Origin of the sequence: Halochromatium salexigens (assembly GCF_016653295.1) — a bacterium.
Lineage (GTDB): Bacteria > Pseudomonadota > Gammaproteobacteria > Chromatiales > Chromatiaceae > Lamprobacter > Lamprobacter salexigens.
This window is the reverse complement of sequence record NZ_NHSF01000012.1, coordinates 1-48,649: the sequence shown is the minus strand read 5'-3', so window position 1 is coordinate 48,649 and position 48,649 is coordinate 1. Positions and strand designations below refer to the sequence as shown.

Annotated in this window: 50 protein-coding genes and 1 tRNA gene; 20 read left to right on the top strand and 31 right to left on the bottom strand. The window is 65.0% G+C overall.

What is annotated here, in order from left to right:
- Positions 1-121: 121 nt before the first annotated feature.
- From CCR82_RS01950 to CCR82_RS01910, 9 genes are all read right to left on the bottom strand, one after another.
- Positions 122-409: a hypothetical protein gene (locus CCR82_RS01950; protein ID WP_201243679.1), complete on the bottom strand. Its 288-nt coding sequence runs from the start codon at positions 407-409 to the stop codon at positions 122-124.
- A 128-nt stretch (positions 410-537) separates the two neighbouring features.
- Complete coding sequence (locus tag CCR82_RS01945; RefSeq protein WP_242513175.1) at positions 538-1,296, bottom strand: ATP-binding protein; 759 nt, start codon at positions 1,294-1,296, stop codon at positions 538-540.
- Positions 1,297-1,460: 164 nt separating this feature from the next.
- Positions 1,461-1,727: a hypothetical protein gene (locus tag CCR82_RS01940; RefSeq protein ID WP_201243678.1), complete on the bottom strand. Its 267-nt coding sequence runs from the start codon at positions 1,725-1,727 to the stop codon at positions 1,461-1,463.
- A 981-nt stretch (positions 1,728-2,708) separates the two neighbouring features.
- A complete protein-coding gene (locus CCR82_RS01935) occupies positions 2,709-3,320 on the bottom strand; it encodes a hypothetical protein (RefSeq protein WP_201243677.1) in 612 nt (203 codons plus the stop codon).
- Positions 3,321-4,117: 797 nt separating this feature from the next.
- Positions 4,118-4,813: an ATP-binding protein gene (locus tag CCR82_RS01930; RefSeq protein ID WP_201243676.1), complete on the bottom strand. Its 696-nt coding sequence runs from the start codon at positions 4,811-4,813 to the stop codon at positions 4,118-4,120.
- Positions 4,803-5,717, bottom strand: coding sequence for a DnaT-like ssDNA-binding domain-containing protein (locus tag CCR82_RS01925; protein ID WP_201243675.1), 915 nt, complete (start codon positions 5,715-5,717; stop codon positions 4,803-4,805). Before CCR82_RS01925 ends, CCR82_RS01930 begins: the two co-directional genes overlap by 11 nt.
- Complete coding sequence (gene relB, locus CCR82_RS01920) at positions 5,695-5,904, bottom strand: type II toxin-antitoxin system RelB family anti-toxin (RefSeq protein WP_201243674.1); 210 nt, start codon at positions 5,902-5,904, stop codon at positions 5,695-5,697. The genes CCR82_RS01925 and relB overlap by 23 nt, the downstream gene beginning before the upstream one ends.
- Positions 5,905-6,340: 436 nt before the next feature.
- The gene (locus CCR82_RS01915; protein ID WP_200247400.1) at positions 6,341-6,787 is read right to left on the bottom strand and encodes a hypothetical protein; all 447 of its coding nucleotides are present in this window, start codon (positions 6,785-6,787) and stop codon (positions 6,341-6,343) included.
- Between the two features lie 226 nt (positions 6,788-7,013).
- Positions 7,014-7,565: a helix-turn-helix domain-containing protein gene (locus tag CCR82_RS01910; protein WP_242513174.1), complete on the bottom strand. Its 552-nt coding sequence runs from the start codon at positions 7,563-7,565 to the stop codon at positions 7,014-7,016.
- A gap of 36 nt (positions 7,566-7,601) precedes the next feature.
- Between CCR82_RS01910 and CCR82_RS01905 the strand changes: the two genes are divergently transcribed.
- The 4 genes from CCR82_RS01905 to CCR82_RS01890 all read left to right on the top strand — a co-directional run bounded on the left by CCR82_RS01905 (position 7,602) and on the right by CCR82_RS01890 (position 10,745).
- On the top strand, positions 7,602-7,925 hold the full coding sequence (locus CCR82_RS01905) for a flagellar transcriptional regulator FlhD (RefSeq protein WP_201243672.1): 324 nt from the start codon (positions 7,602-7,604) through the stop codon (positions 7,923-7,925).
- A complete protein-coding gene (locus CCR82_RS01900) occupies positions 7,922-8,497 on the top strand; it encodes a FlhC family transcriptional regulator (RefSeq protein ID WP_201243670.1) in 576 nt (191 codons plus the stop codon). Before CCR82_RS01905 ends, CCR82_RS01900 begins: the two co-directional genes overlap by 4 nt.
- Before the next feature lie 240 nt (positions 8,498-8,737).
- On the top strand, positions 8,738-9,082 hold the full coding sequence (locus tag CCR82_RS01895) for a hypothetical protein (RefSeq protein WP_201243668.1): 345 nt from the start codon (positions 8,738-8,740) through the stop codon (positions 9,080-9,082).
- Between the two features lie 511 nt (positions 9,083-9,593).
- A complete protein-coding gene (locus CCR82_RS01890; RefSeq protein WP_201243666.1) occupies positions 9,594-10,745 on the top strand; it encodes a tyrosine-type recombinase/integrase in 1,152 nt (383 codons plus the stop codon).
- A 21-nt stretch (positions 10,746-10,766) separates the two neighbouring features.
- Here the strand turns inward: CCR82_RS01890 and CCR82_RS01885 are convergent.
- Positions 10,767-10,842, bottom strand: a tRNA-Gly gene (locus CCR82_RS01885).
- 178 nt (positions 10,843-11,020) lie between these two features.
- Here CCR82_RS01885 and CCR82_RS01880 point away from each other — a divergent pair.
- Complete coding sequence (locus CCR82_RS01880) at positions 11,021-11,620, top strand: hypothetical protein (protein WP_201243664.1); 600 nt, start codon at positions 11,021-11,023, stop codon at positions 11,618-11,620.
- Between the two features lie 66 nt (positions 11,621-11,686).
- Here the strand turns inward: CCR82_RS01880 and CCR82_RS01875 are convergent, their stop codons facing one another.
- From CCR82_RS01875 to mtnA, 6 genes are all read right to left on the bottom strand, one after another.
- Positions 11,687-12,985 (bottom strand): nucleotide sugar dehydrogenase, encoded by a 1,299-nt coding sequence (locus CCR82_RS01875; RefSeq protein WP_338073076.1) that lies wholly within the window; start codon positions 12,983-12,985, stop codon positions 11,687-11,689.
- Between the two features lie 152 nt (positions 12,986-13,137).
- Entirely contained in the window at positions 13,138-13,356 is a 219-nt protein-coding gene (locus CCR82_RS01870) for a DUF6447 family protein (RefSeq protein ID WP_201243662.1), read from the bottom strand.
- A 126-nt stretch (positions 13,357-13,482) separates the two neighbouring features.
- Positions 13,483-15,204 (bottom strand): aminotransferase class I/II-fold pyridoxal phosphate-dependent enzyme, encoded by a 1,722-nt coding sequence (locus CCR82_RS01865; protein ID WP_276570516.1) that lies wholly within the window; start codon positions 15,202-15,204, stop codon positions 13,483-13,485.
- Positions 15,201-15,461: a hypothetical protein gene (locus CCR82_RS01860; RefSeq protein WP_201243660.1), complete on the bottom strand. Its 261-nt coding sequence runs from the start codon at positions 15,459-15,461 to the stop codon at positions 15,201-15,203. Before CCR82_RS01860 ends, CCR82_RS01865 begins: the two co-directional genes overlap by 4 nt.
- A 15-nt stretch (positions 15,462-15,476) precedes the next feature.
- The gene (pgsA, locus tag CCR82_RS01855; RefSeq protein WP_201243658.1) at positions 15,477-16,034 is read right to left on the bottom strand and encodes a CDP-diacylglycerol--glycerol-3-phosphate 3-phosphatidyltransferase; all 558 of its coding nucleotides are present in this window, start codon (positions 16,032-16,034) and stop codon (positions 15,477-15,479) included.
- A gap of 9 nt (positions 16,035-16,043) precedes the next feature.
- Positions 16,044-17,114: an S-methyl-5-thioribose-1-phosphate isomerase gene (gene mtnA / locus CCR82_RS01850; RefSeq protein WP_201243656.1), complete on the bottom strand. Its 1,071-nt coding sequence runs from the start codon at positions 17,112-17,114 to the stop codon at positions 16,044-16,046.
- A gap of 87 nt (positions 17,115-17,201) precedes the next feature.
- Here mtnA and CCR82_RS01845 point away from each other — a divergent pair, with 87 nt between their 5' ends.
- Genes CCR82_RS01845 through CCR82_RS01835 form a run of 3 tightly spaced genes read left to right on the top strand, consistent with a single transcriptional unit; the run spans position 17,202 to position 20,495 of the window.
- The gene (locus CCR82_RS01845) at positions 17,202-18,542 is read left to right on the top strand and encodes a TRZ/ATZ family hydrolase (RefSeq protein WP_201243654.1); all 1,341 of its coding nucleotides are present in this window, start codon (positions 17,202-17,204) and stop codon (positions 18,540-18,542) included.
- 9 nt (positions 18,543-18,551) lie between these two features.
- Positions 18,552-19,460, top strand: coding sequence for a flagellar motor protein MotA (locus tag CCR82_RS01840; RefSeq protein WP_242513172.1), 909 nt, complete (start codon positions 18,552-18,554; stop codon positions 19,458-19,460).
- A gap of 6 nt (positions 19,461-19,466) precedes the next feature.
- Positions 19,467-20,495, top strand: coding sequence for a peptidoglycan -binding protein (locus CCR82_RS01835; protein WP_201243651.1), 1,029 nt, complete (start codon positions 19,467-19,469; stop codon positions 20,493-20,495).
- A gap of 45 nt (positions 20,496-20,540) precedes the next feature.
- On the opposite strand, the gene CCR82_RS01830 is transcribed toward CCR82_RS01835, so the two are convergent.
- Both CCR82_RS01830 and CCR82_RS01825 read right to left on the bottom strand, forming a co-directional pair.
- On the bottom strand, positions 20,541-21,329 hold the full coding sequence (locus CCR82_RS01830) for a J domain-containing protein (RefSeq protein WP_201243649.1): 789 nt from the start codon (positions 21,327-21,329) through the stop codon (positions 20,541-20,543).
- 24 nt (positions 21,330-21,353) lie between these two features.
- Positions 21,354-22,067: a vWA domain-containing protein gene (locus tag CCR82_RS01825; RefSeq protein ID WP_201243647.1), complete on the bottom strand. Its 714-nt coding sequence runs from the start codon at positions 22,065-22,067 to the stop codon at positions 21,354-21,356.
- A 93-nt stretch (positions 22,068-22,160) separates the two neighbouring features.
- Here CCR82_RS01825 and CCR82_RS01820 point away from each other — a divergent pair, with 93 nt between their 5' ends.
- On the top strand, positions 22,161-23,408 hold the full coding sequence (locus CCR82_RS01820) for a bifunctional alpha/beta hydrolase/OsmC family protein (RefSeq protein WP_201243645.1): 1,248 nt from the start codon (positions 22,161-22,163) through the stop codon (positions 23,406-23,408).
- 115 nt (positions 23,409-23,523) lie between these two features.
- Here the strand turns inward: CCR82_RS01820 and CCR82_RS01815 are convergent, their stop codons facing one another.
- Genes CCR82_RS01815 through CCR82_RS01805 form a run of 3 tightly spaced genes read right to left on the bottom strand, consistent with a single transcriptional unit; the run spans position 23,524 to position 26,085 of the window.
- Positions 23,524-24,222, bottom strand: a complete 699-nt coding sequence (locus CCR82_RS01815; RefSeq protein WP_201243643.1) for a gamma-glutamyl-gamma-aminobutyrate hydrolase family protein — start codon at positions 24,220-24,222, stop codon at positions 23,524-23,526.
- Complete coding sequence (locus tag CCR82_RS01810; protein WP_201243641.1) at positions 24,195-25,211, bottom strand: amidoligase family protein; 1,017 nt, start codon at positions 25,209-25,211, stop codon at positions 24,195-24,197. The genes CCR82_RS01815 and CCR82_RS01810 overlap by 28 nt, the downstream gene beginning before the upstream one ends.
- A 55-nt stretch (positions 25,212-25,266) precedes the next feature.
- Positions 25,267-26,085, bottom strand: coding sequence for a 4'-phosphopantetheinyl transferase family protein (locus tag CCR82_RS01805; RefSeq protein WP_201243639.1), 819 nt, complete (start codon positions 26,083-26,085; stop codon positions 25,267-25,269).
- A gap of 26 nt (positions 26,086-26,111) precedes the next feature.
- Between CCR82_RS01805 and CCR82_RS01800 the strand changes: the two genes are divergently transcribed.
- Entirely contained in the window at positions 26,112-26,549 is a 438-nt protein-coding gene (locus CCR82_RS01800) for a YqaA family protein (protein WP_201243637.1), read from the top strand.
- On the opposite strand, the gene rfaE1 is transcribed toward CCR82_RS01800, so the two are convergent.
- From rfaE1 to argH, 5 genes are all read right to left on the bottom strand, one after another.
- Positions 26,546-28,024, bottom strand: a complete 1,479-nt coding sequence (gene rfaE1 / locus CCR82_RS01795; protein WP_338073075.1) for a D-glycero-beta-D-manno-heptose-7-phosphate kinase — start codon at positions 28,022-28,024, stop codon at positions 26,546-26,548. The two genes, CCR82_RS01800 and rfaE1, sit on opposite strands and share 4 nt — an antisense overlap.
- A gap of 30 nt (positions 28,025-28,054) precedes the next feature.
- Entirely contained in the window at positions 28,055-28,645 is a 591-nt protein-coding gene (locus CCR82_RS01790; protein WP_242513171.1) for a D-sedoheptulose-7-phosphate isomerase, read from the bottom strand.
- Entirely contained in the window at positions 28,642-30,114 is a 1,473-nt protein-coding gene (locus tag CCR82_RS01785) for a glycogen synthase (RefSeq protein WP_201243633.1), read from the bottom strand. The genes CCR82_RS01790 and CCR82_RS01785 overlap by 4 nt, the downstream gene beginning before the upstream one ends.
- Before the next feature lie 55 nt (positions 30,115-30,169).
- On the bottom strand, positions 30,170-31,240 hold the full coding sequence (locus CCR82_RS01780) for a hypothetical protein (RefSeq protein ID WP_201243631.1): 1,071 nt from the start codon (positions 31,238-31,240) through the stop codon (positions 30,170-30,172).
- Positions 31,241-31,314: 74 nt separating this feature from the next.
- Positions 31,315-32,712 (bottom strand): argininosuccinate lyase, encoded by a 1,398-nt coding sequence (argH, locus tag CCR82_RS01775; protein ID WP_201243629.1) that lies wholly within the window; start codon positions 32,710-32,712, stop codon positions 31,315-31,317.
- A gap of 253 nt (positions 32,713-32,965) precedes the next feature.
- Between argH and hemC the strand changes: the two genes are divergently transcribed.
- Together hemC and CCR82_RS01765 are read left to right on the top strand one after the other, a co-directional pair.
- The gene (gene hemC / locus CCR82_RS01770) at positions 32,966-33,964 is read left to right on the top strand and encodes a hydroxymethylbilane synthase (protein ID WP_201243627.1); all 999 of its coding nucleotides are present in this window, start codon (positions 32,966-32,968) and stop codon (positions 33,962-33,964) included.
- Positions 33,961-34,785, top strand: a complete 825-nt coding sequence (locus tag CCR82_RS01765) for a uroporphyrinogen-III synthase (protein ID WP_201243625.1) — start codon at positions 33,961-33,963, stop codon at positions 34,783-34,785. Before hemC ends, CCR82_RS01765 begins: the two co-directional genes overlap by 4 nt.
- Before the next feature lie 27 nt (positions 34,786-34,812).
- Here the strand turns inward: CCR82_RS01765 and CCR82_RS01760 are convergent, their stop codons facing one another.
- Complete coding sequence (locus CCR82_RS01760; RefSeq protein WP_201243623.1) at positions 34,813-35,844, bottom strand: CDP-6-deoxy-delta-3,4-glucoseen reductase; 1,032 nt, start codon at positions 35,842-35,844, stop codon at positions 34,813-34,815.
- Between the two features lie 88 nt (positions 35,845-35,932).
- On the opposite strand from CCR82_RS01760, the gene CCR82_RS01755 reads away from it, so the two are divergent.
- Complete coding sequence (locus CCR82_RS01755) at positions 35,933-36,250, top strand: hypothetical protein (protein ID WP_201243621.1); 318 nt, start codon at positions 35,933-35,935, stop codon at positions 36,248-36,250.
- An 81-nt stretch (positions 36,251-36,331) separates the two neighbouring features.
- Here the strand turns inward: CCR82_RS01755 and CCR82_RS01750 are convergent, their stop codons facing one another.
- Complete coding sequence (locus tag CCR82_RS01750) at positions 36,332-36,892, bottom strand: Uma2 family endonuclease (protein WP_201243619.1); 561 nt, start codon at positions 36,890-36,892, stop codon at positions 36,332-36,334.
- A 283-nt stretch (positions 36,893-37,175) separates the two neighbouring features.
- On the opposite strand from CCR82_RS01750, the gene CCR82_RS01745 reads away from it, so the two are divergent.
- From CCR82_RS01745 to rbp, 3 genes are all read left to right on the top strand, one after another.
- Positions 37,176-38,030 carry an SDR family oxidoreductase gene (locus tag CCR82_RS01745; protein WP_201243617.1) on the top strand — a complete coding sequence of 285 codons (855 nt, stop codon included), beginning with the start codon at positions 37,176-37,178 and terminating at the stop codon, positions 38,028-38,030.
- A 37-nt stretch (positions 38,031-38,067) separates the two neighbouring features.
- Positions 38,068-39,372, top strand: a complete 1,305-nt coding sequence (locus CCR82_RS01740; RefSeq protein WP_207190892.1) for an SO_0444 family Cu/Zn efflux transporter — start codon at positions 38,068-38,070, stop codon at positions 39,370-39,372.
- 223 nt (positions 39,373-39,595) lie between these two features.
- Positions 39,596-39,862: an RNA-binding regulator gene (gene rbp, locus CCR82_RS01735; RefSeq protein WP_201243615.1), complete on the top strand. Its 267-nt coding sequence runs from the start codon at positions 39,596-39,598 to the stop codon at positions 39,860-39,862.
- A 104-nt stretch (positions 39,863-39,966) separates the two neighbouring features.
- On the opposite strand, the gene ubiD is transcribed toward rbp, so the two are convergent.
- Genes ubiD through egtB form a run of 3 tightly spaced genes read right to left on the bottom strand, consistent with a single transcriptional unit; the run spans position 39,967 to position 43,733 of the window.
- Positions 39,967-41,433: a 4-hydroxy-3-polyprenylbenzoate decarboxylase gene (ubiD, locus tag CCR82_RS01730; RefSeq protein WP_201243612.1), complete on the bottom strand. Its 1,467-nt coding sequence runs from the start codon at positions 41,431-41,433 to the stop codon at positions 39,967-39,969.
- A gap of 3 nt (positions 41,434-41,436) precedes the next feature.
- Positions 41,437-42,432 carry an L-histidine N(alpha)-methyltransferase gene (gene egtD, locus CCR82_RS01725; RefSeq protein WP_201243610.1) on the bottom strand — a complete coding sequence of 332 codons (996 nt, stop codon included), beginning with the start codon at positions 42,430-42,432 and terminating at the stop codon, positions 41,437-41,439.
- Complete coding sequence (gene egtB, locus CCR82_RS01720; RefSeq protein ID WP_201243608.1) at positions 42,429-43,733, bottom strand: ergothioneine biosynthesis protein EgtB; 1,305 nt, start codon at positions 43,731-43,733, stop codon at positions 42,429-42,431. The genes egtD and egtB overlap by 4 nt, the downstream gene beginning before the upstream one ends.
- A 221-nt stretch (positions 43,734-43,954) precedes the next feature.
- On the opposite strand from egtB, the gene CCR82_RS01715 reads away from it, so the two are divergent.
- The 4 genes from CCR82_RS01715 (at position 43,955) to CCR82_RS01700 (ending at position 48,475) form a co-directional block, all read left to right on the top strand.
- Positions 43,955-44,911, top strand: coding sequence for an MDR/zinc-dependent alcohol dehydrogenase-like family protein (locus tag CCR82_RS01715; RefSeq protein ID WP_242513170.1), 957 nt, complete (start codon positions 43,955-43,957; stop codon positions 44,909-44,911).
- Between the two features lie 98 nt (positions 44,912-45,009).
- Complete coding sequence (locus tag CCR82_RS01710) at positions 45,010-46,308, top strand: cation:proton antiporter (protein WP_201243604.1); 1,299 nt, start codon at positions 45,010-45,012, stop codon at positions 46,306-46,308.
- Complete coding sequence (gene srkA / locus CCR82_RS01705; RefSeq protein ID WP_207190891.1) at positions 46,305-47,315, top strand: SrkA family protein kinase; 1,011 nt, start codon at positions 46,305-46,307, stop codon at positions 47,313-47,315. The genes CCR82_RS01710 and srkA overlap by 4 nt, the downstream gene beginning before the upstream one ends.
- Positions 47,312-48,475 (top strand): alpha/beta fold hydrolase, encoded by a 1,164-nt coding sequence (locus CCR82_RS01700; protein ID WP_242513169.1) that lies wholly within the window; start codon positions 47,312-47,314, stop codon positions 48,473-48,475. The genes srkA and CCR82_RS01700 overlap by 4 nt, the downstream gene beginning before the upstream one ends.
- The last annotated feature ends 174 nt before the right edge of the window (positions 48,476-48,649 follow it).

Genomic DNA, 48,649 nt, shown 5'->3' with positions numbered 1-48,649 from the left:
GGCGTCAAACTCACCAAGAAGGCCATGCGAGAGGTCGAAGCGCGGCTACTGCGCAACCCCGATCTGCCGAAGTGGGATATCTTGATCAAGCCTGCCTGCTCGGTATAACTGTTTCTGGAAATCACCTGAGTGCCGAGAGGGGTCGGCTCAGGGCGCGCAGTTGCTGCGGCGAGCGGATGTTGCGGCCATCGCGATCGAACAGCACGACCCCGCCAAGGCGATGCACCCGGAGATCGCGCACGATGGGATCGTCAGCACGGAGGTCGGCACCGCGAAACCCGACCATGAGCCGTTGCGCCAGGCGCTGCTCGAGCGGCCAGTGCCAGCAGGGCAGGTCTTGCGCCTGTAGGGATCGCCAGGGGGCGGCGAGTCCAAACGCGGCTTGGAGGAATCGTCGACGGGAGTGCATGCTGGAAGCATGATACAGAATGCCTATCCAGACCTGGGCTGTTGATCATCCATCGCGAAATGTCGCATGCTGGTCCGGTGCGCGTGGCTGGGATCGCATCCAGGCTCGGATGCTCGTCGAGCTTGACCCTAGCCTGCGCGGCGGCGGTGGCTGGGCCAGTTAAAGGACACCTGGCGTGTTCCCGCCTCGTGGAGCCGCTCGATGATCCGTGGGCCGAGCGTCTGTTCCAGCCGCGACGCCGGCAGATCGCCGATCAGGATGGTCGCGCGTTGCTGCGCGTAGCGGGCATCGAGCACCTCGAACAGCAGTCCAGAGCGCGTCTCGTCCTGAGCATCGATCACATCATCGAGCACCAGCAGGTCTGGCGCGCTGAGCTGCGCAAAGGCCTCGGTCTCGGAGCCCTGGGATCGCGATGAGCGGGCGTCGCGCAGACTGCGCAGTGCGCTGGGCAGCGAGACATACCAGCCGCGCTGGCCGGCCCGCACCAGGGTCGCGAGGATGGCGCAGGCCAGATGGGTCTTGCCGGTGCCTGAGCCGCCGAGGAGCAGCAGGGTTTCGCCGGGTCGTTGGCCAGCACTGAGGGCGCAGGCAAAGTCCTGGCAGATCGATCGCGCCAGCACCTGCTCGGCGCTGTCGGCCTGATAGTCGGCGAAGCCTTTGCCACGAAAGCGCTCAGGGATGCCGCTCGCGGCCTGGTGTCGCTGCCATTGGCGCTCGAGGGCCTGGCGCCGCGTGGCCAGCAGGCTGCGCACTTCCTGCCGACCCCGCTCGGCGAGGTCTTCGGCGGACAGCAGGGGGAGCCCCAGGCGTGATCCGGGCCGCAAACCCACAGGCCGAACGCCATTCGGCTGCGCTGAATGGCGCGAGATCGGAAGGTGTTTGTCCATGGGCTGACCTCTGCGGCTGGGCGTGGGCAATGGCGGTCACGGGCTGACGATCCGTGCTCGGCGCGAGATCCTCATTCCATTCGCGCGGCAGGGTTGAGCCCATTCATTACGCCGGACTCATCGACCGTCAGCCATTCACGACAGCGAGCACTATAACCGGCTTTTCATCGGTTGCCTAGTCGATGAATGGCAAAGGTCATCGCAACGCGAATGGCGATGCAACCGATGCATCGACGGCCACCGAGCGAATCGATCAGGCCATGCTCGTCGCGCGCGAATCCCATCAACGTCAACAACAACAGAAACGAAGAAAGATAAAGACGTTGTTGTTGTAGATGTTGTAGAAGCACGCGACGCTGAATCCACCTCACCGGCCTCAAGCGGCCTGTTTGCGTCTCGCATTGAGCGGTCAAGCCGAAGCGCATGATCAAGGCGATTTCACATTTTCGGTCAATCACTTAGATGAAAACATCGCCATGACCAATAGGAATAATGAGCGTGAATCAGACTTGTCAATACAGGATTTCACTTAGGAACTCAGTTCCCTAGTTCAGCCCAATCTAGGGAACTCAGTTCCCTACTCCAGCCGCCATCTAGGGAACTCAGTTCCCTAGTGCAACGCTGCCAAAGATTCGATACCACCCGAAAGTACCCAAGCTCCAATATCGACAATGTTGTGAGTGGTCAGCATGTATCGGGACTTCAGCAGCGTTGCACTAGTTCAGCCCAATCTAGGGAACTCAGTTCCCTACTTCAGCTGCCATCTAGGGAACTCAGTTCCCTACTTCAGCTGCCATCTAGGGAACTCAGTTCCCTACTTCAGCCGTCATCTAGGGAACTCAGTTCCCTACTCAGCACCATTCATCAGCCGTTCTTGATGACAAGATTCGACCTGGGACAAGTGAGGCGTTGCCGGTCACCAGCGCGTTTCAGCGCGGTGCTCGTCTGCCCGAGAGGCGCGGCTTCATCTCAACCGTGATCGCCTGCGCAGACGCTGATCCGATCTCCAAGGATCGGTCAGTCAGCGGGCTGTTCCGGGTGTTGAGTGCGATCGTCCGCGCCGTTCAAGCGCCGGCTCGCGTGTCCGACCAGACCCAAAGCCGCCTTGCTCTTAAGCAGTCAAACGACGGGCGCCAGGGTGCTCGGGCCAGCAGCGATAAGAACAGCGCGTTGTCTCACCTGATCGAGCGTCTCTCAGCCGATGCTCAGTGGGGTAACCAACAGGTTCAGGTCGATCTGAGATCGCACGCCTGCGACGGCTGGCGTCCTCGTGATCCCCTTTCGAGCGCACGAGTTCGGTCTCCAAGTGCGACGGCACCCTCTGGTTTCGTGCGCTGCGCTCGGTATGGCAGCGAGGAACGGCATCGGACGGAACCTGTAAACCGGCGGGTTGAGACGCCTGTCGGCGCGCCTCAGTCGCCCGTCACAGGCCGATAAGGTTCCTCGCGTGGCAAGTGACTGACTAGCAGCTTGAGGTAGAACACCGGCAAGAACCAGTCGAGGCCCGGCGGTGTAGGAAGCAGCCATAGGCCAACCACCAAACCGCCAAGGTAGAGGATCAAGGCCGTAGGGCGTTGCAGATAAACGGGCACCATCAGGATCAGGTCTGCGGCGGCGAGCAGATAACCGCCTGCGATCGCAGCCCAGGTCCAGTCGTTGTCCAGGTAGAGCCAGGCCACGAGGAGCAGATGCAACAGGTGCGCGGCCGTGAAGCCGACGTGCTGAGCAAACCCCTGACCGTTGCGGTGGTACCAGCGCTTTGCACTCGAGGTCGCATTGGTGACCACGCCGCCGACCAGATCGAAGGCCAGCACCATGCAGAGCAGGTATTGCACCCAGGACCAGCTTTGACCCATCGTCGCAGCATAGAGCGGGGCCGCTATGGCCGCGACCGACGGGACCAGGATCTGAAGCAGGCGTTCAGCGCGGGTCGCCCCGGGGCCGATGAGCTTGTCAAGCACGCCCGCGAGCCCAGCGCGCGGCTGCGGATAGGTCCAGTCGATGGGAGGATGATCTTGGGACACGGCGAACTCTCTCTTCGAGTCTGACTTGAGCTGAGCAATCGCGACGCCGGGCAGGATGCAGGGACGGAATCCGAGTGCCGCTGCGCGTCCAGCGGGGTCTATCTTGAGCATCACAGGGCTATCGAGGATCGGTCAAGGAACCCTGGAAGGATTGTTGTGTTGACGCCCGTGCGAAGAGGATTCGCATCGGAGAGCTCCGGGCGCAAGCACTGTCGATAGGACAGAAGCCCGGCCCGCATGGAAAATCGTTGTCTCCCGGCGGCCCCGCCCAGGGACATCACCGTCGATCTAAGCCCTTTAACAGAGGAGCGATGCCATGAGTAATGAGAACAGCAGCCATGAGAACAGCGAGCGACGCCCTTGGACGCGTCTCGATCCGGAGGAACAGACGGACCTTCGTGTGGCCTTTGGCCACTATCTTGACACCCTCCCGCCGACCTGTTCCCTGGAGAGAAAGGTCGAGCGTTTCCGAAGCTGGCTTCAACATCACGGAGTGGATTACGAAGACGCACCCTGACACACGCCTACTTCGCGCTGCTCAGCGGGGGCCAGCGTTTGAAGGTCCACTTTGGCTCGCCCTGTGAACCTGATGCCTCATCGGAGTCGAAAACCGACAGTCAGGAGACCTGCGTTCGGTGGCCACTCTCGGTTCACTGCAAGGCTTGCGAACACCCTCTTGGTGGTGCCGGAGGGCGTCACCGACGACCTTCAGTAAACGAAGCCTGCCCAGAGCATTGAGACAACCATGAGTGATTCGCTCCAGCAGGCGCGGTTAGACAAGCCCTTGGCACCCGGACTCAAACGCTCTTCAGCACCGTCGAGCCCGATGAGCGGGGTCGTTGCCGATCACTGTCCCAGGCCAAGGCGATCAACACCGAGCCGCCTTCGCAGAGGCGATCCATGAGTCGCTCGCCGAGGTAGTCGGTGAGTTCATCGCGACTCAGGTTGCTGACCAGCACGGTCGGGCGCAGGTCGCTGTAGCGGGCATCGAGCACATCGAACAGCATCGCCCGGCGTTTGTCAGCGTTGCCGATCGCCATGCCGACCTCATCCATGACCAGCAGATCGACGCGAGTGAGCAGCGCGATGGCCTCGCGTTCACTGTAGGCGGCATCGGACGCAAAACTCGCCCGCATCATCCGTAAGACCTCGGACATCGAGAGCAACAAGACGCTGCGACCCGCGGTCAGCACCTCGGCGACGATCGCACAGGCGAGATGGGTCTTGCCGGTACCGGGTGTGCCGACCAGGATCAGGCTATCGCCGTGCGGCGCGCGCTGTACATGGTTGGCATAGGCGCGACAGAGCCCGAGCACGCGTCGCTGCTCTGCGGTGGTCACCTGATAATTGGCAAAGGTCTTGTCGCGATAGCGCGCCGGAATCCCGCTGCGCCCAAGCAGGCGTTCGGAGGCGCGCTGCTGTGCGGCGCGTTGTTCAGCGAGAATCCGTCGCACCTCCTCGCGAGCCGGGGCACCCAGTTCCTCAAGCGACATCACCGGCGCGCAGCCAGTCGATTTGATCGAGCGGAGTTGCTCCCGCAGCGTAGTCTTTGTCGGCCAGTCGCTGACGTGTTTCATGGGTCGACCCCTTGGTCATGCGCGACTGCAGCAGCTGCAGTCGATTGATGAAGGTGGCATCCCAGCTCTTGCGTGATTCGCCGCAGTCGCGCCAATAGATGATGAATTCATCGATCTGCGCCTGTACCCAGTCGCGAGTGAGACCGCGCTTTTGCGCCCAGGCATAGACCGACTCACTCGGTTTCCAAGTGGGTGGGATCGGCGCGCTGCGGGCGCGTTTTCGGTGCGTTGGGGATGCTGGCGGGTCTACAGGGCTCGGTGCCGGTGAAGGCGGTGAGGACGTGACGGGAGCCGGCGCTAGGGCGGCTGGAGGACGCGTCGCAGCAGCGCTTCCGTCTTGCCGAACCAAGGTCAAATGCTGAGCTTTGCTGGGACTGGTTGCGCTTGGCGCTGGTGCCCGCTTGTGCTCGGCAGGAGGTGGCGGAGGTTGGCGCGCGCTGTCCTTGGGTGCTGGTTCGTCCGCATGGGAAACCTGAGGCGGGCGCGTGAGCGGATCAGCCTCGACAACAGCCTCAATGGGCACCCGGTCATCGGTTGTTGCTGCATCCAACGCCGGACAGAGCAGCCGGTACTGGGTTGGATGCCCGCGGCTGCGGCGTTGTCGCTGCAGATAACGGCCGTCCAAGCCGGATAGCGCCTTGGTCAGACCGCGCGGCGTCACGGCAGCCAGGGTAGCCAGCTCATGCACCGAGCACTGGCAAGGATGACCGCGATGGAGATGCTCACAGAGGGCCAGCAGCACCAGCCGCTGTGTCGAGGTGATACCTGGACAGTGCCAGGCCCAGGCGCGCACCGCGTCAATAGGAAGCGGCGTGGTCATCAGGGCGCGGGCTCAGCAGGTCGATCACCTCGACATCCAAGGCCTTGGCAATCTGGGTCAGGCTGTTGAGGGTGGGATTCTCGACCCGGTTCTCCAGACGCGAAATCCAGCCCTGCGTGACCTCGGCTCGCTGGGCCAATGTGGTTTGGGAATAGCCGAGCTGTTGGCGGCGTTGGCGAATCGTCATTCCGACTGAGCTGCGCATCGAGAACCTCGCGAGCGAACCATCACCAGCGCGCGGGGGCCTACTCGATCGACGTCGGCTCAAGCGCGCTGCCAGAGGGATAGGCTAGGCAAAGGGCGAGGCTAACGCAGTGGGTATAGATGCCGATTTTCGGCGTGAATTCGGGTTGACAAGACGCTAGAGAGGCGAAAACGGCGGCCGGCACAGCATGCCGGTTTCACGCTGCGACCTGTCCACTCGCATGGTGTCGTTGTGGTGGATTTCGGGACGGCTGTAGGAAGCGGCTGTGGTGAGAGGCGAGGCCGAGCGTCACGCACGCGCAGAGGCGAACCGCATGACTGCCAATCACTGCTGACAGATCGCTGTCGCCGTCCTGGTCACCGACGAGGGGCGTTCGCGGTGGATGGCCGCCCCTAAGGCGCGCCATCCCCGCCGAGGACTAACGTCTCATCTCGACCGCGCACATGACCGTGGTCGCTGCCGCCAGGAAGAGCGAAAAGAAACCCACAGCGTCGAACCAATGATGTTGAAGATCGGGCAAGAATCGGGCGATGTACAACGGTAGGATGGCGATGACCCAAAAGAAGACACTGCCAATGAGCAGCTTCAGATTCGACCTGTCCGTCGGCATCTCGCGGGTCATTGGTGGTTCTGATCGCGACATCACGTAAGCATGATGCGCCTTGTCGGGATCGACAGGCCCCTGGCCGAACAGCGTGTCGCCGACATGGACGACGAATCCGCCGTTCTCAGCTCTCTGCAGCGGTGGATGCTCGTTGTGGACGGCTGCTGTGCCTGGGCTCGCCTGATCCGGATCAACAGCTGGTTCGATGTGGTCGGCGAAGCCCCGGATGGCGTCGCGAATCTCATCTTGGCGGGTACTCATGGCCTCGGTCCTCAGGTCGATGGGGATCAATGAAGACGCACACCGATCGGCTCCCATGGCACCGATCCGGAGACCACGCGCTGCGAAAGGATACCGGACCGCTTCCGATCTGCGAAGCCAACGGGGCGCGTCGACACCTCTGCAGAACGGACACGCAGTTTGCGATACGCGCGTTCCGAAGGCTGACGGCGAAGCGTGTTCAGGAGACGTTGTGTCGTCAGCCTTCTCAACGGCTCGCGAGTCGCACTAGGCGGAGCATCGGCTTCTCCGAGATCGACTCGCCATTGCACGCCATCTCGTAGAGCAGCCCGATCAGTTCGGCTTTCTTCTCCGGCGCCATGCTGCCGCCGATCTCCTCGAGGCCCGCTTCGACGCCGGCGATCACCGAGCCCAGCACCGCCAAATCAAGCCTGTCCTCAACCCCGTCACGGCGCCCTTCCCCAGTGGCCAGCCAGCGGAGCGAGACCTGGGCCGTTTGGGAGATTTCCACCAGTTTATCGGCACCAGGCACGCTGGTTCCCGCGAGATACTTGCGGAAGATACTTTCCGAGATCCCGCACTTTTGCGCGAATCCCAGGGTGCTCATGCCTCCCTTGATCTCGGCCAGTCGTTGCGGGAAACCGGCGCCGTCCCAACCAGGATAGCCTGTTTCTTCAGTGTTTAATGGGGTCTTTGAGGTCTCAACGGCGGACATGATCAGCGTCCTTTCCAGGTCAGAATGAACAAAGTGTAACGCTTTATCGCGAGTCATTGTTGTGTTTTTCGCGGTGCAGTGCATATCATAGCGCGAACAAAGCCTGATATAACGCTTTATATGATGCCCACAAAGACGGAGGCTGATCTGAACCGTGAGGTCGTGACCTTGAATCTGCACTGGCTTCTCAGCGCGCAGGCGCTGGCGCGCTCGGATGCGGAGAAGGCTCGGCTGGTCTACGGTCTTGATCTGGAGTTGATCGGCGTGCTGCGCCAGGCCTCGTTCTCGGTGCTGTGCGCCTTGGCGGAGTCGGGGGTGTTGCTGTTTCGACCGCGCTTTCCATCGCGCTTACTGCATGAGCGCTTGAGCGTTCCCTCGTTATCGACGCTCGCTTCCGAACTGCAGACGCTGTTGCTGGCTGCCGAGGAGGTGGATCGCTCATGAGACTGCAGCAGTTGGCCCGCACACAGCAGGCCGTCGCGCTGCTCAAATGTGGGATGCGCACGACCTTGGTCCAGCGGATCACGGGTTTGCGGGCTGCGTTGGTGCGCGAGTTGCACCGGGAGATCCATGCGGACAAGCCCAAGTCTGGACAGCTGCCGAGTACGCACGCGGTGCTGGACTCGGTACTCAGTCAGGCCAGCGCATCGCTATTCATTGCGCTCTATCGGGCGCTCGGTGGTGCCGAGACGGAGCGGCAGATCCAGCTTGAGGCGTTGTTGCAGGCCCATCGGTTGTACCTGGAGCAGCAGGATCGCGTCGCCACTGGTGGCCGGCTGGGACCAGCCATCGATATCAACGCGGCCTGGGTACTGGCCCGGGATCTGACGACCGGGTTGGCTTTGCGGCGCTTTTGCCGGCAGTGCCGCATCCATTACCTCGCTGCGGACTTTTCGCGCACCGCGTTGCAGTGTCCGATCTGCAGACTCAAGCAACGGGGTGGTTGGCGGCCACGGGGTGGCGTGCGGCTGGCAAAGGATGATGAGGCCGTTGAAGCGCAGCCCCCGGCTCACTGACGCCGCTGAGGAGCGCTGTCAAAGAGGCCCCCACCAGATGAACCCGCCGGCCATGGCTGTGTTCGGCTAGGGATCGCCAAGAAACCGCCCTTCACTCGGTCAACGCTGATGGGCTGCCATCGGCTTGGAACACCCTGAGTGAGTGAGCGCCGTCTCAAGACCAGAAGGGCCACACCTTTTTCCAGCAAACGGGCGCGAGTCCAGGTTCGCGTTTTCCTCCACGACCCAAGCAGGACGACCATGCAGAAACAAATGCATCGCACTGACAGCGCCTCAACACGCAGTCAGTCCCAAGTCGACAATGACCGTTTGATCAAGGCCGATGATGTTCGGCGTCTGGGTGGCGGCATCAGCGACATGACCTTGTGGTGCTGGATCCGCCAGGGCATCAACCTCTTTCCCTGCCCAGCCGACCCGGCGCTCAGAAGCAAGGAAAGGCTCCCCACCAAAATCGGGCGAGCATTTTCTGCGCGGGCTAATCCTGATGGACTGGATCTGCGCTATGGCAAAAGCGACAGGCCATGGCAGCGGGCTCCAGGTCAAGATCACCCTCTGGTATTTGTCCGGGCTAAATCGTCAATCTAACACGGTCAAGCTGCGCAGATCAGTCTTGCGCAACGTGGCCGTCTGGCGCCATGCCGGTTACAGGAAGCTGGCTGCATTAGAACTGGCTGGCCGAGTCAGCGTGGAACGCCGCTCCGAGCAGTCTCCAATCGTTACGCTGCTGAGTGCCGGTGCCCCAGAATGACCTTCCGAGCGTCAACTAGCCAGAGTCCTTGGTGTGTGCGCGGAAACACCCGTGGCCGCCCCATCAGCCTTTCAATCCAGCGCGGCCTTCAGAAAGAACTTCCGTCCACCCCGAGGCGGAGCGGAGCGTGACACCCCGACTATTCTCTCGGTCCGCGGCAGCCGAATACCTCGGCATGTCGGAACGGTCTTTCGACAGTCTTGTCGCCGGTTTCGTATCGGTTGTGCAAATCGGAACGTCGAGTCGGGGATACCGATACGACCGCGTCGATCTTGACGCTTGGGTAGACCAGCGGCCTAAACTTGACCCTGCGGGTGCCTGCGGGGCTGAACATGGGGAGGTATCACCATGCAAAGACCAGCAGGACTCAGTCTCCGAGGTGGCTTCTGGCACATCCAAAAGACGGTCGCCCTTGGAGCGGCCAAGCGACGCATTCGGGAAACGACTCACTTCCGCGAGGAAGAAGTCGACGAAGCGAATCGCTACTTAGAGCAACGAATCTACGACGTGCAGACGGAACTGCGCCAGGGGCCAAAAAAACGCGAGCATTTATTCATGGACGCAGCCGTGATGTACGTGCTGAGCCTGGAGCGGAGGGGCAAGGCGACGGGGGGAACCGAGGTCATCCTGAAACGCGTCATGGACGAGATCGGCAACTTGCCACTCAGTCACGTTCACATGGGGTCACTAGGGCCATGGATCGACGCACAGGACGGAAAGCTCAAGAGCAGCACGGTCAAGAGGACGCTCGGGGTCGTTGCAGCAGTGCTCAATCACGCTGCTCGGGTCTTGTGCGACGGCAATACGCCTTGGCTTAGCACAGCTGTGCCGAAGCTTGAAGCGCCAGACTGGAACGACCAGCGACCACCTTACAAGCTGACATGGGAGGAACAAGATAAGCTTGTGTCGCAACTCCCGAAACACTTGGTCGCACCGGCCCTGTTCAGCGTCGCCACGGGGGCAAGGGAGCAGGAAGTCGCCTCGCTCAAATGGTCTCAGGAATGCGAGGTCACCGGGTTGCCTCCCGGCTCAATCTGGTGGGTCCCACCAGAGGTGCGGAAAGGTAATGCAAGGAAAACACGCAGCGAGCAGCAAGGCCGCTATCTCGTCTGCAACGCGATGGCTAGGTTGGTGCTCGACAGTCAGCGCCAAAACGGGTCCGAATATGTGTTTCCAAGGCCTCGCCCCGACAAAGATGGCAACCTGGTCCGCACCGAGAGGCTGAACAACCACGGATTCAGAACGGCAAGGGCAAAGGCAGGCCTACCGATCCGGTGGCATGACCTTCGCCATACATTCGGGGAGCGGGCTGCAGCGGCCGGTATACCCTGGGATTACCGAAAGGTGTTACTTGCCCACGAGATCAAGGACATCACCGGGCACTACTCTGCGCCGGGACTGAAACTGCTCTTGGAAGAGGCAGAAAAGATCACCAGGCTGGGTGCCGTAGTGCTGCGGGTCGTGACACAAAACGTGACACAAACAAAAAGGCCGGCTTGAGGCCGGCCTAAGTGCTTGATTTGGAGCGGGAAACGAGACTCGAACTCGCGACCCCAACCTTGGCAAGGTTGTGCTCTACCAACTGAGCTATTCCCGCTAAGAGCCCTCTAGAATACCACCAAATTTTTAGCTGTCAAGCATCGAACGCTAGAAAAAACATCGGGGCCAGATCAATAACCCTGCGTCCACTGTCTTGTTGCAGTGCGTCATAGCCCTTAATATCAAGAATATCATCGACTACTCAACTACCGTCGACGACCCTCAGGAGCACACCCATGTCTGTCCAAGCAGTTCGAGAATCCATTCAAGGGCATCCGTTCAACGATGTGCTGAACGAGCTTCACGCTCATACCCTCACCGGCGTACCCGGCGAGTCCGACCCTTTTATCCTCAGCGAACTCGAACGCGAGTACATCGCCTACGCCTTGGCCATCTACTATCAGTGTGACCACTGCCAAAAATACCACGGTCGCGTCATCGACCGCCTGCGCGATAAAGCGGGCGCCAGCCCCTGGGATTGGCGCGCTGAGTTCGTGCGCATCATCCTGTTTCTGCGGACCAGCCGCTTCAACGTCTCACAACTCGAATGGGATGGCTGGATTGACTCTTGGCGACGCTTCGCCGGGCGTCTGCATGCACGCCAACCCGGCCTCGCCTGCTGCATCGCCTACGCCATCGGTATCGCTCGCGCCGACGAGCATCTGATGGATCTTGCCTTCGAATCGCTCGGCGAGCTTTATGAGACCGATGAGAACCTGCTCGGTGCGATCCGCGACATCGACCGTCTCGTCGTTTTCATGAAGGCCGCGACATCGAAGAACCGCACTGACCCCATCGTTCGTCGACAGCTCTCGGCGCGCGGCATTCGCGTCTAGTAGGACACCGCTCGCAGCCGCGCTGGCCAGACACTGTTGCGGGGGCCAGCGCGTATCGCCCTCGGCTTAAGCCCGCACGATATGTTCGGCGGGCTCGCGGTAGCGCCCGCGCGTATCCACGATCAAGGGCGCGTGCGCCTTGATCAGGTCATAGTCGAAGCGATCATGATCGGTGGCGAGCAACACGCAGTCGGTCGCGGCCAGGCTCTCGGGCGTCAGCAGCACCGATTCCAAGTCGAAATCATGCTTGCGCATCGGCAGGAAGCGCGGCACATGCGGATCGGAATAGCTGATCTCGGCGCCCCGATCCTCGAGCAGCTCCATCAGCTCCATCGACGGCGACTCGCGCCGATCATCGACGTTCTTCTTGTAGGCAATGCCCAGCACCAGGATGCGCGCGCCCTTGACCGCCTTGCCACGCTCGTTGAGCGCATCGGCGACCTTGCTCACCACCCACTTGGGCATGTTGGTGTTGACCTCGCCAGCCAGCTCGATGAAGCGGGTGCTGAGCCCGTACTCGCGCGCCTTCCAGGTCAGATAGAACGGATCGATGGGGATACAGTGGCCGCCGAGCCCCGGCCCCGGATAATAGGGCGTGAAGCCGAACGGTTTGGTGGCGGCGGCGTGGATCACCTCGTGGATGTCGATACCCATGCGATCGCAGACGATCTTCAGCTCGTTGACCAGGCCGATGTTGACTGCGCGATGAATATTCTCGAGCAGCTTGGTCATTTCCGCAGCGCGGGTGGAGCTGAGACTGACGACCTGGTCGATCACCTGCGCGTAGAGCGCCTCGCCAACGGCGGTGCAGGCCGGCGTGACGCCACCGAGCACCTTGGGGATCGTGCGCGTGTTGTAGGTCGGATTGCCCGGGTCCTCGCGCTCTGGCGAGAACACCAGAAAAATCTCCTCGCCCACCGTCAGGCCGGTCGATTCCACGCGCGGGCGCAGTTCCTCGTCGGTGGTGCCAGGCCAGGTCGTGCTCTCCAGCGACACCACTTGTCCGGCGCGTAGATGCGGCACGATCGCCTCGGTGGTCGCGATCACATAGCTCAGATCCGGCTCGCGGTACTTGTTCAGCGGCGTCGGCACGCAGAGGATCAGCGCATCGCACTCGCTTGCGCGACTGAAATCTGTGGTCGCGCTAAAGCCTTGGGTGAGCGCGCCGGCGATCGACTCGGCGCGGATGTGCTCGATGTAGGAGGCACCGGCGTTGAGCTTGTCAACCTTCTCGGCATCGATGTCCAACCCCAGCACCCGGTAGCCGACCTCGCTGAAACGCAACATCAGCGGTAAGCCGACATAGCCCAATCCCAGGATGCCAATCACGGCTTGGCGGCTGTTCAGACGATCGATCAGTTCCACGTTGAAGACTCCCAAGCAAAGCAGAAAGAGGGATTGCGATTCAATGCTCGCGCCGGCGCCGGATACCCTAAGTTTGGCACGCTGATCCGTGCCGGGCGCTAATCGGACCCCACACCGCGTTGGCGCTCGGAGCCGTCAGCGCGCTATGCGGTTTAATGCGGCGTTGCTTGCTGTGCGTCGCCTAGATGATCGCGCAACGACTTCGCATAAGCCGCGCGCGCGGTCTGGCAGATCGCCAGCTGGCGCTTCAGATGCTCGATCTCCTGATCGGTCGCACGCAGATTGACGATCTGACTGCGCGCCTCGTCAGAAAGCGTGCCCAGCTCGTAGTGAGCACCGTCGATGGTGATGGTCTGGTTCTCTTCAGCCATGAGGATGGTCTCCGTCTTGAGGTCAGTGGTGAATGAAGTCTGTCGGATAGTTCACAGTATAGAGAACCAAGGCCGGCGACGTGAGAGTGGCGTACTGCCCTCGACCGTGTCGGCTAGCGTGGTCGGTTAGTATTCTTCCCCCCGACAAGCACGTTTGAGTGTCTCGGCGATCCACGCTTGTTCTGCGGCGGCTAGGTGCGGATGCATGGGCAGACTCATGATATGGTTGGCGACGGCTGCAGCGACCGGCGTGCATTCGGGACAGCAATAGTGCGTGTAGGCGGGTTGCTGGTTCATCGGCGTCGGGTAGTGGACGGCGGTTGGGATGCCGGCTGCTTTCAGTCGCGCCTGCACGGCATCCCGCTCCTGGACCAACAGGCTGTATTGGGCAAAGACGTTGGTCCGGTCTGGCGCTGGCCAAGGAAGCACGCGATAGGGCGCACGCAACGGCGCAACGGCGCCGAGCGGCGCTTCTTGTTCTTGATCGCCGTTTTGGTCCTGGCTCTGGCTGTTGGGTGCTTGTGCTTGGTGGTGGCTATGAGCGGGGGTGACGCGCGCGCCCTCTGCACCGGCTAACTCGTGGTGATAGCGTCGGGCGACGGCTTGACGCTGGGCGATGTCTTGGTCGAAGCGCGCAAGATTGGCGAGCACGACGGCGCATTGCAGGCTGTCCATGCGCCCGCCGATGCCGATGCGACCATGGATGTAGCGCGCGCTTTGGCCGTGGACACGGATCTCGCGGCAGGCTTGGGCGAGGTCGTCATCATTGGTAAAGAGGGCACCACCATCGCCATAACCGCCCAACGGCTTGCTCGGGAAGAAGCTGGTGCAGCCGAGGGTACTGAGATTCCCGCTCTTGCGGCCCTTGTAGTCAGCGCCGAAGCTCTGCGCGGCGTCTTCGATGACCGGAAGGCCACCGTGACGCGCGGCGATGGCGTTGATCGCGTCCATATCCGCTGGCTGACCATACAGACTCACCGGCATGATGGCCTTAGTGTTGTCGCTGAGCTTGGCCTCGATCAGGCGTGCATCGATGTTGCAGGTCGCGGGATCGATGTCGACGAAGACCGGTGTGGCGCCCACCAGCGCGATCACCTCGACGGTGGCGACGAAGGTGAACGGCGTGGTGATGACCTCGTCGCCGGGCCCAATACCGAGCGCCATCAGGCTGATCAACAGCGCATCGGTGCCGCTGGCGGCGGTGATGCAGTGCTTGGCGCCGGTGTAGTCGGCGAGGCGCTGCTCGAGTTCGGTGACCTCGGGGCCGAGGATGTATTGGCCGTGGTGCAGGACGCGATGGATGCCCCGCTCCAGCTCCGGGCGCAGGGCATCCTGCTGGGTCTTGAGGTCGACGAAGCCCATCGGCGCCGAGGGGTCCGCCTCGCGCAGCCAGACGACCGCTTCCGAAGGCGACAACTGCAGCAGAGGAGCACCGGAAGTGCTTGGAGCGCCGGTTGTGTCGAAACGTTGGTCGTTGGTGACGATGGCCGTCGGCCCCTGCAACGCGCCTGCTGCCCTGACGATTTGGGCATCTTCCAGGTCGTCATGGCGCAACAGCGCAGTGTCCTGATCGAAGCCAAAGGCACTCAGCGGTCGCAGCCTGTCCAACAGATGCGCAAGCAAGCGCTTGACGGTTTCCGTCGCCTGCGCCGGCTCCATGCCTTCCCGCTTGAGTTGGCGATTGGCCAGGTACTGCAACACATGGAGACTTGGGCTCGCGATCCAGGTGAAGGCGTCACCGCGTTCCCGGCTCGCGACGAGCGCGGCGATCTGCAGGAGCACCTCCTCGGATTGACGCTCCAGCCAGAGATCCAAGATGACGTTGACATCGAAGACCAGATTCTTCATTGGCTGTATTTGTCCGCCAAGGCTTCCGCGAACGCGGCCTTGTCCTGCGCAGGGCTGGTCGCGGGTCGCGCCTTTGAAAAGGAGCCAAGTATGTGGCGGATGTCCGCTAGGGCTCGAGCACCCTCTTGGTGGCGATGATCCGCCGTATCGATCGCCTCATCCGGCACCTCCACGATCACCGTCAAGGTGTCGCGTTTGAGCCGCAACGGCGTCTTGAATTCGAGTCGACCTTTGTCGTAGATGGCTTCGATGTGCATCGTTGGTGCTTTTTTTCAGGGCTTCTTCGTCAGACTCGGCCAAGCCGCGCGCAGATAGAGGATCATCGACCAGAGCGTGAGCAAGGCGGCGACATAGAGCAGGATCACGGCCGGCCAATAGAGCGGCAGGCCCAGGAACGGGCTGCCGAGGATCAGCAACACGATCGAGATCATCTGCAAGGCGGTCTTGAACTTGCCAGCCATCGACACCTTCACCGTGGCACGCGCACCGATCTCGGCCATCCACTCGCGCAGCGCCGAGACGGTGATCTCACGGCCGATGATCACCGCCGCCGGCAGCGCGAGCAGGATGCTCGCCTCGGCCTGCACCAGCAGCACCAGCGCGACCGCCACCATGAGCTTGTCGGCGACCGGATCGAGGAAGGCGCCGAGCGGTGAGGTCTGATTCCAGCGCCGCGCCAGGTAGCCATCGAGCCAGTCGGTGATGGCGGCGACGGTAAAGATCAGCGCGCAGACCAGGCGTGCCCAGGGCACGGGCAGGTAGAACACCACCACGAAGACCGGAATCAGGACGATACGCAGCAGCGTGAGGATGTTCGGAATGTTCCACATGGCGGTTGACTACTCCATCAAGGCCGCGATCTTCTCGGCGGTCGGCTGCTCGATCACCCCGCGCTCGGTGACGATCACATCGACCAGCTCGGCCGGGGTCACGTCGAACACCGGGTTATGGGCATCGACGCCCTCGGGACCAAGGCGCGTGCCGCCACAGCTCAGCACCTCATCGGCGGTGCGCTCCTCGATCGGGATCTCGCTGCCGCTGGCGACAGCGAGATCAATGGTCGAGGTCGGCGCGGCGACCATGAAACGCACCCCATGGTGGCGCGCCAGCACCGCCAGCATATAGGTGCCGATCTTGTTGCAGACATCGCCATTGGCGGCGATGCGGTCGGAGCCGACGATGACCCAACCGATGCCGCCGCGCGCCATCAGGCTGGCGGCGACGTTATCGGCCTGGACCGTCACCGCAATGCCAGACTGCTGCAGCTCCCAGGCCGTCAGACGCGCGCCTTGCATCCAGGGGCGCGTCTCGTCGGCGTAGACGCGACCGATCTTGCCGGCGGCATGCGCGCTGCGCACCACGCCGAGCGCGGTGCCATAGCCGCCGGTGGCCAGCGCGCCGGCGTTGCAATGGGTGATGACATCGGTGCGCGCACTGATCAGCGCCGCGCCGAGATCGCCCATCGTGCGATTGGCGGCGATATCATCGCGGTGGATGCGCTCGGCCTCGATCAGCAGCGCCGGCACCGGATCGAGCTGATCGAGCGCGGCGAGCAGGCGGCGCATGCGCTCGAGCGCCCAGAACAGATTGATCGCGGTCGGGCGCGCGGCGGCGAGCAGCTCGAGATCCTGCTCGACCCCGGGGCGCCAATCCGCCGGCGTGCGCTGAAAATGATCGCGCACCGAGAGCACCACGCCATAGGCGGCGGTGACGCCGATGGCCGGCGCGCCGCGCACCACCATCGCCTTGATGGCATGGGCGGTTTCCGCGGCCGTCTGACAGGCCAGGAAGCGGATCTCGGCCGGCAGCGCGCGCTGGTCGAGCAGGAAGAGGCGATCCTCGTGCCAGACGATGGCGTTGTCGGGATGAGCGACGAGTGCTTGCGGGGTTTCCCCGAGGGGCGTTTCCATGACACGGGCCCTTGTGGCAAAGTTCTCGCGCATTCTTTGCCTTTTTCGCTCATTGCTCAAGTGCCAGCGTGCCGGGGAACCCTTTTTATGCAAGCCGAGCTTCTGATTCATGCCGACTGGATCCTGCCCGTCGATGCCGCCGATCGCACGCTGGCGCAGCACAGTCTGTGCATCGATCGCGGGCGCATCCGTGCGCTGCTGCCGCGCGCCGAGGCCGAGCAGCAGATCCAGGCCACACGGGTGTTGGAACTGCCCGGCCACGCGCTGATTCCGGGCCTGATCAACGCCCACACCCATGCGGCGATGACCCTGTTGCGCGGCCTGGCGGACGATCTGCCGCTGATGACCTGGCTGCACGAGCACATCTGGCCGGCCGAGGGGCGCTGGGTGGATCCCGAGTTCGTCGCCGATGGCACCCGTCTGGCGGTGCTGGAAATGCTGCGCGGCGGCATCACCTGCTTCAACGACATGTATTTCTACCCCGAGGTCACCGCGCGCATCAGCGCCGAGGCCGGCATGCGCGTGCTAGCCGGGATGATCGTGGTCGACCTGCCGACGCGCTATGCCCAAGACGCCGACGAGTACCTGCGCCGGGGCTTGGAATTGCACGAGCAGTATCGCCATCATCCGCTCGCGCGCACCGGCTTCGCGCCGCATTCCACCTATGCCGTCTCCGAGGAGCCGCTGGCGCGCATCCGCATGCTGAGCGAGGAACTGGAGGTCCAGGTCCACACCCATGTGCACGAGACGCGCGACGAGGTGGAGCAATCCCTGCGCGTCCAGGGCGAGCGGCCGCTGGCGCGCCTGGACCGGCTCGGGCTGCTCGGGTCCCGGTTGATCGCGGTCCACATGACCCAGCTCGAGGACGCCGAGATCGCGCGCGTGGCCGAAACCGGCACCCATGTGGTGCATTGCCCGGAATCGAATCTGAAGCTCGCCAGCGGCTTCTGTCGCGTCGCCGATCTGCTCGCCGCTGGCGTCAACGTCGCGCTCGGCACCGATGGCGCGGCGAGCAACAATGATCTCAACCTGCTCGCCGAGATGCGCACCGCAGCGCTGTTGGCGAAAGGCGTCGCCGATTCCGCCGCCGCCGTGCCCGCCGAAACGGCTTTGCGCATGGCCACCCTGAACGGCGCCAAGGCGCTTGGGATCGATGACGAGACCGGCTCGCTCGAGGTCGGCAAGGCGGCCGATGTGGTCGCGGTGGATCTCGGCAATCCGCATACGCAACCGCTCTACCATGCCTGCTCGCAGATGGTGTACGCGGCCAGCAGCAACCAGGTCCAACAGGTCTGGATCGCCGGCCAGCAAGTCATCCGCGACGGCGAACCGCTGACCCTGGAGCCGGCCGGCATCCTCGCCGCCGCGCAACACTGGCGCAATCGCATCGCCGAGTCCGACCTCGAGTCCAACGCCGAGCGCGAATAACAGCCCCCCATGAGCAACCCCAATCATTCCCTGTTCTGGATGCTGGTCTATCTGGCCCTGGTCGGCGTCTTGGTCGCGCTGCTGTTCGCACCACTCCAGGAGGCCTTCCTCGCCAACTGGGGCTTCAACAGCCTGATCCTCGGCGTGCTCGCGATCGGCATCCTCATCAATCTCCGGCATGTCATCGTCCTGCATCCCGAGATCGCCTGGATCCGGCATTTCCGTACCGGCAACATCGAGCTACTGGAGGAGCATCCACGGCTGATGAAACCGCTGGCCCGCCATCTGCACGGACGGCGCAAGGATCGCTTCCGGCTCTCGGCGCTGTCGCTGCGCACCGTGCTCGATGGCATCCGCGCCCGGCTCGACGAGTCGCGCGAGATCTCGCGCTATGTGATCGGGTTGCTGATCTTTCTCGGCCTGCTCGGCACCTTCTGGGGCCTGCTGGACACGGTCGGCTCGGTCGGACGCGTGATCGCCGGGCTGGATGTCTCCGGCGGCGCCGTCGATGAGGTCTTCGCGACGCTGAAAGAAGGCCTCGAGGCGCCGCTGGACGGCATGGGCACCGCCTTCAGCTCATCGCTGTTCGGGCTCGGTGGCTCGCTGATCCTGGGCTTCCTGGACCTGCAGGCCGGACACGCGCAGAATCGCTTCTTCAACGACCTGGAGGAATGGCTCTCCGGCCTCACGCAGCTCATCGACGAGCCCGAGATGGGCGGGGCCGCAGCGCGTCAAGGACCGCTTGCGGTCGAGGCAGGAGCCACCGCGAGCACCGGACCCCATGCCGACACGGCCGCCTTGCTCGACGAACTCCGCGCCCAACGGCATGTGCTCGAAGCCCTGCTCGCCGCTCAGACCCATTCACGCGCGGCAGCGCCCGACGCTCCAACAGAGACCGAAGCCACCGGCAGGCGCTAACCCCCCGTGTTCACAGGAATTCGCCGCAGCTCCCGCACCGTCAACGTCTGGCCGGGCTATGTCGATGCGCTCTCGGCGCTGTTGATGGTGGTGATCTTCGTGCTGCTGATCTTCACGCTGGCGCAGTTCCTGCTACGTCAGGTGGTCTCGGATCAGGAGTTCGCGCTCGATCTGCTCAGCAACCGTCTCGCCGAGGTCAGCGAGGCCCTGGGACTCAGCGAAGAGCGCGCCGAGGCGCTGAACGCGCAAGTGACCCTGTTCTCCGAACAGTTGGCCGAGGTCACCGACGAGCGCGACAGCCTGGCCGCGGCACGCGATCAGGACCAACTGCGTCTGCTGGCGCTGGATGCGCTGGTCGCCTCGCGGGAAGAAGCGCTCGCGCAAGAACAGGCATTGAGCGCCGAGCAGCGTGATCAGGTCGCCTTGCTCAATCTGCAGATCGCCGCCTTGCGCACCCAACTGCAGGAGGTCGCCGAGGCCTTGGCGGCGGCTGAGCGCGACAAGGCCGAGCAGGCCGAGGAGATCACCGATCTCGGCAAGCGCCTCAATCTGGCGCTGGCGCGACAAGTCAACGAACTCGAGCGCTATCGCTCCGAGTTCTTCGGCCGCGTCAAGGAGGCGCTGGGTGAGAATCCCGATGTGCGCATCACCGGGGATCGCTTCGTGTTCCAGTCCGAGCTGCTGTTTCCGTCCGGTGAAGCCGCGCTGAATCCGGCCGGGCGCGCGCAGCTCGAACAGCTTGCCGAGACCTTGCTCGAAGTGGCCGAGCTGATCCCGGACGAGGTCGACTGGGTGCTGCGCATCGACGGCCACACCGATCCGCAGCCGTTGCGCGAGGGACACCGCTACGCCTCGAATTGGGAACTCTCGACCGCGCGCGCGCTGTCGGTGGTCGAGTTCCTTGCCAGCCGTGGCCTAGCGCCGGAGCGCATGGTCGCGGCCGGCTTCGGCGAGCATCGCCCTGCGGTCGAAGGCGATGACGCCGCGGCCAATCGTCGCAACCGTCGCATCGAGATCAAGCTCACCAGCCCCTGACCAGAGGCCACCAACAGCAGCGCGCCGGGCCGATGGTCGCCCCCCTCAGTCGCCGAGCAGCAGCGTCTTGGCGGCATTGATCTTAGCCGCCAGGTAGTCAGAGCCGCCTCGATCCGGGTGGAGTTTTTGCATCAGGCGACGATGCGCGGCGCGAATCTGCTCGGGCTCGGCCCCGGTGTCGAGACCAAGGATGGCGAGGGCATCGTCGCGGGTCATCGCCCCAGCAGTGCCCTGCCCGCCCGAACCGGGTGCCTCCCGTCCATCGCGAGCCTCCCCATCCGCGCCGTCCTCGGCAGCCTGCTCGCGCCAATCCGGATGTTCGCGCTCCAGATAGGCCGTCAGCACCGCCGCCGACTGCTCATCGTTATCCTGGTAGAGTTCGAGCATGCGCAGCAGTTGGTCGAGTACCAGCTCGGAGAGATGCCGGCCCTGGAACGGACCTTCACGCACATCACCATCCATCGCGCCGCTCTCGTGATCGAGACTCATCGCCAGATAACGGGTGCGGATGGCCGAGCGTTGTCCGCTCTTGCCGCCGGCGCCCGCCGCACCACCGAGACCACCGAGCCCGAGCGAGCGCAGCACCCGTTGCAACATCGGTAGCATGTGCAGCAGATGAAGGATGCGAAAGCCGACTGGAATCGCCGCGGCCAGCGCTGCAAAGATCGGGTTCAGGCGCCCACTGAGGGTAGCGATCACGAGCAGACCAACCCCCCCCCAGAGCGCGACGCGGCGCAGCACGCGCGCGACCTGCGTCGCTGGCATGCGACTGAACCAGTAGAGAACCCACAACAGACCACCGACGATGATCAGTAGAATCAGCAGCCGCGCCATTTCCCGGACTCCACCATCATCAATTCACTCGCCTCTCAGCTGCTGGGTCAGCCGCAGTACATCACCACCGCGCCGGCGACCAAAGTCAGCCAGCGCCTTGCGGCCGCCAGCGGCATAGACCGCGACCGCACTGAGAAGGTCCTTCAGCGTGCCTGGGCTAGAGGCATCGAACGGACACCAGGCACCACCGCTGAGGCGGGCAATCTCCTTCAGTGCGCGCTCGGCAGTCGGATCGCGCCCTTCTTGGAACACGAACGCGGGCACCCCAAGCAACCCGAGCTGGCCCGCGCGCTCGGCCAGACTATCGAGCGGCTCCTCGACGCAATCGCTGACAAACACCAGCGCATTGACGCGTTGGCGCTCGGTCTCGGTAAGGGCGTGATCGAGCACACGGCCGATCTGGGTGATGCCAGCCGCGCAGCGTACCGCCGTCATGCGCGGCAACAGCTGATCCGCACTCTGACACCAAGGTGACGCATGCAGTTCTTGAAAACCACGGTAATGGACAAGCTGCACATCGAGTCCGCCGAGGTCTCGCGTCTCCTGGAACATCGCCGCCTGGATAGCGGCAGCGCGGTCCCAGCTCGGCTCGCGGCTGGCGGTGGCATCCATTGCAAAGAGCAGACGCCCGCGCGCTCCCGCCGGTGTACCCTTCGGCGCTGCCGCCACCTGCGCCAAGAAGGCATCAACCTCGTTGCGGCTCGACGATTTCTCCAGCCTTGTTCGCGAACGGTTCATGGTTTCTCCGACAGCTTTGGCATTGATGCGTTGCGCACTTGACTACAGTATAGGCAGGCACAGTCACCGCCTAGCATAGCTCGAGCGACTTTTATGGCACGCATTCGCGTCGATTTCGACAATCAGGATGGGCACCGCTTGGCCGGGCTGCTCGAGACGCCACCGGCTGGGCTCGACACGCGCCGCTATGCGTTATTCGCCCATTGCTTCACCTGCGGCAAGGATATCGCGGCGGCGACGCGCATCGCCCGCGCGCTGGCCGAACGCGGGATTGCCGTGCTGCGCTTCGATTTCACCGGCCTGGGCAACAGCGATGGCGACTTCGCCAACACCAGCTTCTCGTCCAATGTCCAGGATCTGCTCGCCGCCGCTGCCGCGCTCGAGGCCCATTACGAGGCACCAGCGCTGTTGATCGGCCACAGCCTGGGCGGCGCGGCGGTGCTCGCGGCCGCCCGGCAACTGCCCTCGGTGCAGGCCGTGGTGACCATCGCCGCGCCGGCCACGCCCGGCCATGTCCAGCACCTGTTCAGCGGGGTGCGCGGCGAGATGGAGGCCACCGGCGAGGCCGAGGTCAAGATCGGCCGCCGGCGCTTTCGCATCCGCCGCCAGTTCCTCGAGGACCTGGAGCACTATGCCGATGCCGAGCATATCCGTCGGCTGAAGCGCCCCTTGTTGGTGTTCCACTCGCCGGTCGATGAGATCGTCGAGATCGAGGAGGCGGCCAAGATCTATCGCGCGGCCCTGCATCCGAAGAGCTTTATCTCGCTCGATCATGCCGATCACATGCTCTCCGATCGCGAGGATTCCGAGTACGTCGCCGAAACCCTGGTGGCCTGGGCCAGCCGCTATCTGGGACTGCGCCGACACCAGGAGGAAGCCGGCGCTGGCACGGCACCAACGGTCGCGGCCGGCGAGGTGCTGGTCACGGAGCGCGATCAGGCCTTCCTGCGCGGTCTCTACGCGGCGCGCCATCAACTGCTGGCCGACGAGCCGCGCGCGGCGGGCGGCTCCGATCTGGGGCCGAATCCCTATGAGCTGCTGTTGATGGCGCTCGGTGCCTGTACCTCGATGACGCTCCGCATGGTGGCCACGCGCAAGGACATGGCGCTGGACGATATCGAGGTCCGGCTGCGGCATGAGCGTTTGGAGGCCGAGGACGGCAGCGACGGCAAGGGCGCCCAGCATGAGCCGCAGCGGATCGTGCAGCGCATCAACCTGACGGGCGCGCTAAGCGCGGCCGAACGGGCCAAATTGCTGAAAGTCGCCGAGCGCTGCCCCGTGCATCGCACGCTGGTGCATTCGGATCTGCGCATCATCACCCAGGGCGATAGCGGGCGGTGACGACGAGAACAACGAGAGCGGCGCCGGGAGCAGCATGGAGGCGGCACGGCAACCCGCTAGCACCCGGCATGCGCACACGCGGCCTCGACGCATTAATTCTTACGCCAAGCGCCGATCAGGACCGTCCGGCATGCGCCCGCGCAGCCTCGACGAGCGTCTTGAACAGCTGACGCTGGCCACGGTTGTAGAGCAGGAATTCCGGGTGCCATTGCACGCCGCGCAAACAATGGTGCATCGGCGCCTCGACCGACTGCACGATGCCGTCGAGATCACGCCCGGCGACGACCAAACCTTCGCCGATGCGGTCGATGCCTTGATTGTGCAAACTGTTAATGCGCGCGCGATCGCTGCCCAGCAGGCGCTCGAGTTCGCTGCCCGGCTCCACGCAGAGGGTCTTGAGCGGCAGGATGGTCCAGCGGTTGGAGGTGTGCTTGCGACGCGAGCGCAGCTCCTGGAACAGGTTGCCACCGAGGCGCACATTCAGTAGCTGGGCACCGCGGCAGATGCCGAGCAGCGGCAGACCGCGCGCGAGGGCACGGTCGATCACTGCCGATTCCAGCGCATCGCGCTCGGGGTCGTACTTGGGCATGATCTCGGGCGCAGCGGCGTAGAGCACCGGATCGATATCATGGCCACCGGTGATGACGACCCCATCAGCCGCCTCCTGCACCTCGGGTTTGGGGTCGGCGGGCGTCAGGAGCTCGGCACGCGCGCCGGCCAGGCGCAACGCGAGCTGGACCAACAGCTTCGGCGCATGTGAGCCGCGCGTCGGCCCGGTCACCGCGATCAGAGGAGGCTGTTCTCGCTCAGCCATTGCTGACACTCCTGTTTCCAATCCCCGGTTAGGCGCCCGAGGGTGTCGTTCAGATAGGCACTGTAGGCCGCGCAGAGCCGCTCCAGCCGGGCCGGGTCGGCGGCCAGTCGTTCGACCACCAGCCAGTCGTTCCAGGGCACGCTGAGATCCCAGCCGGGCCGATCGACCTCGCTGTTCGGCAGCCGATAGTGGAAGGTCGGTCGCGGCTTGACCCGCTCGTCCTTGACCCGCGCTCGCACCCGTTCTTCATCCAGGTGCGCGAACAGCGGCAGCAGATCGAGCGCGCGATTGCGGGTTGGATTCGCGTGCAGATAATCATCGATCAGCTCGGCGCGATTCGGTGCGTAACCCGGCGCCACTGCGGTGCGCGCATAGCTCTTCGGAAAGGGGTCGGCGAAGAAGGTCAGGCGCCGCGTCAGATCCACCGCCGCGCGCTCGCGTAGCCAATCCTCCAAGCAGAGGAAGGCCTGCAGATACTGGCGGATACCATCCGCATCGGTCGCCGGCACCTCGGGATTCAGCTGCATGCCGAAGGCATAGGTCGGATCATCGGCGGTGCCGCGCGCACCGGCCGCGCGCAGGCGCTCGATGACGGCGTTGAACTCGCCGAGCCGAGACATTGGCAGTGGCGGGCTGATGACCTCGACCGGCACGATGCGCTCGGCGACCAGCCGCAGCAGATCCTCGGCGAGCCCTTCGACCGCATCGCCGAGGTCATCCTCGGCACGTTCACGCCGGCCCATGGATTTGAGGAAGGCGAAGTCCAGCTCCACCGCCCAATCGCCGGCCGGATCACCGCGCAATGCGATTTCGTAGCGACCGGGGTGGAGCAGCTCGCCGCCGTCGGCGCCAGAGAGCACCGCGCGCAACAGATCGGCGGTCTCGGCGATGGTCAGACCACTGAATTCGATCTCCACCCCGACGCGCCGCTCGCGGCCCTCGGCGGTCTTGGTCAGCGGCGGTCTCCTCAGGGCCTCGTGTGTCGTCATCGTTGTCAATCCATGCTCGGCTCGGGCCGATGCTGTGAATGGCGATGTCCGCAGCCTAAGGCGCCGGCCTATCGTCTGCAACTCGCGCAAGCGCGTCCACGGCGGCCGAGGTGCGCTCGATGAGGTCTTCGACGCGGGTATCGACCCGCAGCGGCGCCGGCAATCCAGGCGCGCGCGCGCAGAGGGCCAAGGCACAGCCGGGGATACCTTGATAAGAGCGCAGGTGCCAAGAGATGCCGCGAAACCTGATGCGGTGTTCCTTGTTGGCGTTTACCTTCGCACTCGCACCCACGTCCACCTCGACACACGTGCCGACTTCCTCTCCCGCAGCGGTCACCGGGATCGCACTGAAGGAAGACAAGGCGCCCGCCAAGCCATCGCCGGTGGCCTTGAGCAGACTTTCCTTGCGGCTCCAAAGCTCGAAAAAGCGTGCTTGTCGTTCGCCGTCTGCGAACCGCGCGAGCCACCGCTGCTCATCGGCAGCGAAGAAGCGCTGGGCGATCGCCTCCCAGTCGCGCGTCGGGCGGATCTGCTCGACATCGACCCCCACGGGCGCGGGGCCGACGGCCAGTGCGACATGGACACCGGAGTGCGAAAGATTGAAATGCAGGGTCGCATCGTCGGCATGATAGGGTTTACCGTGCTCAGCGCGCGCGAACCGAATCGCGGCCAGCGGCTGACCCGTCTCGCGCGCGATCAGCAGACGCGGCAACAGCGCCGCGACCAGGCCGCGACTGCGATCCTGATCCTGGCGATAACGCTGGATGCGGGCCTGCTCCTCGGCCGGCAACAACGCCAGCAGCGCGGCGTGCCGCTCGCCCCAGGGCGTCAGACTCAGCTCGACCAGCAGCAGCCCGTTTTGCCTCGTTCGCATCGCCTTCTCCGGGAGTCATTGACGCATTGGAAGTCTATCTGGGGTTGTTTACCGCCGCCTTCGCGGCCGCGACGCTGCTGCCGTTCTATTCGGAGGCATTGCTGATCGGGCTGCAGGCAGGCGGGCATGATCCGCTCGCGCTCTGGTTCTGGGCCACGGCCGGCAATACCCTGGGCGCGGCGGTGAATTGGGCGATGGGACGCTGGCTGTTGCGGTTCCAGGATCGGCGCTGGTTTCCGTTCAAGCCGCACAAGCTAGGGATAGCCCAGCGTTGGTATCAGCGCTGGGGTGTGTGGTCGTTATTGCTGGCGTGGCTGCCGGTGGGCGGCGATGCGCTGACCTTCATCGCCGGCATCATGCGCGTGCGCTTCGACCTGTTCTTCGTGCTGACCTGGATCGGCAAGGGCGCGCGTTACGCGGTGCTCTTGGGGCTGTTCGGCGGCATCGCGCGTCTGACGGTTTAGCGTTGCATGCGGCGGATGATGTCAGAGGTGCTGCGCGCCTCGAGCAGTGGCACCAGCACCAGCTCGCCACCCCAGCCGCGCACTTGCTCGGCGCCGACGACCTGCTCGGGCCGATAATCGGCGCCCTTGGCCAGCACATCCGGGCGCAGGGCCTCGATCAGCGCCAGCGGCGTGTCTTCATCGAAGAGCACCACGGCATCGACCGCGGCCAAGGCGGCCAGCACCCGGGCGCGATCCTGCTCGCCGATCAGCGGCCGTTCCGGCCCCTTGAGCGCGCGCACCGAGCGATCGCTGTTGAGGCCAATGACCAGGCGCTGGCCATAGCGGCGCGCGCGCTCCAGATAGGTGACATGGCCGGCGTGCAGCAGATCGAAACAACCGTTGGTGAAGACAACGCGTTCACCGCGCGCCTGCCAGGCGCGCACCCGCGCTTGCAGCTCCGCCAGGCCGCAGAGCTTGGCGGCTTGCTCGAGGGCGGCCTGATCGCTGATGGCATGCTCGAGTTCGCCCAGCGAGACCGCGGCGGTGCCCACCTTCGCCACCACCACGCCAGCGGCAAGGTTGGCGAGACGGGCACTGTCGATCGGGTCCAGGCCCGCCGCGAGCCCGGCGGCCAGCGTGGCGATCAGGGTATCGCCGGCGCCGGAGACATCGAAGACCTCGCGCGCGACCGCTGGCAGGCGGGTCCGCGCCCCGGGCTCGACAACCAGCAGGCCAAGCTCGCCGAGGGTCAGCACCAGGCGCTCGAGCCCGAGGTCGGCGCGCATCCGCTCGGCACTGGCGCTCAGTTGATCGAGATCGGCGGGGTCGACGCCAACGACCCGAGCCAGTTCGTCGCGGTTCGGCGTGACCAGGCTGGCGCCGAGATAGCGACTGAAGTCGCGGCCCTTGGGATCGACCAGCACCGGCAAGCCCAACGCGCGGGCAGCCTCAATCAAGCGCCCACAGAGGCCGCCAAAGAGCACCCCCTTGGCGTAGTCCGAGAGCAGCAGCACCTTGGCCTGGTGCAGTTGGGGCTCGATCAGCGCGTAGAGCCGGTCTTCAAGCTCGGCACTCAGGGGCGCGAGCCGCTCGGCATCGATGCGCAGCATCTGTTGATGATTGCCGAGCACCCGGGTCTTGGTGGTGGTCGGGCGACTCGGATCGGCGAGCACGGCGCTGGTATCCGCGCCTACCTCGGCGAGCAGCCTCAACAGGCGCTGGCGATCCTCGTCGGCACCGGTGATTCCGGCGAGGCTGACCTCGAGGCCGAGGCCGATCAGATTGCGCGCGACATTGGCCGCACCACCCGCGCTCTCGCTCTCGCGCGCGAGATGGAGGACCGGCACGGGTGCCTCCGGAGAGATACGCCCGACCTGGCCCCATAGGTAGCGGTCGAGCATCAGATCGCCGACCACCAGCACACGGACTCCACCGAAGCCGGCGTGTAATGCGGCTAGGACCTGCTCCGGGGCGTGGAAGGGGCTGTTGGACACGGGTCGGCTCACAGATCGGTTCGGGGCGGCTCAGCCTGCCATATTCCTAGCCGCCCGCTGCTCGACCAGGTCGCACAGGATATGCCCGATGAGCATGTGCGCCTCCTGGATCCGCGCGGTACTGTCCGAGGGCACGCCGAGCCACAGCTCGCAGCGCTCGCGCAGACGCCCGCCGCCCTGGCCGGTAAGGCCGACGCGGTAGACATCAAGCCGCGCAGCGCACTCCATGGCGCGCAGGATGTTGGCGCTGTTGCCGGAGGTCGAGAGCCCGATGAGGACATCACCAGGGCGGCACAGGGCCTCGACCTGGCGCGCAAAGACGGCTTCGAAGCCGTAGTCATTGGCGACCGAGGTCAGCACGGCAGTGTCGGTGGTGAGCGCCATGGCCGGCAGCCCTGGGCGCTCGCGCTCGAAACGGCCGACCAACTCGGCGGCGAGATGCTGACTGTCGGCCGCGCTGCCGCCGTTGCCGATCCAGAACACGCGCCCGCCACGCTCGATCGCGGCCGAGACCTCGGCGGCGAAGGTCTCGATGGGCGCGCGCAACTGTTCGAGCGCTTGGACCAGCTCGAGATGGGCGCTGAGCGCGGCGCTGATAGGGTCGCTAGCTGACAGACTCAAGCGCGCACACGGATGTGTTCGTAGATATTGAGATAATCCTGCGCCGGTCGTGCCCATGAGTTATCCATGCGCATGCCGTTGAGGCGCAGCTGACGAAAGTGGTCGGGATAGTCCCGCCAGAGGCCAATGGCGCGGTCGAGCGCCGATTCCAGCCCCTCGAAGGTCGGCTCGTCGAAGACATAGCCGTTGCGCTCCTCGTAGGGACGATCGCTGTAATTGGCGTCGAACACGGTATCGGCCAGTCCGCCGACGCGACGCACGATGGGCACGCAGCCGTAACGCATGGCGATCATCTGGGTCAGACCACAGGGCTCGTAGACGCTCGGGATCAGGATCATGTCGGCGCCGGCGTAGATCAGATGCGCCAGTTCCTCGTCGTAACCGAGTTCGAGGTGGACGTCGGGGTGTTCGGCGAGCGCCTGCTTGGCGTCCCAAAAGAGAGCATTGATCGCGGGATCCTGGGCGCTGCCGAGCAACACGAACTGCGCGTCCCGGGCCAGGCTGGCGTCGATGCCGTGGCGGATCAGCTCGATGCCCTTCTGGCGGTCGAGCCGGCTGACGACCGCAACGATGGGCTTGGGTGCATCAGTCAGGCCCAGCCGCTCGCGCAGTGCGCGCTTATTCCCGCCCTTCGCCGGCAGCTGCTCCAGGTCGTAGTGGGCGGCGATGAAGGGATCGGTGGCCGGATTCCAGATCGTGGTGTCGATGCCATTGAGCACACCACCGAACTTGCGATCATGGGTGCGCAGCACGCCCTGCAGGCCAACACCCTGATCGCTGTGCTGGATCTCCCAGGCATAGCGCGGCGAGACGGTGGTGACGAAGTTGGAGAAGACGATCCCGCCCTTCATCAGGTTGACGGCCTGCGAATTGCCAGGGTCTTGCAGCCGGTCGGGGGTCATCAAACGCCCGACATCGAGGCCGTTCATCTCGAGCACCGTGGGCGTACTCCAGCCTTGATGGCCGAGATTGTGCAATGAGTAGCACACGCGCGTCTTTTCCAGCCCGAGCGCGGTGTAGCGCTCGAACAGCAACACCGGCAACAGCCCGGTCTGCCACTCGTTGCAGTGGATGATGTCGGGCCGCCGACCCGAGGCGATAAGGAACGCGAGGATGGCGTGCGAGAAGAAGGTGAAGCGGTCGGGATCGTCGGCGTCCCCATAGATGGCGCCGCGATTGAAGAAGCCATGCTCCGAGTGGGCGTCGATGAAGTAGCACGTTAGCCCATCGACCTCGCCGACCTCGACATCGCAATGCACGGCACGCTCGTAGAACGGCACCCAAAGATCGGCGTGCTCGGGAGTCATGCCCTGTACGCGGTCATAACGCAGGCAATCGTACTTCGGCAGGATGATCTCGACCTGGTGACCCTGAGCCGCGAGTTCGCGGGAGAGTCCCTGGACGAAGTCGCCAAGACCGCCGGCCTTGGCAACCGGCGCGCACTCCGGCGTGGCCATCAGGATATACATACAACCGCTCTCTCGTCAGATGCCTGGATGATGAGGTTTGGAGCAAGAAACTGGATTAGGCGTCACGCTCGGCGATCGGCAGTTGCGGCAACCGCGCCAAGAGCGCGGCGAGCAGGTCTGGATCATCGAGGGCCACGCGAAACGAAAAGCGCCCGCCCGGCCCCACGCGGTAGGCATGGCCGCCGAGGTCGAGCAGGCTGCCCGGCGCGGCGCGGCCGAAGACATGCAATTCGCCCTGGATCATGGCCTCGTCACCGGATGGATAGGGGTTGAGCGGGCCGCTGCCGCGCGCGGCGCCGGTGTCCAATGACGCCACATCTTGCCGGTTTGGCGGCTGTTGGTCCAATCCAACCTGCTCGGCGGCGGCTCCAGAGGCAGACGGGGGGCCGGACTGAGGGGCGAACGGGGGGCCAGGCTTGGGGTCAGCATGGGCCCCGGACGCTGGCGCCGACTCGGCGGTCCTCGGCTCCGGCATCATTCCGACCAGCGGGAAGGCGTCACCACGCCGTTCCGGGCGGTCCGTGAGCGCCGCGAGCGATGGATCGGGAAAGCGGGTCGCGGTCGCGGACGCTCGCGCGGAGCCCAGCTGCTGCCCCGGCATCGACGGCGCGATCCGTGCTGGCGCATCGGGCGCCGTCAACTGCTCGCGCTCCTCCGGCTCGGTTGGCGCGCCAGCCTCCATCGTGGCGCCGGTTTCCAGCGGCCGGGTTGCCGGCTTCCGGGTGGCCAGCGTCGTCGCGAGATCGGCCGACTCGGGAACGGCCTCGAGCTGATTCGAGCGCGCCAGCAGCAACCAGCCGTGCCCCTGCGGGTTCTCGAAGCCGAGTTCGGCGCGCAAGGTGCCAACCACGGGGGCCTCGAACAGGGCCTGGCCGGTCGGTTGCCGCGCTGGATCATCGGGCAGTCCCGCCTCGGCCAGACGAGCGCCGTCGCCCTCGCCATCGAGCCGGCGCAGGTAGAGCTTGGCAATCGGTCGAGGCCCGGCGAAGGCGGCACGCGCTTGCTCGACCTGCCGGCGGTCGAGGCGCCAGTCGAGCGCGACACCGCCGCCGGTCAGCGGATAGAGCACCAAGCGCGGCGTGGCATGATGCGGATTCGGGAACCGAGGTGTGTCCTCAGTCGACATGAGCGCACCTTGGGCGGGCGCCAAGCGTCATGGCATCGATGATGCGCCGCCCACTCAGCAACCGGCGACCCCGCTCAGCGCGTCGCAGCCTGCCGCGCCCGCGCGCGCGCGATGGCGGCATGGACCTGGCTAGGCGCGGTCGCGCCGATGTGATCGCGCATGGCGACCGAGCCCTCGAGACTCAGCACGTCGAAGACATCGGTGCCGATCGCCGGCGAGAAGCGGCGCAGCTCATCGAGGCTCAGCTGCGCGAGATCGCGCCCCTGCTCGATGCCATAGGCAACGGCCTTGCCGACGATCTCGTGCGCATCACGGAAGGCAATGCCCTTGTGCACCAGATAATCGGCGAGATCGGTCGCGGTGGAATAGCCCTGACGCGCGGCGGCGCGCATGCGCTCCGGGTGACAGCGCAGCTTGGCCATCATCTCGGCGAACACCTTGAGCGACCCAAGCAGGTTGTCGGTGGTGTCGAACAGCGGCTCCTTGTCCTCCTGATTGTCTTTGTTGTAGGCCAGCGGCTGGCCCTTCATCAGAGTCAGCAGCGCCATCAGATGGCCGAAGATGCGACCGGTCTTGCCGCGGATCAGCTCCGGCACATCGGGGTTCTTCTTCTGCGGCATGATCGAGGAGCCGGTGCAGAAGCCATCCGAGAGTTCGATGAAGGCGAACTGCGCCGAGGCCCAGAGGATCAGCTCCTCGGCGAAGCGCGACAGGTGCATCATCAGGATCGAGGCGGCGGCGGTGAATTCGATCGCGAAGTCGCGATCCGAGACCGCGTCGAGCGAGTTCTCGCAGGGGCCATCGAAGCCGAGCAGCTCGGCGGTATAGGCGCGATCGATCGGGTAACGGGTGCCGGCCAGCGCGGCGGCGCCGAGCGGCATCTGATTCATGCGCGCCCGGCAGTCGGCGAAACGCCCGGCGTCGCGCTCGAGCATCGCCTGCCAGGCCATCATGTGATGCCCGAAGGTCACCGGCTGGGCGACCTGCAGATGGGTGAAGCCGGGCAGGATGGTCGCGGCCTCGCGCTCGGCGAGCGCGAGCAGCGCGTCTTGCAGCTGCTGCAGCGCCTCGCTGATGGCATCGATCTCGCCACGCAGCCAGAGGCGCAGATCGGTGGCCACCTGATCGTTGCGCGAGCGCCCGGTGTGCAGGCGTTTTCCGGCCTCGCCGATGTCGGCGGTGAGCGCGGCCTCGATGTTCATGTGGACATCCTCGAGCGGCACCGACCAGGTGAAGTCGCCGGCCTCGATCTGCGCGCGGATGCGCTCCAGACCAGCGACGATGGCCGCAGCCTCATCGTCGCTCAGGATGCCTTGGCGCGCCAGCATGCGCGCGTGGGCGATGGAGCCGGCGATGTCCTCGCGGTACAAGCGCTGGTCGAAGCCGACCGAGGCGGTGAAGGCCTCGACGAAGGCATCGGTGGGCTCGGAAAAACGCCCGGCCCAGGGTTTCGAAGCGGCGGTCTCGGTCATCGCGGGTGCTTACTCGGGCGCCATCACGGCGGCTGTGGTGGGGATGCGGGATGCGGAAGGGATGCACGATAGTACAGATCAGGGCTGGGTGACAGTCCGGGTTCGATGACAAAGACTGTTTGCGACCCGCCCGGCGGGTTAAGCTTGTCGACTCGTCGGCCCCGATTGACCGCTGCCAAGGTCGGCAGGCGCGCATTCGGTTACCTTTAAGGGTCGACTCACCTGAAACGACCCGCCAGCTGGATTCGCCTCCATGCCAGAGACCATTCGCATTGCCACCCGAAAATCCGCGCTCGCCATGTGGCAGGCCGAGCATGTTGCCGACGCGCTGCGCCGCCTGCACCCAGGGCTGGAGGTTCAGATCATCGGCATGACCACCCGCGGCGACAAGATCCTCGACGCCCCCTTGGCCAAGGTCGGCGGCAAGGGGCTGTTCGTCAAGGAGCTGGAGCAAGGCATGCTCGAGGGCGATGCCGATATCGCCGTGCATTCGATGAAGGACGTGCCGGTCGACTTCCCGCACGGGCTGCATCTGGCCTGCATCCTCGAGCGCGAGGACCCGCGCGATGCCTTCGTCTCTAACCAGTACGCCACGCTCGATGAGCTGCCGCAAGGGGCCTGTGTCGGCACCTCGAGCCTGCGCCGCCAGTGTCAGCTCGCGGTGCGCCGCCCGGACCTGCGCATCGAGCCGCTGCGCGGCAACGTCAACACTCGGCTGCGCAAGCTCGACGAGGGCGTCTACGATGCCATCATCCTCGCCGCTGCCGGATTGATCCGGCTCGAGTTCAGCGCGCGCATCCGCTCCTTCATCGCGCCCGAGGACAGCCTGCCGGCGATCGGCCAGGGCGCCATCGGCATCGAGTGTCGGGTCGACGATGAGCGCGTGCATGCGCTGATCGCCCCGCTGCACCATGACCCGACCGCCGAGCGGGTCACCGCCGAGCGGGCCCTGAACGCGCACCTCAACGGCGGCTGTCAGGTGCCGATCGCCGGGCATGCCATCCACCGCGACGGTGCGTTGTATCTGCGCGGGCTGGTCGGCATGCCGGATGGCTCCAAGCTGATGCGCGCCGAGAGCAGCGGCCCGGCGGCCGAGGCCGAGCGCATGGGCCGCGAGGTCGGCGAGGCCTTGCTGGCCCAGGGCGCCGGCGAGGTGCTGTCGGCACTCGCGCATGCGCCCGCCGAGCCGCGCTCGGAGCAAGCGGCGGAGCCGGCGGCGAACCCGTCTGCGGGGTCTGCCTCCCAGCCATGAACGCGCTCTGTCCGCTGAAGGGACGCGGGGTGTTGGTGACGCGGCCCACCGGCCAGGCCGAGCGCCTGTGCCAACGGATCACCGAGGCCGGCGGTGAACCGATCGCCTTCCCCACCCTGGAGATCCGTGCCGCGACGGACCCAGAGCGGGCCCGCCACCTGTTGGCCGAGTCCTGGGATCTGCTGCTGTTCGTCAGTCGCAACGCGGTCGAGTATGGCGTGGCGCTGTTCCCGCCGGAGCTGCGCGCGCGTTTGGCCGCAGAGCCGCATGCTGAAGATGCGCAGCAGCAAGCCCCTGGCACGCAGCGGCCGCTTTTCGGCGCCGTCGGGCGCGCGACCGCCGCCGCGCTGCGCGAGCAGGGGCTGGCGCCGGATCTGGTGCCGGAGCGCGGCTTCGACAGCGAGGCGCTGCTGGCCTTGCCAGCACTGACCGAGGTCGCCGGCAAGCGTGCGTTGATCGTGCGTGGCGACGGCGGCCGCCCGCTGCTCGGCGAGACCCTGAGCGAGCGCGGCGCCGAGGTCGCCTTCGCCGAGGTCTATCGGCGCGCCGTGCCAGCGGTCGACGTGAGCGCCGAACTTGCGGCCTGGCGTGAGCGGCTCGGCTTCGTCACCGCCACCAGTGATGAGGTGCTGCGCAATCTGCTCGAGATGTTGGGGCCGGCGAACCGCGCCTGGCTGCTCGCGATGCCCCTGGTGGTGATCAGCGAGCGCGGTGGTGCCACGGCGATGCAGCTTGGCTTCCGCCGCGTCGCGGTCGCCGAGGAGACCAGCGATGAAGGCATCGTCGAGGCCCTGTGCCGGCTGGCGATGAGCTTGGGCTAGGGATCCCCTCCTTCGAGAGGGGCGGCCTCAATCGGCGTAGCGGCTGTCGGCTGCGTACTCGAAGGCATCGGAGAACAGATGTTCGAGGCTGGCCCCGGCGGCCTCGAAAGCGGCCCGCCCGGCCTCGACCATCGGCGGTGGCCCGCTGAGATAGCAATCATGGTCAGCCAGCGAGGGGTGGTCTTCGAGCACGGCCTGATGCACCCAACCGGTGCGCCCGCGCCAGTCGGCATCGGGCCTTGAGAGCACCGGCACCCAGCTGAAGTTGGGATAGGTCTCGGCCCAGCGTGCCGGCAGCTCCGGCAGATAGAAATCGCGGCGCGCGCGCACGCCCCAGTAGAGTCGGATGGGCCGCTTCAGGCCGCGCTGGAAGGCATGCTCGAGCATCGCCTTGAGCGGCGCGAAGCCGGTGCCGCCAGCGACCATCAGGATCGGCCGCTCGCTGTCTTCGCGCAGCACGAAGGTGCCGAGTGGCCCCTGAATGCGCAGGATCGAACGTTCTTCCAAGCGCTCGAAGACCTCATCGCTGAAGCGCCCCCCCGACACCCGGCGCACATGCAGTTCGAGCAAGGCGTCGTCGTGCGGCGGATTGGCGATCGAATAGGCCCGCCGCGTGCCGTCGCGCAGCAGGAACTCCAGGTATTGGCCGGCGACGTAGGCCAGCCGTTGCCCCTCGGGCAGCTTCAGGCGCAGGCGCATCACATCATGATTGAGCAGGGTCTTCTCGGCCAGCCGGCTTGGCAGGGTGCGCACCTCGAGTTCGCTCAGGCGCTCGAGTTCGGACACCTGCAGGACCAGATCGGACGTCGGTCGCGCCTGACAGGTCAGGCAGGTCTCCGGCGGTTGCCCCTCTAACGCGGGCGGATGGCCGTCGGGATAGCGCACCGATCCGGCGAGCAAGTGCGCGCTGCAACTGCCGCAGGTGCCGTGCCGGCAGCCATAGGGCAAGCCGATGCGTTGCGCCAGCGCGGCCTCGAGGAGGGTCTGATCCGGCGCGACCTCGAACGCATGGCCGGCGGGTTCGGTGCGCACTGTGAAGCGCGCTGGGGAGGCACTCATCGCTTCGGCGTGGCTCCTTGGTTTGGCGGTGATACAGAGGAGATGGGGCAGCGTTGACTGATCTGTTACAGTCTAGCGCAGCATGTCCTTGGCCAGCACATCCAGCGTTCATCAGGCAAAAACAATGGTGCAACCGCCGCCGGAAACACTTGGGCTTAAAACATCTGTTGGCGCTGCCCTGATAGTGGCCAGCCTGCTGAACGGCTGTTCCATAAACCGCGCACAAGATCCGATCGTGTACAAGCATCCCCATGATCCATTTTGGGGAGTGTTTTCGTACGCCACACTCAGTCCCTCTGCAGCCCTACCCAACACGGACAATTTTTCCTGGACCGAAGAGATCGCCATCGAACGCGGCTTTCCAGGCGGTCATGGTCATGTTCGCGCGACATCGCTCGCTGAATAGCGCGGTTTCCGCCCGGCGCAGAGATTAGGTCTGCAGCAGCCAACCTGCCCTCAATGCTCTGAACGACGAGTATGTCGTTTCTCAGCTCCAGAGGTTGCTGAGTTCGAGCTTCAGCGCCTCGAAGGGAGCCACCGCGAGCACATCGTTCCCAGCGGCCTCGGCGAGCAAGCGCCACTTGTTCGCCTCCAGTGCGTAGGCTTGCAGCCTGCGCTGCATGGGATCGACGAGCCAAGCGTAGGCCACTCCATAATGGGCGTAGAGCGGCATCTTGATGTGACGGTCTTTGCTTTCGGTCGAAGGGGACAGAATCTCGCAGATCCAGTCCGGGACGACCTCGAATCGATGTCCTGCGGGGATTTGCGGCATCCGTTCCTTGCGCCAACCGGCAAGATCCGGAACCGTGACCTCCACATCGGTGATGAAGTGGATCTCGGGCTCGATGATGATCCACCAGCCCCCCGGTCCTCCCCGGCCGCGACCGTAGGCACTGCCGATGTCGATACCGAGTTCGGTCTCGGCATGGGCATGCGGACCTGTTGGTCGCGGTTGAGCATGAAGTTGGCCGTTGAGGATTTCGCCGGTCAAACCCTCGGGCAGGTTTGCAAGTTGCTCGTAAAGCGTCGGTTTGTAGGCATGCTGCATGGCTGTTATAGCCTGTTCGACGGAGTTGGATAGATGTGTCGATATGTTTCACTGAGTCGACGCAGATAAAATAAGGCTCGGCGAGCCACTGCTCCTCACCATTCGCCACCATCAAGGCGCTACGTGCGCCCCGCGATCATAGTCGGGCACCTCAGCCGGTGGCAGCGCCCTTGAGTCATCAGCGCTTCTCGGCGTCCGTCGGTGTGAGCACGAGGTTTGCGGGACAATACACTGACCCCTACCTTTGGACTGATGGCGATGAATCGATAACGGAGGATGGGCGATGATCATACTCGGCTGTGGCTACATTGGGCAGGCGTTGGCCCAGCGCTATCGAGCGCGCGGCGAGCCGGTGCTTGGGGTGGTGCGCAGCGCCGAACGCGCCACCGAAGTCGAGCGCGCGGGCGCGCGGGCGTTACAACGGGACCTGGCACAGGATGATCTCGCACCGCTCGAGCCTGCCGGCCAGCAGGTCTTTCATCTCGCCCCCCCGCCGAACGACAGCGATGAGGATCCACTGACGGCCCATCTCATCGACGCCTTCGAGCGCCATGGCCACCCCCGCCGGCTGGTCTATATCGGCACCACCGGGGTCTATGGTGACTGCGGCGGCGCCTGGGTCGACGAGGATTGGCAACCGCGCCCGAGCGTCGGTCGCTCTCGGCGGCGCTGGGATGCCGAACAGCGTCTGCGGCGCTGGAGCCAAGCCAGCGGCGCCGAGCTGGTGATCCTGCGCGTGGCCGGTATCTATGCCTGTGACCGGCTGCCACTGGCGCGCATCCGCAGCGCCCAGCCGGTGGTGCGGGCCGAGGAGGCGCCCTGGTCGAATCGCATCCATGCCGAGGATCTGGTGACCATCTGCCTGGCGGCGATGGAGCGCGCGCCAGCGGGCGCGGTCTACAATGTCTGCGATGGGCAGCCGAGCACCATGACCGACTACTTCTGTCAGGTCGCCGATGCCGCCGGCCTGCCCCGCCCGCCCCAGATCCCGCTGGCCGAGGCGGATGGCCAGCTCTCGGCCGGGATGCTGTCGTATCTGAAGGAGTCGCGGCGCTTGAGCAATCGGCGTTTGCTGGACGAGCTGGGCGTCAGCCTGCGATTCCCGGACCTCGCGACAGGACTCGCGCCCTGCTTTTGATGTATCGAATCCGACCAAACCCCGATGGACCTGATCTATGGCTTTCGTGATTGACTTCCCGGCCGCGCTCTGGGGCATCCTGCTCGAACTCGCGCCCTCGCTCCTAGTCGGTCTCTTCATCGCGGGGCTGATCCACGCCTATGTGCCCGCGGCCGTGATCCGGCGCGGTCTCAGTCGGCCCGATCTTGGCAGCGTGGTGCGGGCGTCCGTGGTCGGCGTGCCGCTGCCGCTGTGCTCCTGCGGCGTGATCCCGACCGCGCTCGGCTTGCGGCGTCAAGGCGCCTCGCCGGGTGCGGCTACCTCCTTCATGATCAGCACGCCGCAGACCGGGGTCGATTCGATCCTCGTCACCGCCGCCTTCCTCGGTTGGCCGTTCGCGATTTTCAAGCTGGTCGCCGCCTTTGTCACCGGCGTGGTCGGCGGTGTTCTGGTCAATCGGACGGTGCCCGCAGAGCCGGCCGCGAGCGACGCCGCCGAGGCCGATCGCGCCGATGATGACCGACCGCGAGGCTCGCTGGCGCGCATCATCGAAGCGGTGCGTTACGCGGTGTTCGACCTGCTCGGGGCGATCAACACCTGGCTGATCATCGGCGTGATCGCGGCGGCTTTGGTGACGGCGCTCACCCCGGCCGACTTCTTCGCCGGCCGGCCTTGGGCCGGCGGTCTGCTCGGCATGCTGGTGATGTTGGCCATCGCCCTGCCCCTCTATGTCTGCACCACGGCCTCGGTGCCGATCGCGGCCTCGTTGATCGCGGCCGGGCTGCCGGCGGGCTCGGCGCTGGTGTTCCTGATGGCGGGACCGGCGACCAACCTGGTCACCATCGGCGCGGTCTATCGCACCCTGGGCGCGCGGGTGCTCTCGGTGTACCTGGGCACCGTGGTGGTGATGAGCCTCGGCTTCGGGCTGCTCTTCGACCAATTGCTGACCAGCGTACCGGTGCAAACGCTCATCCATGAGCACCAGCAAGGCTGGCTCTCGGTGCTCTCGGCACTGGGGCTGCTGGCGTTGATGGCGATGCTGGGGCTGCGCCAATACCGCGCACGCAGACAGGCGCAAGCGCGCTTGGCGAGCGTGCAGGCCGCCGAGGCCGGCATGCAGACGGATGCGCAGCCGGGCCTCGACACCCGCGCAGCCGGCGCTCGCATCCTCAACGTCAAGGGCATGACCTGCGGCCACTGCGTCGCTACGGTCAAGCAGGCGCTGGAATCCATCGAGCAGATCGATGAGGCCTCACCCGACCTCGCCACCGGGCAGGTGGTGATTCGCGGCCGCCTCGTCGAGACCCGCGCCTTGGAGCAGGCGATCGAAAGCGCCGGCTTTCAGGTCGCGAAGCGCGATTGACGTCGATCAGACCATCGGAGACACTGACCCGAGGCGTAACAGCAATGCGCTAGACTCAGTAGCACGATTCGCTAGGGTGGCGATCAGCTAAGGGGGGCGCCGGGCACAGGCAGCACTCCAAACCGCATACGGCACTGGCTGCCGTGTCACTATCGTTCGAGTTGTGCGTTGATCGACCGATGGTGTGCGCGTGCTCAATGCACGACCGTTGCGAGAGTGAGCGATGAGGATCTACGTAGGTAACCTGAAATATTCGGTCAATGACGATAGCTTGCGCGAGATGTTCAGCGAGTTCGGCGAGGTCGCCAGCGCTGATGTGATCAAGGACAAGTTCTCCGGACAATCGAAAGGCTTTGGGTTCGTCGACATGCCGAACAAATCCGAAGCCGAGGATGCGATCCAAGCGTTGAATGACACCCTGCAGGACGGTCGCAAATTGACCGTGAACGAGGCTAGACCCCGCACCGAAAGACCGCAACGGAGTTTCTGAGCGCCTAGCCGCGACCACCCAACCGCGCTGCCTGCGTTGCCAATCGGCAGGCAGCGCAGGCAACTCCGCCCGCACGGACGGTGATCGCCGAGGCGTCCTTCGTCTCAATCGATTCCGAGTTGCGGCCAGAGCTGGTCGACCCGCGCCTTGATCTCTGCGTCCATCTCAATCGGCCGGCCCCATTCGCGCGAGGTCTCGCCGGGCCACTTGCTGGTCGCATCGAAGCCGATCTTCGAGCCCAGCCCCGAGACCGGCGAGGCGAAATCCAGATAGTCGATCGGCGTGTTCTCGATCATCACCGTATCGCGCGCCGGGTCCATGCGCGTAGTCATGGCCCAGATCACATCCTTCCAGTCGCGGGCGCAGACATCGTCGTCGACGACGATGACGAATTTGGTGTACATGAACTGGCGCAGGAACGACCAGACGCCGAGCATCACCCGCTTGGCATGTCCTGGATATTGCTTCTTCATCGCCACCACCGCGAGCCGATAGGAGCAGCCCTCGGGTGGTAGGTAGAAGTCGGCGATCTCGGGGAACTGCTTCTGCAGGATCGGCACGAAGACCTCGTTCAACGCCACGCCGAGGATCGCCGGCTCATCCGGCGGCCGGCCGGTGTAGGTGCTGTGGTAGATCGGCTGCTGGCGCTGGGTGAGGCGATCGATGGTGAAGACCGGGAAGTCATCGACCTCGTTGTAGTAGCCGGTATGGTCGCCGAACGGTCCCTCGGGCGCCATGTCATCGGGATGCAGATGGCCCTCGAGGACGATCTCGGCGCTGGCCGGCACCTGCAGCTCGGAGCCGAGGCAGGCAGCGAGTTCGGTGCGACTGCCGCGCAGCAGGCCGGCAAAGGCGTACTCGGAGAGGCTGTCCGGCACCGGCGTGACCGCGCCGAGGATGGTCGCCGGATCGGCCCCGAGCGCGACGGCGATCGGGAACGGCTTGCCCGGATGCGCGTGCTGCCAGTCGCGGAAGTCGAGCGCCCCGCCGCGATGTGCCAGCCAGCGCATGATGACCCGATTGCGCCCGAGCACCTGCATGCGGTAGATGCCGAGATTCTGACGCGCCTTCTCCGGCCCCCGCGTCACCACCAGCCCCCAGGTGATCAGCGGCGCCGCATCGCCCGGCCAACAGTGCTGGATCGGGAAGCGCGAGAGATCGACCTGCTCGCCCTCGAAGACCTGCTCCTGACAAGGCGGGTGGCGCCGCACCTTGGGCGCCATGTCGAGCACTTTCTTGAAGATCGGCAGGCTGTGCCAAGCCTCCTTCATCCCCTTCGGCGGCTCCGGTTCCTTGAGAAACGCGAGCAACTTGCCGACCTCGCGCAGGGCCGCGACCGACTCCTCGCCCATGCCGAGCGCGACCCGCTGCGGGGTGCCGAACAGGTTGCCGAGCAGCGGCACCTGGGACCCCTTGGGGCGCTCGAACAGCAGCGCCGGGCCGCCGGCGCGCAGGGTGCGGTCGCAGATCTCGGTGATTTCCAGATGCGGGTCGACCTCGATGCCGATGCGCTTGAGTTCGCCCCGCTGCTCGAGCTGATCGATGAAGTCGCGTAGATCCTGATACTTCATGGCTTAGCGCATGGCCGAGGGCCGATAGATCAGGCAGTGCACGCTGAACAACTGCTCGGGATCGGTCCAGACCTGCTCGGGCTCGAAGCCGGCGCGGGCGGCCAGTGCATGGAAGCCTTCGACGCTGTATTTGTGCGAACACTCGGTGTGGATGGTCTCGCCCTCGCGGAAGGCGAAGGTCTCGCCGGCGACCTCGACTTGCTGATCACAGGTACTGAGCAGGTGCATCTCCACGCGGCTCTGGGCGGCGTTGAATAAGGCTTCGTGGCGGAAGTGACGAGGATCGAAGCCACCCTCGAGTTCGCGGTTGATGCGGCTGAGTAGATTCATGTTGAAGGCGGCGGTGACCCCGGCGGCATCGTTGTAGGCGCGCTCGAGGCGCGCGCGATCCTTGATCAGATCGATGCCGATCAGCAGCCGCCCCTCGGCACCGAGGATGGCGCCGACGCGGCGCAGCAATTGCTCGGACTCATCGGGCTCGAAATTGCCGATCGACGAGCCGGGGAAGAAGGCCGCGCGGGGGTGCTCATGGTCGTCGACCGGCAGGTCGAAGGGCGCCGAATAATCGGCGCAGACCGCATGCACCTCGAGCTTCGGGAAGGTGGCCGCGAGCGCCTGGGCCGACTGCTGGAGATGCTCACGGGAGATGTCGACCGGCATATAGACCGCCGGTTGCAACGCCTCGAGCAGGACGCGGATCTTCAGGCTGCTGCCGCTGCCAAGCTCGACCAAGAGCGCCTCGCGACCGAGGCGCTGGGCCATCTCGGCGCCGTGTTCGCGCAGGATGGCGATCTCGGTGCGGGTCGGATAGTACTCGGGCAATTCGCAGATGGCATCGAACAGCTTGGAGCCCTCGGCGTCGTAGAACAGCTTTGGCGAGAGCTGCTTGCGCGGCTTGGCCAGGCCCGCCAGGACCTCGGCGCGCAAGTCGGCGGGCGCGGGATGATAATCGTGGAAGAAGATCGGGTTGGCCGTGGTCGGGTCGGTCGAGGAGATCATGCCAAGTCCTCCGCCAGCCGGATGCCGTTGAACTGCCAGCGCTCGTGGGGATAGAAGAAATTGCGATAGGTGGCGCGCGCATGGTTGCGCGAGGTGGCGCAGGAGCCGCCGCGCAGCACCATCTGTCCGCTCATGAATTTGCCGTTGTACTCGCCGAGCGCGCCCTCCACGGCGCGATAGCGTGGATAGGGCAGATAGGCCGAGGCGGTCCATTCCCAGCAATCGCCGAACAACTGTTGCAGCGAGCCCGCGCCGGCCGGGGTGGGATGCAAGCGACCGTCATCGACGAAATGGCCGTCGACCGGACGCCCAGCGGCGGCATGTTCCCATTCGAACTCGGTCGGCAGCCGGCGCCCAGCCCAGCGCGCATAGGCCTCGGCCTCGAAGTAGCTGAGGTGGCAGACCGGCTCGGCCGGGTTCAGCGGGCGGCGACCGCCAAGCGTGGTCTCGTGCCAAACGCCATCGAGCTTCTCCCAGTACAGCGGTGCCTGCCAGCCCTCGCTGTTGATCCGCGCCCAGCCGTCGGAGAGCCAGAGCCCTGGGTGGCGATAACCGCCATCGTCGATGAAGGCCTGATACTCGGCGTTGGTGACCAGGCGATCGGCGAGTCGGAACGGCTCGAGCAGCCGCTGGTGGCGCGGGAATTCGTTGTCGTAGGCGAAGCCCCGAGCGGCGCTCTGGTCTTGGTCCCCGTGCTCGTGCCGAGTCGGCTCTGGGGCACCGAAGCTGTGGACACCACCCTCGAAGGTCGTGAAGGTCAGCGGCACCGGGTCTTGCGCCGGTGCGACCGCCAGATCCGCGCGATAGGCCGGACGCAGCGGATTGTAGGCCAGGTTGTACTTGATATCGGTGATCAGCAGCTCCTGGTGCTGCTGCTCGTGGTTGAGGCCGATCTCGAGTCGCGTCTGCACGGTTGCCTGGTGCTCAGCCGGGCATTCGCCGAGCAAGCGCGCCATGGCATCATCGACATGGCGGCGGTAGGCATAGACCTCGGCCACGGTCGGGCGCGAGAGCAACCCGCGTTGCGGGCGCGGCCAGAAGCCGGCCTCGGTCTGCTCATAGTAGGAATTGAACAAGTGGTCGAAGTGGGGATGGAATTCCTGATAGCCTGCGAGGAAGGGTTTGAGCAGGAAGGTTTCGAAGAACCAGGAGACGTGCGCGAGATGCCACTTCGGCGGACTCGCCTCGACGGCGGTCTGGAGCATGTAATCCTCGATCTCAAGGGGCTCGCAGAGCTGTTCGGTGAAGGCGCGCACACGGCCATAGGCGGCGGAAAGGTTGGATTCGTCCATTGGGGGCATCAGGCTCTCCTGGTGTCCGGTCTGAAGGGTTGAGAGAGTGCAAGGTGATCGATGGCATCAAGTGCTGGCGGTGAGGATCGCGATCTTGGTGAGACCCTGTCTCGTGCAGTCGCTGAATTGGCGGTATGCGTGTCGAATTTCCAGTCGCGGCCCTTTTCCATGCTAGGAACAAGGATAACCCGAGGTCCTGTTTCGATGTCGGCTCGCGTCCTCGCCTCCTTATGAAGGCGATTTGGCTCGATCACGAGGTGCGACTGCGCACCGATCTGCCCGAACCCTCCCCGGCTGCCGGCGAGGCGCTGGTGCGCGTCAGGCTCGCTGGTGTCTGCTCCACCGATCTGGCCCTGCTGGATGGTTATTATCCCTTCAGCGGCGTGCTCGGCCATGAATTCGTCGGTGAGATCACCGCTGCTGAAAAAGCACCGGAGCGGGTCGGCGAGCGCGTCGTCGGCGCCATCAACCTGAGCTGTGGTCACTGCAGCGAGTGTCGGGCCTGTCGGCCGAGTCATTGCCTGAACCGCGCAGTGCTCGGCATCAAACGACACGATGGTGCCTTTGCCGAATACCTGTGCCTGCCGCTCGGGAATCTGCATCGGGTGCCGGAGACGGTGCCGGATAGCGCTGCGGTCTTCACCGAACCCCTGGCGGCCGCGCTGCAGATCCCGGAACAGGTCCATATCACGCCCTCGGCGCGGGTGCTCGTGGTGGGCGCAGGCCGGCTCGGGCAGCTGATCGCGCGCGTGCTCGCCCTGACCGGGGCCGAGCTGGACGTCGTGGCACGACATGCCCATCAGCGCCAGCGTCTGGAGGGCATCGCCACGCGCTGCCTGCAGGAGTCGGAGGTCGCGACTGGCGGTTACGACCTCGTGGTCGAGGCCAGCGGCGCGCCCGGTGGCTTCGCGCTGGCGCGCAAGGCGCTGCGTCCACGCGGCACCCTCTGCCTGAAGAGCACTTATCGCGGCGAGGTCGCGGTCGATCTGTCGTCGTTGGTGGTCGATGAGATTCGCGTGTTTGGCTCGCGCTGCGGCCCCTTCCCTGCCGCGTTGCGGCTGCTTGAACGCCAGCATGTGGACCCGACCCCATTGGTCGATGCGCGCCTGCCGCTGGCCGAGGGGGTGCACGCGCTGCGCCGCGCCGCCGAGCCGGGCGTCTTGAAGGCACTGATCGACTGCCACTGAGACGCTGCCTGGACAGGCCTGGTGCGCGCTTGCTCAAGACGCTTTCGCGCCGAGACGGGCATAATGGGCCGATTCCTCGCTGAACACAGGCCGTCGTCATGCAACTGTTCAACATCATCGCGGTTCTGCTCACGCTGTCGGCGCTCTTCGCTTGGTTCAACCACCGCTTCTTGAAGCTGCCAACCGCGATCGGGCTGATGCTGATCGCGCTGCTGATGTCGCTGTTCTTGCTGTTGCCGATTCCGGGCACCGAAGCACTCGAGCACGACATCCGCCTGATGGTCGACAGCATCGATTTCGACGCCACGGTGTTGCACGGCATGCTCAGTTTCCTGCTGTTCGCGGGTGCGCTGCATGTGAACCTGAAGGAACTCGCCGAGCAGAAATGGGTGATCGCGGTGCTCGCCAGCCTCAGCGTCATCCTCTCGACGCTCATCGTGGGTGGCGTCGCCTGGCTGCTGTTCGCGGTACTCGGACTGGACATTCCGCTGATCTATTGTCTGCTGTTCGGCGCGCTGATCTCGCCGACCGACCCGATCGCGGTGCTCGGCATCCTCAAAAGCGCCGGTGCCCCCAGGAGCCTGGAACTCAAGATCACGGGCGAGTCGCTGTTCAATGATGGCGTCGCCGTGGTGCTCTTCATGGTGCTGCTCGAGATCGCCATCGGCGGCGCGCAGGTCACCTTCGGCGGCGCCCTCGTGCTGTTCTTGAAGGAGGCCGTCGGCGGGCTGCTGTTCGGCCTCGCCAGCGGTGGTCTTGCCTATCTGATGCTGCGCAAGATAGACCACTATCAGGTCGAGGTCTTGATCACCCTGGCCGTGGCCAGTGGCGCCTATGCGCTGGCCGAGCACTGGCATCTCTCGGCGCCCATCACCGTCGTCGTTGCCGGACTGTTGATCGGCAACCAGGTGCGCGCTCACCTGATATCGGACCAGACCAAGGGCCATCTGGACAACTTCTGGGAGTTGGTCGACGAGGTCCTCAATGCGGTGCTGTTCGTGCTGCTCGGCCTCGAGGTGCTGGTGATCAGCGTCACCGGCTCGACCCTGATCGCCGGGCTGCTGGCCATCCCGCTGGTGTTGGCGGCACGCGCCTTCAGCGCTGGCGTGCCGGTGGCCTGGATGCGGCGTTTTCGCAGCTTCGCCCCCGGTGCGATCAGCATCCTGACCTGGGGCGCCTTACGCGGAGGTATCTCGGTGGCGCTGGTGCTCTCGTTGCCTGAGTCCGAGATCCGCGATGTCTTGTTGACCGTCACCTACATCGTCGTGGTGTTCTCGATCTTGGTACAAGGGCTGACGCTTGGGATGGTGGTGCGCCGGGTTGGTGCCCGTGCCGCGCAAGAGATGGACGACACTGACTGGCCCCTCAGCGCCACTCAACCCGGCAGCGAGCTTTGAACCCCGGCATCCCCGCCCCTGGCGCCGACCCACGCCGTCCCTATGCCGATCTGACGCCCGATCGGGTGCTGGATGCGGTGGAATCGCTCGGGTTCTCGGTCGATGGCCGGCTGCTGGCCCTGAACAGCTATGAGAATCGCGTCTATCAGGTCGGCATCGATGATGCTGGTCCGCTGATCGCCAAATTCTACCGGCCTGGGCGCTGGTCGGATGCGGCCATCGCCGAGGAACATGCATTCGTGCTGGCCTTGGCCGAGCGCGAGATCCCGGCGGTCGCGCCCCTGCTGATCGAGGGCCAGAGCCTGCACCGGCATGCCGACTATCGCTTCTCGCTGACCCCGCGCTGCGGTGGGCGCGATCCGGAACTCGAGGATCTGGACATCCTGACCCGGATCGGTCGCTTCATCGGTCGTCTCCATGCGCTCGGCGCCAGCCAGGCGTTTCACCATCGACCAACCCTGGACCTCCAGCATTTCGGCGAAAAGCCGGTTCGCTTCTTGCTCGCGCAGGGGTGGATTCCGAGCGCGCTTGAGACCGCCTACCGCAGCGTCATCGAGCATGCGCTGACCGCGATCGCAGCTTGCTACGAACGCGCCGGCACACTGCGTCTGCTGCGCCTGCATGGTGATTGTCATCGCGGCAATCTGCTCTGGACCGAGGCCGGCCCCCACTTCGTCGATTTCGATGACGCCCGCACCGGGCCGGCGGTTCAGGATCTCTGGATGCTGCTCTCTGGCGATCGCCAGGCGATGACGCTGCAGCTCGATGCCGTGCTCGAGGGGTATCGGGACTTTGCCGACTTCGATCCGCGCGAGCTGCATCTGATCGAGGCCCTGCGTACGCTGCGGCTGATCCATCACGCGGCCTGGCTCGCGCAACGCTGGGATGATCCGGCCTTCCCGAGTGCCTTTCCCTGGTTCGACTCGCCGCGTTTCTGGGAGGAACAGATCCTGATCATGCGCGAGCAGATCGCGGCCATGCAGGAAGGGCCGCTGGGGCTGTTTTGAAGCGCCGAAACCGCCGGACTGGCTTAGGTCTCGGCCAGAGCGGCAGCGGCAAGGCCTCCTGGCTGGGCACCTGGCTGGGTGCCTGGCTGGGCGTCATCGGCGCGCTCTTGCCGAGCATCCTACTCAGCGCCTGTATGGACACGCTAGCGCCCATGACGTCCGCCTCGAACTCGTCTAGAACCGCCAACGCACTGCCACTCAAGCCACGGCTGATGCCGGCTGAAGCACGCATGGCCGACGGTTATCGGTTGCCCTTTCAACGCTGGGGCCGCACTGATCGGCCTCGGATCGTCGTGCTCGGTCTGCATGGCTTCAACGACTACAGCCAGGCCTTTCGACCGCTCGGCGAGCATCTCGCCACACTCGGGATCACGACCTACGCCTTCGACCAGCGCGGCTTCGGTCGCACGCGTCAGGCCGGACGCTGGCATGGCAGTGATCGGCTCACAGCGGATCTACGCACCTTGATCGGGTTGCTACGAGCACGCCATCCGCAAGCGCGGTTGATCCTCATCGGCGAAAGCATGGGGGCGGCGGTCGCGCTCAGCGCCGATGCCACAGCGCCCTTGGACGTCGACGGGCTGGTCTTGATCGCACCTGCGGTCTGGTCACGCGATAGCATGCCTTGGTACCAGCGCGCCGCGCTCGCGCTCGCGGCCCGAACCTTGCCCGGGCTCAAGCTCACTGGCGATGGCATCCAGATCGCCCCCTCCGACAATAAGCCGATGCTGATCGCGATGGGTCGAGACCCGCTGGTGATCAAGGCGACACGGATCGAGGCGCTCTGGGGGGTGACGAATGTGATGGATCAGGCCGTCACTTGGCCCGACTCACGCCGGCACCCTGACGGACAGCCGCCGACGCTGATCCTCTACGGGGAGCGCGACAGCATCATCCCAGCGCGTGCCTTCTGCCGCTTTATCGACGCGGTTCCACTCGATGCGGCAGCGCTCCGGCTCCTGCTCTACGCCGAGGGCTGGCACATGCTACCGCGTGATTTGCAGGGCGCGCGGGTACGCGCGGACATTGCCACCTGGCTGCTGGACCCGAGCGCGGCGCTGCCCTCCGGTGAAGTGGTCAGCGAGAGCGCCGAGCGGCTGCGCCGGTTCTGCGCGGCGACAACTGGCCCACCGGACGGCTGCAGGGCGAAACCGTTCTGACTCTGACTGACCAGCAGTTGAGGGATTTACCCTCGATTCTGGACAATTCCCTTCGTCTGGTCCAAACTGCCCGCCACTGTTGGTTGGCGAGGTAGCGGCGTGAACGTGCACGACATCACCCTGCGCCCGGTCGCGCACGAGGAAGAGCCGCGCTTCAAAGCGCTGCTTGATGCG

Excerpts from the sequence above, each read along its gene's own strand:
- CCR82_RS01950 (WP_201243679.1), bottom strand. The coding sequence starts at position 409 with ATGCACTCCCGTCGACGATTCCTCCAAGCCGCGTTTGGACTCGCCGCC.
- CCR82_RS01945 (WP_242513175.1), bottom strand. The coding sequence starts at position 1,296 with ATGGACAAACACCTTCCGATCTCGCGCCATTCAGCGCAGCCGAATGGC.
- CCR82_RS01930 (WP_201243676.1), bottom strand. The coding sequence starts at position 4,813 with ATGTCGCTTGAGGAACTGGGTGCCCCGGCTCGCGAGGAGGTGCGACGG.
- CCR82_RS01925 (WP_201243675.1), bottom strand. The coding sequence starts at position 5,717 with ATGACCACGCCGCTTCCTATTGACGCGGTGCGCGCCTGGGCCTGGCAC.
- relB (WP_201243674.1), bottom strand. The coding sequence starts at position 5,904 with ATGACGATTCGCCAACGCCGCCAACAGCTCGGCTATTCCCAAACCACA.
- CCR82_RS01915 (WP_200247400.1), bottom strand. The coding sequence starts at position 6,787 with ATGAGTACCCGCCAAGATGAGATTCGCGACGCCATCCGGGGCTTCGCC.
- CCR82_RS01910 (WP_242513174.1), bottom strand. The coding sequence starts at position 7,565 with ATGCACTGCACCGCGAAAAACACAACAATGACTCGCGATAAAGCGTTA.
- CCR82_RS01905 (WP_201243672.1), top strand. The coding sequence starts at position 7,602 with ATGATGCCCACAAAGACGGAGGCTGATCTGAACCGTGAGGTCGTGACC.
- CCR82_RS01900 (WP_201243670.1), top strand. The coding sequence starts at position 7,922 with ATGAGACTGCAGCAGTTGGCCCGCACACAGCAGGCCGTCGCGCTGCTC.
- CCR82_RS01895 (WP_201243668.1), top strand. The coding sequence starts at position 8,738 with ATGCAGAAACAAATGCATCGCACTGACAGCGCCTCAACACGCAGTCAG.
- CCR82_RS01890 (WP_201243666.1), top strand. The coding sequence starts at position 9,594 with ATGCAAAGACCAGCAGGACTCAGTCTCCGAGGTGGCTTCTGGCACATC.
- CCR82_RS01880 (WP_201243664.1), top strand. The coding sequence starts at position 11,021 with ATGTCTGTCCAAGCAGTTCGAGAATCCATTCAAGGGCATCCGTTCAAC.
- CCR82_RS01870 (WP_201243662.1), bottom strand. The coding sequence starts at position 13,356 with ATGGCTGAAGAGAACCAGACCATCACCATCGACGGTGCTCACTACGAG.
- CCR82_RS01865 (WP_276570516.1), bottom strand. The coding sequence starts at position 15,204 with ATGAAGAATCTGGTCTTCGATGTCAACGTCATCTTGGATCTCTGGCTG.
- CCR82_RS01860 (WP_201243660.1), bottom strand. The coding sequence starts at position 15,461 with ATGCACATCGAAGCCATCTACGACAAAGGTCGACTCGAATTCAAGACG.
- pgsA (WP_201243658.1), bottom strand. The coding sequence starts at position 16,034 with ATGTGGAACATTCCGAACATCCTCACGCTGCTGCGTATCGTCCTGATT.
- mtnA (WP_201243656.1), bottom strand. The coding sequence starts at position 17,114 with ATGGAAACGCCCCTCGGGGAAACCCCGCAAGCACTCGTCGCTCATCCC.
- CCR82_RS01845 (WP_201243654.1), top strand. The coding sequence starts at position 17,202 with ATGCAAGCCGAGCTTCTGATTCATGCCGACTGGATCCTGCCCGTCGAT.
- CCR82_RS01840 (WP_242513172.1), top strand. The coding sequence starts at position 18,552 with ATGAGCAACCCCAATCATTCCCTGTTCTGGATGCTGGTCTATCTGGCC.
- CCR82_RS01830 (WP_201243649.1), bottom strand. The coding sequence starts at position 21,329 with ATGGCGCGGCTGCTGATTCTACTGATCATCGTCGGTGGTCTGTTGTGG.
- CCR82_RS01825 (WP_201243647.1), bottom strand. The coding sequence starts at position 22,067 with ATGAACCGTTCGCGAACAAGGCTGGAGAAATCGTCGAGCCGCAACGAG.
- CCR82_RS01820 (WP_201243645.1), top strand. The coding sequence starts at position 22,161 with ATGGCACGCATTCGCGTCGATTTCGACAATCAGGATGGGCACCGCTTG.
- CCR82_RS01815 (WP_201243643.1), bottom strand. The coding sequence starts at position 24,222 with ATGGCTGAGCGAGAACAGCCTCCTCTGATCGCGGTGACCGGGCCGACG.
- CCR82_RS01810 (WP_201243641.1), bottom strand. The coding sequence starts at position 25,211 with ATGACGACACACGAGGCCCTGAGGAGACCGCCGCTGACCAAGACCGCC.
- CCR82_RS01805 (WP_201243639.1), bottom strand. The coding sequence starts at position 26,085 with ATGCGAACGAGGCAAAACGGGCTGCTGCTGGTCGAGCTGAGTCTGACG.
- CCR82_RS01785 (WP_201243633.1), bottom strand. The coding sequence starts at position 30,114 with ATGTATATCCTGATGGCCACGCCGGAGTGCGCGCCGGTTGCCAAGGCC.
- CCR82_RS01780 (WP_201243631.1), bottom strand. The coding sequence starts at position 31,240 with ATGTCGACTGAGGACACACCTCGGTTCCCGAATCCGCATCATGCCACG.
- argH (WP_201243629.1), bottom strand. The coding sequence starts at position 32,712 with ATGACCGAGACCGCCGCTTCGAAACCCTGGGCCGGGCGTTTTTCCGAG.
- hemC (WP_201243627.1), top strand. The coding sequence starts at position 32,966 with ATGCCAGAGACCATTCGCATTGCCACCCGAAAATCCGCGCTCGCCATG.
- CCR82_RS01765 (WP_201243625.1), top strand. The coding sequence starts at position 33,961 with ATGAACGCGCTCTGTCCGCTGAAGGGACGCGGGGTGTTGGTGACGCGG.
- CCR82_RS01760 (WP_201243623.1), bottom strand. The coding sequence starts at position 35,844 with ATGAGTGCCTCCCCAGCGCGCTTCACAGTGCGCACCGAACCCGCCGGC.
- CCR82_RS01750 (WP_201243619.1), bottom strand. The coding sequence starts at position 36,892 with ATGCAGCATGCCTACAAACCGACGCTTTACGAGCAACTTGCAAACCTG.
- CCR82_RS01745 (WP_201243617.1), top strand. The coding sequence starts at position 37,176 with ATGATCATACTCGGCTGTGGCTACATTGGGCAGGCGTTGGCCCAGCGC.
- CCR82_RS01740 (WP_207190892.1), top strand. The coding sequence starts at position 38,068 with ATGGCTTTCGTGATTGACTTCCCGGCCGCGCTCTGGGGCATCCTGCTC.
- rbp (WP_201243615.1), top strand. The coding sequence starts at position 39,596 with ATGAGGATCTACGTAGGTAACCTGAAATATTCGGTCAATGACGATAGC.
- ubiD (WP_201243612.1), bottom strand. The coding sequence starts at position 41,433 with ATGAAGTATCAGGATCTACGCGACTTCATCGATCAGCTCGAGCAGCGG.
- egtD (WP_201243610.1), bottom strand. The coding sequence starts at position 42,432 with ATGATCTCCTCGACCGACCCGACCACGGCCAACCCGATCTTCTTCCAC.
- egtB (WP_201243608.1), bottom strand. The coding sequence starts at position 43,733 with ATGCCCCCAATGGACGAATCCAACCTTTCCGCCGCCTATGGCCGTGTG.
- CCR82_RS01715 (WP_242513170.1), top strand. The coding sequence starts at position 43,955 with ATGAAGGCGATTTGGCTCGATCACGAGGTGCGACTGCGCACCGATCTG.
- CCR82_RS01710 (WP_201243604.1), top strand. The coding sequence starts at position 45,010 with ATGCAACTGTTCAACATCATCGCGGTTCTGCTCACGCTGTCGGCGCTC.